Consider the following 43,299-nt stretch of genomic DNA (forward strand, 5'->3'; position numbering starts at 1 on the left):
TCTCAAATCCGCCAAAACACCTTCGGCGTTGTAAGGTTAAGCCTCACGGTTCATTAGTATCGGTTAGCTCAATGTATCGCTACACTTACACACCCGACCTATCAACGTCGTCGTCTTCAACGTTCCTTCAGGAGACTCTAAGTCTCAGGGAGAACTCATCTCGGGGCAAGTTTCGTGCTTAGATGCTTTCAGCACTTATCTCTTCCGCATTTAGCTACCGGGCAGTGCCATTGGCATGACAACCCGAACACCAGTGATGCGTCCACTCCGGTCCTCTCGTACTAGGAGCAGCCCCCCTCAATTCTCCAGCGCCCACGGCAGATAGGGACCGAACTGTCTCACGACGTTCTAAACCCAGCTCGCGTACCACTTTAAATGGCGAACAGCCATACCCTTGGGACCTACTTCAGCCCCAGGATGTGATGAGCCGACATCGAGGTGCCAAACACCGCCGTCGATATGAACTCTTGGGCGGTATCAGCCTGTTATCCCCGGAGTACCTTTTATCCGTTGAGCGATGGCCCTTCCATTCAGAACCACCGGATCACTAAGACCTGCTTTCGCACCTGCTCGAGCCGTCACTCTCGCAGTCAAGCTAGCTTATGCCTTTGCACTAACCTCCTGATGTCCGACCAGGATTAGCTAACCTTCGTGCTCCTCCGTTACTCTTTGGGAGGAGACCGCCCCAGTCAAACTACCCACCAGACACTGTCCGCAACCCGGATTACGGGCCCACGTTAGAACACCAGCCATTAAAGGGTGGTATTTCAAGGACGGCTCCATGCAGACTGGCGTCCACACTTCAAAGCCTCCCACCTATCCTACACATCAAGGACCAGTGTTCAGTGTCAAGCTATAGTAAAGGTTCACGGGGTCTTTCCGTCTTGCCGCGGGTACACTGCATCTTCACAGCGAGTTCAATTTCACTGAGTCTCGGGTGGAGACAGCCTGGCCATCATTACGCCATTCGTGCAGGTCGGAACTTACCCGACAAGGAATTTCGCTACCTTAGGACCGTTATAGTTACGGCCGCCGTTTACCGGGGCTTCGATCAAGAGCTTCTCCTTACGGATAACCCCATCAATTAACCTTCCGGCACCGGGCAGGCGTCACACCGTATACGTCCACTTTCGTGTTTGCACAGTGCTGTGTTTTTAATAAACAGTTGCAGCCAGCTGGTATCTTCGACTGATTTCAGCTCCATGAGTAAATCACTTCACCTACATATCAGCGTGCCTTCTCCCGAAGTTACGGCACCATTTTGCCTAGTTCCTTCACCCGAGTTCTCTCAAGCGCCTTGGTATTCTCTACCTGACCACCTGTGTCGGTTTGGGGTACGATTTCGTGTTACCTGATGCTTAGAGGCTTTTCCTGGAAGCAGGGCATTTGTCACTTCAGCACCGTAGTGCCTCGTCATCACGCCTCAGTGTTAAAGTGAACCGGATTTACCTGGAACCTACGCCTACATGCTTAAACCGGGACAACCGTCGCCCGGCCAACATAGCCTTCTCCGTCCCCCCTTCGCAGTAACACCAAGTACAGGAATATTAACCTGTTTCCCATCGACTACGCCTTTCGGCCTCGCCTTAGGGGTCGACTCACCCTGCCCCGATTAACGTTGGACAGGAACCCTTGGTCTTCCGGCGTGCGGGTTTTTCACCCGCATTATCGTTACTTATGTCAGCATTCGCACTTCTGATACCTCCAGCAGCCCTCACAGGCCACCTTCAACGGCTTACAGAACGCTCCCCTACCCAACAACACATAGTGTCGCTGCCGCAGCTTCGGTGCATGGTTTAGCCCCGTTACATCTTCCGCGCAGGCCGACTCGACCAGTGAGCTATTACGCTTTCTTTAAATGATGGCTGCTTCTAAGCCAACATCCTGGCTGTCTGTGCCTTCCCACATCGTTTCCCACTTAACCATGACTTTGGGACCTTAGCTGGCGGTCTGGGTTGTTTCCCTCTTCACGACGGACGTTAGCACCCGCCGTGTGTCTCCCGTGATAACATTCTTCGGTATTCGCAGTTTGCATCGGGTTGGTAAGTCGGGATGACCCCCTAGCCGAAACAGTGCTCTACCCCCGAAGATGAGTTCACGAGGCGCTACCTAAATAGCTTTCGGGGAGAACCAGCTATCTCCCGGTTTGATTGGCCTTTCACCCCCAGCCACAAGTCATCCGCTAATTTTTCAACATTAGTCGGTTCGGTCCTCCAGTTAGTGTTACCCAACCTTCAACCTGCCCATGGCTAGATCACCGGGTTTCGGGTCTATACCCTGCAACTTAACGCCCAGTTAAGACTCGGTTTCCCTTCGGCTCCCCTATACGGTTAACCTTGCTACAGAATATAAGTCGCTGACCCATTATACAAAAGGTACGCAGTCACACCCGAAGGTGCTCCCACTGCTTGTACGTACACGGTTTCAGGTTCTTTTTCACTCCCCTCGCCGGGGTTCTTTTCGCCTTTCCCTCACGGTACTGGTTCACTATCGGTCAGTCAGGAGTATTTAGCCTTGGAGGATGGTCCCCCCATATTCAGACAGGATACCACGTGTCCCGCCCTACTCTTCGAGTTCACAACCTGTGCATTTTTGTGTACGGGACTATCACCCTGTACCGTCGGACTTTCCAGACCGTTCCACTAACACACATGCTGATTCAGACTCTGGGCTGCTCCCCGTTCGCTCGCCGCTACTGGGGGAATCTCGGTTGATTTCTTTTCCTCGGGGTACTTAGATGTTTCAGTTCCCCCGGTTCGCTTCGTTAACCTATGTATTCAGTTAACGATAGTGTGACGAATCACACTGGGTTTCCCCATTCGGAAATCGCCGGTTATAACGGTTCATATCACCTTACCGGCGCTTATCGCAGATTAGCACGTCCTTCATCGCCTCTGACTGCCAGGGCATCCACCGTGTACGCTTAGTCGCTTAACCTCACAACCCGAAGATGTTTCACTTCTGATTGCGAAAATTTGAGAGACTCGAACACACCTTTTATCTGTTCTTATTACGGAGAACAGACACAGTGTGTCGTTTCAATTTTCAGCTTGATCCAGATTTTTAAAGAGCAAAACTTCGCAGTGAACCTTTTCAGGTACACTCTGAAGTTTTCTTGGGTTGTTGCAGTGAAGATGGTGGAGCTATGCGGGATCGAACCGCAGACCTCCTGCGTGCAAAGCAGGCGCTCTCCCAGCTGAGCTATAGCCCCATCGTAGTTAAAACCTCTTCAAATTCACCAGGATGAATTTGGTAGGCCTGAGTGGACTTGAACCACCGACCTCACCCTTATCAGGGGTGCGCTCTAACCACCTGAGCTACAAGCCTGCAGAGATTTTCTTACTGCTAATTTTCATCAGACAATCTGTGTGAGCACTACAAAGGTCGGTTCTTTAAGGTAAGGAGGTGATCCAACCGCAGGTTCCCCTACGGTTACCTTGTTACGACTTCACCCCAGTCATGAATCACAAAGTGGTAAGCGCCCTCCCGAAGGTTAAGCTACCTACTTCTTTTGCAACCCACTCCCATGGTGTGACGGGCGGTGTGTACAAGGCCCGGGAACGTATTCACCGTGGCATTCTGATCCACGATTACTAGCGATTCCGACTTCATGGAGTCGAGTTGCAGACTCCAATCCGGACTACGACATACTTTATGAGGTCCGCTTGCTCTCGCGAGGTCGCTTCTCTTTGTATATGCCATTGTAGCACGTGTGTAGCCCTACTCGTAAGGGCCATGATGACTTGACGTCATCCCCACCTTCCTCCAGTTTATCACTGGCAGTCTCCTTTGAGTTCCCGACCGAATCGCTGGCAACAAAGGATAAGGGTTGCGCTCGTTGCGGGACTTAACCCAACATTTCACAACACGAGCTGACGACAGCCATGCAGCACCTGTCTCAGAGTTCCCGAAGGCACCAAAGCATCTCTGCTAAGTTCTCTGGATGTCAAGAGTAGGTAAGGTTCTTCGCGTTGCATCGAATTAAACCACATGCTCCACCGCTTGTGCGGGCCCCCGTCAATTCATTTGAGTTTTAACCTTGCGGCCGTACTCCCCAGGCGGTCGACTTAACGCGTTAGCTCCGGAAGCCACGCCTCAAGGGCACAACCTCCAAGTCGACATCGTTTACGGCGTGGACTACCAGGGTATCTAATCCTGTTTGCTCCCCACGCTTTCGCACCTGAGCGTCAGTCTTTGTCCAGGGGGCCGCCTTCGCCACCGGTATTCCTCCAGATCTCTACGCATTTCACCGCTACACCTGGAATTCTACCCCCCTCTACAAGACTCTAGCCTGCCAGTTTCGGATGCAGTTCCCAGGTTGAGCCCGGGGATTTCACATCCGACTTGACAGACCGCCTGCGTGCGCTTTACGCCCAGTAATTCCGATTAACGCTTGCACCCTCCGTATTACCGCGGCTGCTGGCACGGAGTTAGCCGGTGCTTCTTCTGCGAGTAACGTCAATCACTAAGGTTATTAACCTTAATGCCTTCCTCCTCGCTGAAAGTACTTTACAACCCGAAGGCCTTCTTCATACACGCGGCATGGCTGCATCAGGCTTGCGCCCATTGTGCAATATTCCCCACTGCTGCCTCCCGTAGGAGTCTGGACCGTGTCTCAGTTCCAGTGTGGCTGGTCATCCTCTCAGACCAGCTAGGGATCGTCGCCTAGGTGAGCCGTTACCCCACCTACTAGCTAATCCCATCTGGGCACATCCGATGGCAAGAGGCCCGAAGGTCCCCCTCTTTGGTCTTGCGACATTATGCGGTATTAGCTACCGTTTCCAGTAGTTATCCCCCTCCATCGGGCAGTTTCCCAGACATTACTCACCCGTCCGCCACTCGTCACCCGAGAGCAAGCTCTCTGTGCTACCGTTCGACTTGCATGTGTTAGGCCTGCCGCCAGCGTTCAATCTGAGCCATGATCAAACTCTTCAATTTAAGTTTGATGCTCGTGAATTAAACTTCGTAATGAATTACGTGTTCACTCAGAGACTTGGTATTCATTTTTCGTCTTGCGACGTTAAGAATCCGTATCCTCGAGTGCCCACACAGATTGTCTGATAAATTGTTAAAGAGCAGTTGCGACGCGCTTTGGCGCTCTGTCGCGAGGTGGCGTATATTACGCTTTCCTCTTTCAGAGTCAACCCTCATTTTCAGGTTTTTCTCTTCAACCGACCGGGCTGTTTGCGTGAAGTGATTCACATCCGCCGTGTCGATGGAGGCGCATTATAGGGATCCCATTTTTTAGCACAAGTGTTTTTTGGATCTTTTTTGCTGAATGCTTGTTTTTCACCCCTTTCGCTATATTCCTGCGCAATTTGGCTGATTTTTGATAGATAAATCACTTGCACAGTCTCGATAATCCAACCAAAGTCTTCATTACCGCTCTATTTTCGCTGAGGTAAACATGTCTGATGTACTGCGCCCTTATAAGGATCTTTTCCCACAGATCGGAAAACGCGTGATGATCGACACCAGTAGTGTCGTCATTGGCGATGCTCGTTTGGCTGATGATGTCGGAATTTGGCCACTGGTCGCGATCCGTGGCGACGTGAACTACGTGCAAATCGGTGCGCGTACAAACATTCAGGACGGCAGCGTTCTACATGTCACACATAAATCTACATCCAATCCGCAGGGTAATCCGCTGATCGTAGGTGAAGATGTCACAGTTGGTCATAAAGTCATGCTGCACGGTTGTACCATTGGTAACCGCGTATTAGTCGGCATGGGATCGATTCTGTTGGACGGTGTCGTTGTTGAAGACGACGTTATGATTGGGGCGGGAAGCCTGGTTCCGCAAAACAAACGCCTGCAGAGTGGATATCTGTACCTGGGAAGCCCGGTTAAGCAGATTCGTCCATTAAGCGATGAAGAGAAAGCAGGCTTGCAATACTCAGCTAACAACTATGTTAAGTGGAAAGATGAGTATTTAAGTCAGAGTAACCACACCCAACCCTGAGCGTCTTCCTGCTGGTCCTGGATCAATGCTTCGGCCTCTTCTTCCAGGTCCCAGCGATGTAATCGAAAGGTTTCCAGCCACTGTTCAGGCGTGTCGCCGCCAAAGCGGGACGCCAACATCTTTCCCGATATGGCACATGTTAACTGCATACCATGAACCATTGCAGGGAAAACAATGGCATTTACATCCGTCCGCCATTCTTCTCGATCGGGAAACTGGATCGCCTGATTCATGCCGACAATTCCTGTCGCATGCTTTTAATGACCGGCTCAATCTGGGGTAAAACACCATGCCAGAGTAAAACAGCATGTGCAGCTTGCCCCACCAGCATCCCCAGACCATCGGCATACTGTTTCGCCCCATGCTTTTCACACCAGGAAAGGAACGGCGTATTCCCTTTCTGATAAAACATGTCGTAGCAGTAGACGGAGGGATGGATAAGAGATGCAGGAATAGACGGGACCTCACCGCTAATACCGCTGGACGTCGCGTTAATAATCAGATCAAAGCTGTGATTATCAAGTTCGTCCATTCCCACCGCCTGCACGCTACCGGTATGAGAGAAGAGCTGTGCCAATTCTTCAGCGCGGTAGGCCGTACGATTAACAATGGTTACCGCACAATCCATAGAAAGAAGAGGTAGCAATACCCCACGGGATGCACCACCCGCACCAATCAGCAGAATTCGCGATCCGGGACGAATGAAAGATAAACGCTCAAGATCGCTTAATAAACCGATACCATCCGTGTTATCTCCCAGCAAACGTCCATCCTCCAGCCGTTTAAGGGTGTTAACTGCTCCAGCTAGCGATGCCCGCTCTGTTAATTCATCGGCACGCGCAAACGCCTCTTCTTTAAAAGGAACGGTGACATTTGCCCCCTTACCACCCTCAGCAAAAAAGGCGTTCAGCGAATTCACAAAGTCATTGATCGGCGCCAGTACACGTCCATAGGAGTAATCAATCTTCAGTTGCTCTGCAAATTGCTGATGGATAAAAGGCGATTTACTGTGCGCTATCGGATTACCAAAAACAGCATAGGCTTCTTTCATATTACCCCTGTCGAAACTGTTCACCCGTCAGTGCATCACGGATCTCCGAAGGATTCAATCGCCCTCCGGTCTCTCCTTCAACAACGGGAAAGTCTGTACCGAACTGCGCGCGGACTTCCTCTACCGTTCGGCAAGGCGGTAAGCCACTCAAATTAGCACTGGTGGAAACTATAGGTTTGCCATAAGCCTGGCACAGTGCAACCACCAGCGGATGATCGGTGACACGCACGGCCAGCGAATCAAAACGACCGGTCAACCAACGAGGTGTAGTCGCAAGCGCCGGGAAAACAAAGGTGACGGGACCAGGCCAGCGAGCGAAGATAGCCTCACGTTGAGTATCAGTAAGCGAGCTATCGTCAATATAGGGCTTAAGTTGCTCAAAGTTGGCCGCAATCAAAATTAAGCCTTTCTCGACCGGACGTTGTTTTAATTCCAACAAACGACTTACTGCCGTTTCGCTGTCGGGATCGCAGCCGACACCAAATACAGCTTCTGTTGGATAGGCGATGACTTTCTCTTGGTTCAGTACCTCTATTGCAGCAGCGATAGGGCCTGTGGGCAGGTTATTATTCACTTTTTTATTCCGCCGAAATCGGCTTTCCACATTGTTTACTGGCACAGAAATGCTTCACACCCTGCGCGGTTTTCTTTTCGATGAGTAGCGGATAATGACACTCTGGACATTCTCCAGCTAATGGTTTGAAGTTAATAACAAACTGGCACTCCGGATAGCGATCGCAGGAGTAAAAAGTTTTGCCATAACGGGAACGCCGCTGGACCAGGTGACCGGTCTGGCATTGAGGACAGACTATTGCTGTTTCATCAGGCTTGTCGATAAGCTCGGTGTGCTCGCATGCAGGATAGTCACTGCATCCGATAAACATACCGAATCGCCCCTGTCGCAATACCAACTCAGCGCCACATGCAGGGCAAAACTTACCCTCCAGAACTTTGACAATATGCCCGTCTGCAGATGATTTCAGCGGACGGATATAATCGCATTCTGGATAGTGTGAACAACCGAGAAACGGACCGTGTTTCCCGGAGCGAATAACCAGTTCAGCCCCGCATTGTGGGCAGGGCTCGTTTTTACGCACCGTAAACAGTGCTGATTTAGCCATAACAACTCATACTGAATGAAGATTGATTAATGCAGCATACCTTCATTCACTTCAAAGAGTAATTCTTCCATTTGCTGATAGGCATTTTCACAACCTGGAATGTTGAATAGCACCATCAGGATCACCCACTTCAGGTCTTCCAGATCAAACTCTGCCGTATCCAGCGCGAGTACGCGCTCAATTACCATTTCTCGCGTTTCGAGGTTTAGCACCTGAATCTGCTCCAGGAATAGCAAGAATCCGCGACAACTCGCATCCAGCCGTTCACATTCTTCTGCAGTATAAATACGCAGAGAAAGAGGATCAGATGCTAGCTGCATAGGTTCGGCAAGGCCATCCTGATAATCAGCAAGCTTTTCCAGCCACAGTAACGCGTTGTAGATGTCTTCACGATCAAAACCAGCGTCGGTAAGATCCCGTTCCAGTTTGTCCTGATCCACTCGCAGCTCAGCTTCGTTATGGATATATGTCTCAAACAAATACATTAGTACGTCGAACATGGCATGCCCTCCTCAATCGGACATAGCCGCCGGGTACAGCTGCGATCCATCCTGCTAACTCCAGTTCGAGTAGTTGAGCCACTACCTCTGGCACAGGTTGGCCGGCACGTTCAGCGACGACGTCAACAGGTGTTACCTCATCTCCTACGTTAGCCAGGAGCTCAGGAAATGGCAATGCCACCTCTTCGTGATCTGGCGAATAAATTGATTTTTCAGGTTCATCTGGCAACCATTGCAGCCCATATTGCAAATTTTCCAGAATTTCCTCTGGTGCGGTCACAAGCGTGGCTCCCTGCTGAATAAGCCAATGTGGGCCTTCACTTCCCGGACTCCCAATCGGCCCAGGCAAAGCAAAAACCTCCCGCCCCTGCTCCAGCGCACAGCGTGCCGTGACCAATGAACCGCTACGTTGCGCGGCCTCAACGACCAGGACACCTTTACTTAGACCACTGATAATGCGATTTCGTCGGGGAAAATTGCGCGGCAGCGGGAGCGTATCTAATGGGAACTCAGACACCAATGCGCCTCCGGAATCGATCAGACGTTCGGCGAGACGGACATGCTGTCGTGGATGAATGGTCTCAAGCCCATTTCCCAGCACCGCAATACTCGTGCCTTGTCGGTTTATCGCCGCATGATGCGCCACGCCATCAATCCCTCGGGCCAGCCCACTGGTTATCGTCACCCCAAACGCGGCAAGCTTTTCGCAAAATAATCGCCCCCAACGTTCGCCATACCATGAATGCTGGCGACTACCGACGACGGCCACCTGAAATGAATGCAGGCATGCGGGAGTACCGGCAACGAAAAGTACCCCAGGATAATCTTCAATCGCGCGCAGCTGGGACGGATAATGCTCGCTGTCGGCAACCACTAAATGGTGATTAGGCTGCTCCAACCAACGCAGCGTTTTTTCCAGTAACTGTTCTGAAAAGGTTAGAAAGCGCTTGGCCTGGCGGGAAGATAATCCTGCGTGCTGGAGTATCGTGTTGTTAATACAGGGTTGGGCATTGAGCCAGTGGGCAAGGCGCACCATCTCATCACCATACAGTTCATTCACTTGCGCTAAACGTAGCCAAATTTCAATTTGGGTCATCCCTGCTCCCCTGCCACAAGCAGTCCTGGCAATCTTTGCGATTGGTCACTGATGCTGTCAATCAGAGGGGGTTTTGTCTAGAATAGAGGTAATAATCTTTTCAACTCCTGAACACAACTCTGGATAACTATGTCAGTTTTGCAAGTGTTACATATTCCGGACGAGCGCCTTCGCAAAGTCGCAAAACCGGTTGAAGAAGTGAATGCAGAAATTCAGCGTATCGTTGATGATATGTTCGAAACGATGTACGCAGAAGAGGGGATCGGTCTGGCGGCAACACAGGTCGACATCCATCAGCGCATCATTGTTATTGATGTCTCTGAAAATCGCGACGAGCAGTTGGTTTTAATCAACCCGGAGCTGCTGGAGAAAGATGGCGAAACCGGCATTGAAGAAGGTTGCCTGTCTATCCCCGAACAGCGTGCGTTAGTCCCACGCGCTGAGAAAGTAAAAATTCGTGCGCTCAATCGCGACGGTAAATCTTTTGAACTGGAAGCCGATGGCCTGCTCGCTATCTGCATTCAACATGAAATGGATCACCTGGTCGGTAAACTGTTTATCGATTATCTGTCTCCGTTGAAGCAACAACGTATTCGTCAGAAAGTTGAAAAACTCGACCGCCTGAACGCCCGAGCTTAAGGACAAGAATCAACGTGTCAGACTCACTACGTATTATTTTTGCGGGTACACCTGACTTTGCAGCGCGTCACCTTGACGCGCTGTTGTCTTCTGGACATAACGTCGTTGGCGTGTTTACCCAACCGGACCGCCCTGCGGGACGCGGTAAAAAGCTGATGCCCAGCCCGGTAAAAGTGTTGGCAGAAGAAAAAGGGATACCGGTTTTCCAGCCCGTCTCTCTTCGCCCTCAGGAAAACCAACAGTTGGTTGCTGATTTACACGCAGACGTGATGGTGGTAGTGGCATATGGACTGATTCTGCCAAAAGCCGTGCTGGAAATGCCGCGCCTGGGTTGTATCAACGTTCACGGTTCCCTGCTTCCACGCTGGCGTGGCGCAGCACCGATTCAACGTTCACTGTGGGCTGGCGATAGCGAAACGGGCGTTACCATCATGCAAATGGATGTTGGTCTCGACACCGGTGATATGTTGCTTAAGCTCTCCTGCCCGATTACGGCAGAAGATACCAGCGGTTCTTTATACGACAAGCTGGCGGACCTGGGGCCTCAGGGGCTGATTGAAACGCTAAAACAGTTGGCTGCTGGCACGATAAAACCCGTTGTACAAGATGAATCACTGGTTACGCATGCAGAGAAACTCAGTAAAGAAGAGGCCCGTATCGACTGGTCACTTTCGGCCGCCCAGTTGGAGCGCTGCATCCGCGCCTTTAACCCGTGGCCAATGAGCTATATCGTCATCGACGAGCAACCAGTAAAAATTTGGCAGGCGACGGTGATCGATATGCCCGCTAACGCTGAACCAGGCACAATTCTGGAAGCGACCCGTCAGGGTATCCAGGTTGCAACAGGCGACGGCATCCTGAATCTCGTCTCTTTGCAGCCTGCAGGCAAAAAAGCCATGAGTGCGCAGGATCTGCTTAATTCGCGCCGGGAGTGGTTTGTACCCGGAAACCGTCTGGCCTGACGGTTCATCTCTTTAAGCCCGGTGTGACCGGGCATTTTTATTTTTGCACTTATGAAAAAACATCTTAATTTACGCAGTATGGCGGCCCAGGCCGTCGAGCAGGTTGTCGAAAAGGGGCAATCATTAAGCAACGTGCTGCCCGCCATGCAGCAAAAAGTTGCCGATAAAGATAAAGCGTTGTTGCAAGAGCTTTGCTTCGGCGTATTGCGCACACTCTCGCAACTGGAGTGGATGATCCAGCAACTGATGGAACGTCCGATGACGGGCAAACAGCGTACCGTTCACTACCTGATCATGGTGGGCTTCTACCAACTGCTGCATACCCGTATCCCACCCCATGCTGCGCTGGCCGAAACCGTAGAAGGCGCGGTGGTGATTAAGCGTCCGCAGTTGAAAGGGCTGATTAATGGTGTATTACGCCAGTTCCAGCGCCGTCAGGAAGAACTACTGACCGAGTTCGCACAAAGCGATCTACGTTTCTTACACCCCTCCTGGCTGGTAAAACGTATTAAAGCCGCTTATCCACAGCAATGGGAAGCCATCCTTGAGGCTAATAACCAACGCCCGCCAATGTGGCTCCGTGTCAATCGCAACCACCATACGCGCGACGCCTGGCTGGAACTACTCGCCGAAGCAGGATTGACCGGTTTCCCTCATCCGGATTACCCGGATGCGGTCCGTCTGGAAACACCAGCCCCCGTGCTCGCCATGCCAGGTTTTGAGCAAGGTTGGGTCACCGTTCAGGATGCCTCTGCCCAGGGTTGCGTCAGCTATCTGCAGCCACAAAACGGAGAACAGATCCTTGATTTATGTTGCGCTCCCGGCGGCAAGACCACCCATATTCTGGAGGTTGCGCCAGATGCGAACGTGATGGCAGTCGATGTCGACGATAAACGCCTGTCTCGCGTGTATGACAACCTGAAACGCCTGGGTATGAAAGCAACCGTGAAGCAGGGTGATGGTCGCTATCCGCAGCAGTGGTGCGGTGAGCAACAGTTTGACCGTATTTTGCTGGACGCTCCATGTTCCGCCACTGGTGTGATCCGTCGCCATCCGGATATCAAATGGCTGCGTCGCGATCGTGATATTGCCGAACTCGCTCAGTTGCAGGCCGAGATCCTCAACGCGACCTGGACACACCTTAAGCCGGGCGGCACGCTGGTCTATGCAACCTGTTCTATTCTGCCAGAAGAAAACCAACAGCAGATCGCCGCGTTCCTTGCACGCACACCGGATGCGGTGTTAAGCGAAACCGGTACGCCAGAGCAGCCGGGACGTCAGAATTTACCGGGTGCAGAAGATGGCGATGGCTTCTTTTACGCTAAGCTAATCAAAAAGTGATGAGATAACGGGTCGCGACTGATGAAAATTATCATTCTTGGCGCAGGGCAAGTTGGCGGTACGCTGGCTGAAAACCTGGTCGGAGAGAACAACGATATCACGGTAGTCGATACCAATGGTGAGCGCCTGCGCAGCTTGCAGGACAAGTTTGATCTCCGCGTCGTGCAAGGACATGGTTCACATCCCCGTGTATTGCGTGAAGCTGGTGCCGATGATGCCGATATGCTGGTTGCCGTAACCAGCTCAGATGAAACAAATATGGTTGCCTGCCAGGTAGCTTATTCCCTGTTTAATACGCCTAACCGTATCGCCCGTATTCGTTCACCGGATTACGTTCGCGATGCAGACAAGCTATTTCAATCCGATGCCGTCCCTATCGATCATCTGATTGCGCCTGAGCAACTGGTTATCGATAGCATTTATCGCCTGATTGAATATCCGGGCGCATTGCAGGTCGTGAATTTTGCCGAGGGCAAAGTCAGTCTGGCGGTCGTGAAAGCTTATTACGGCGGACCGCTAATCGGTAATGCGTTGTCGACAATGCGCGATCACATGCCGCATATCGATACCCGCGTTGCGGCGATATTCCGTCATGACAGGCCAATTCGCCCGCAGGGTTCTACCATCGTTGAAGCGGGTGATGAAGTCTTCTTTATCGCGGCATCACAGCACATTCGCGCCGTCATGAGCGAGCTACAGCGTCTGGAAAAGCCGTACAAACGCATTATGTTAGTCGGTGGCGGTAATATCGGTGCAGGGCTCGCGCGGCGTCTGGAAAAAGATTACAGCGTCAAACTGATCGAGCGTAATCAGCAGCGCGCATCGGAGCTTGCAGAGAAACTGCAAAATACGATCGTCTTTTTTGGCGATGCTTCGGATCAAGAGCTTCTGGCGGAAGAACACATCGATCAGGTTGATCTGTTCATCGCGGTGACCAATGACGATGAAGCTAACATCATGTCGGCGATGCTGGCTAAACGAATGGGCGCCAAGAAAGTGATGGTGCTGATCCAACGCAGAGCGTACGTCGATCTGGTGCAGGGCAGCGTGATCGATATTGCGATTTCACCGCAGCAGGCGACCATCTCCGCACTCCTGAGCCATGTTCGTAAAGCTGATATTGTTGGTGTTTCATCACTACGCCGCGGCGTAGCGGAAGCCATTGAAGCCGTCGCACACGGTGATGAGACAACATCACGGGTAGTAGGTCGCTCGATTGATGAAATTAAACTTCCGCCCGGCACCATTATTGGCGCTGTTGTACGGGGTAATGATGTGATGATTGCCAATGACAACCTGCGTATTGAACAAGGCGATCACGTTATTATGTTCCTGACAGATAAAAAGTTTATTACCGACGTCGAGCGCTTATTCCAGCCAAGCCCCTTCTTCCTGTAATAATTTAGGCGCTAATATAGCGCCTTTTTTATTTCCCTTTATTTATCAGGGCCTAATAATTTTTCCTTTCCGCAATACATAAATGGAAATTGCCTAAACATTTGTTAAACTTATAAACGTCAGCTGCATAGGGAGAATAAAATGAGCATTATTAAAGAGTTTCGCGAATTCGCGATGCGCGGGAATGTTGTCGATTTGGCAGTGGGTGTCATTATTGGTGCGGCATTCGGTAAGATCGTTTCATCACTGGTTGCCGATATCATCATGCCGCCACTGGGGTTGCTAATTGGTGGGATTGATTTTAAACAGTTTGCATTAACGTTACGTGATGCGCAGGGAGACATCCCGGCGGTGGTCATGCATTACGGCGTATTCATTCAGAATGTCTTCGATTTCATTATTGTTGCGTTTGCTATCTTTATGGCAATCAAACTGATCAATAAATTGAATCGTAAAAAAGCTGAAGAGCCAGCGGCACCCCCAGCACCATCTAAAGAAGAAGTATTACTAAGTGAAATTCGTGACCTGCTGAAAGAACAGAATAATCGCTCTTAAGCGTTCACTGAAACAAAAAGGCCAGTGGTAAAAAAGTGCTTCACTTTCTTGCCACTGGCCTCCCAGTTTCCCCGATTGCCATGTTTACCTTTACGTAGATAACTTCCTTTCCCTTTCTTATTTTTCTCAACGCGCTGCCTGAACAGTGGATCATGCAGAAGCGCCTCAATGGCGTTGTCCTTTATCTGTCCTTTGGTATGCTGATAATGGCTCATACTCTCTCCAGTTTGTGGGGTAATTTACGCCAGGAGTGTAGACCTGACCGTGCAAAAAATCAACGGTCTGATAGTGTTCCGCTGGCGCCTTGTTCAAGTGCTTCAAGAATAGAACAGTACACACTGCTGTGTGCTTTACCACAGCACGCATCATTTAATCGCTGTAACGATCGTTGCATCGCCTGAAGCTCCGCTATGCGCGCTTCGACCTCTTGTAATCTTTCCTGAACGATCCCTTTTGATTCCTGGCAGGTATGGTGCTCTGGATCTATGCGGATCGAAAGCAGTTCGCGAATCGACTCCAGTGTAAAACCAAGCTGACGGGCATAACGAATAAACTTAAGACGCTGAAGATCACTTTCCGTGTAGAGGCGAAACCCGCCTTCGGTACGTACTTCATGTTCCATCATCTGCTGCTTTTCATAGTAACGGATAGTATCCGGCGTCACGTCAGCCAGCTTCGCTAATTCACCAATTCGGTACATGCTCTCTCCGCTATTTGTCGTTGATCTTCTGTAGCAGCTTATCTGCGTATTCACCGTGTAAAAACTCGGTGCTAAGCCCAGCCTGTCGAAGTTTTAGCTCCAGTAGCGACAACCGTCGACTGACTTCCTGATAACTGGGATCATCTTTGCGGATCCCCGCGAGTATTTCAAGCAGTTGGATCGCCTCTCTGCGCTGCTCAAGCTCAGGTGGAAGGCAGCCTGCATTTTTTAATAAACGGTATCCGGCCCGGAGTTCAGGCGGAATATGGGAATCATCGTCAAGAGTAAGCGGTTCGCCTGTACCAGGTAAATCATCAAACTCGCCTTTAGACTGTGCAGCAATAATATGGCGCTCCGCCCACTGGTCCAGTAACCACATATGACGCTCCAGGGGATGAACAAAAAGAGTACAGATATTGTAGATAAGTGGGGATATGGCGGATATAAAAAAACCCGCCGAGGCGGGTTTTTTTACGTTACTACAGATTACTCTGCAGCAGCTTCTGTTTTCTCTGAACGATCAACCAGCTCGATGTATGCCATCGGCGCGTTGTCGCCTGCACGGAAACCACACTTCAGAATGCGAGTGTAACCACCGGCGCGGCTCGCGAAACGCGGGCCCAGTTCGTTAAACAGTTTTGCCACGATCTCGTTATCACGAGTACGGGCGAATGCCAGACGACGATTAGCTACGCTATCAGTCTTGGCAAGAGTAATCAGCGGCTCAACTACGCGACGCAGCTCTTTCGCTTTCGGCAGAGTCGTCTTGATGATTTCATGACGAACCAGTGAACCTGCCATATTGCGGAACATAGCCTGGCGATGGCTGCTGTTGCGGTTCAGTTGACGACCACTCTTACGATGGCGCATGACCTTATCCTTCTCAGTAAAACCTTAACCTGTGATCCGGTTACTCGTCAGCGATGCTTGCCGGTGGCCAGTTTTCCAGGCGCATGCCCAGAGACAGTCCACGGGAAGCCAGCACGTCTTTAATCTCAGTAAGAGATTTTTTACCAAGGTTAGGCGTCTTAAGAAGCTCAACCTCAGTACGCTGTACCAGATCACCGATATAGTGGATAGCTTCTGCTTTGAGGCAGTTAGCAGAGCGGACAGTCAATTCCAGATCGTCAACAGGGCGCAGCAGGATCGGATCGAATTCTGGTTTCTCTTCTTTAACTTCCGGCTGACGTACATCACGTAAGTCAACAAAAGCTTCCAGTTGTTCAGCCAGAATGGTTGCCGCACGACGAATCGCCTCTTCAGGATCGATTGTGCCGTTGGTTTCCATTTCGATGACCAGCTTGTCCAGGTCGGTACGCTGTTCTACACGCGCTGCTTCAACATTGTAGGCAATACGCTCTACAGGGCTGTAGCATGCGTCGACCAGCAGACGGCCGATTGGGCGCTCATCTTCTTCCGAATGAATTCGGGTAGAAGCCGGCACATAACCACGACCGCGCTGAACTTTGATGCGCATACTAATAGATGCGTTCTCATCGGTCAGGTGGCAGATCACGTGCTGTGGCTTGACGATTTCGACATCACCATCATGGGTAATGTCGGCTGCAGTCACAGGGCCAATGCCAGATTTATTCAAGGTAAGAATAACGTCATCTTTACCCTGAACTCTCACCGCCAGCCCTTTCAGGTTGAGCAGGATTTCCAGGATATCTTCCTGAACGCCTTCTTTGGTGCTGTACTCATGTAGTACACCATCAATCTCAACCTCGGTCACCGCGCAACCCGGCATCGATGAGAGCAGAATACGGCGCAGTGCGTTACCCAAAGTATGGCCAAAGCCACGCTCTAAAGGCTCAAGGGTCACCTTGGCGTGCGTCGAACTCACTTGCTCGATATCTACCAGGCGCGGTTTTAGAAACTCTGTCACAGAACCCTGCATTGTGTCCTCTCTTTGGTACTAAGCTTTACTTGGAGTAAAGCTCGACGATCAGGTGTTCGTTAATGTCCGCAGACAGATCAGAACGCTCCGGCTTACGCTTGAACGTACCTTCCATCTTGCCAGCATCAACTTCCAGCCAGGTTGGCTTTTCACGCTGCTCAGCCAGCTCCAGAGCGGCTTTCACGCGAGACTGCTTCTTCGCTTTCTCACGAATGCTAACAACGTCATTCGGACTAACCTGATAAGAAGCGATGTTAACAACACGACCGTTTACCATAATTGCTTTATGGCTGACCAGCTGACGTGCTTCTGCACGAGTGGCACCGAAGCCCATACGGTATACAACGTTGTCCAGACGACCTTCCAGCAGACCCAACAGGTTTTCACCGGTGTTGCCTTTCAGACGTGCTGCTTCTTTGTAGTAGTTACGGAACTGACGCTCCAGCACACCATAGATACGGCGAACTTTTTGCTTTTCACGCAACTGCACACCATAGTCAGACAGACGCGGTTTACGCGCACCGTGCTGGCCAGGAGCTTGTTCAATTTTACACTTGGTATCGATCGCGCGAACGCCAGACTTAAGGAATAAGTCAGTGCCCTCACGACGGCTCAGCTTGAGCTTAGGACCCAAATATCTTGCCATTTTCTTTCTCCAACAATCCTAGAAACGACAGCGTTATACGCGACGTTTTTTCGGCGGACGACAACCGTTATGAGGGATCGGAGTCACATCAGTAATATTAGTGATGCGGAAACCAGCGGCGTTCAGAGCACGAACAGTAGATTCGCGACCTGGACCCGGTCCTTTGACCATAACTTCCAGATTCTTGATACCGTATTCTTTTACGGCTTCAGCGCAACGCTCTGCTGCAACCTGAGCTGCAAACGGAGTGGATTTGCGAGAACCACGGAAACCGGAACCACCGGCTGTTGCCCAACCCAGTGCGTTACCCTGACGATCAGTAATGGTAACGATGGTGTTGTTAAAAGAAGCATGGATATGAGCCACGCCGTCAGAGACTTGTTTTCTTACACGTTTACGTGCACGAATTGGTGCCTTTGCCATTATTCAATCACCCCGATTATTTCTTGATCGGTTTGCGCGGACCCTTACGGGTACGTGCGTTGGTCTTGGTACGCTGACCGCGAACCGGGAGACCACGACGATGACGCAAACCGCGATAGCAACCAAGGTCCATAAGGCGCTTGATGCTCATGCTAACTTCACGGCGCAGATCACCTTCAACGACAAATTTGGCAACTTCGTCACGCAGCGTGTCGATTTGTTCTTCAGACAGCTCACTGATCTTAACATCTTCAGCGATACCCGCTGCAGCCAGAATGGCTTTAGAACGGGTCTTGCCGACGCCGTAGATCGAAGTTAATGCGATCACAGCATGTTTCTGATCAGGAATGTTAATGCCTGCTATACGGGCCACTATGCACTCCTACTATTTAATATGTACGCACCATGCTGAAAAGCCCGTTTTCAGGATACTCAAATGGAAACGCACAGACATACAAAAGATTGGCTGGCTAATCTAGCCAGCTCAACCCAACTTTGCAAGAAAAATATGCGAATAAATCAGCCTTGGCGCTGTTTATGCTTCGGCTCGGCACTGCAAATCACACGGATGACACCATCACGCTTAACGATTTTGCAGTTACGGCATAATTTCTTGACGGAAGCACGAACTTTCATTTTTACTCTCCGTAACTTCTCGGGCGACTGTTAACGGCCGTAGCCTTTCAGATTCGCCTTCTTCAATGCAGACTCGTACTGACTTGACATCATCAGAGTTTGCACTTGAGCCATAAAGTCCATAATCACGACAACAACGATAAGCAGTGAGGTCCCACCAAAGTAGAACGGTACTTTCATTGCATCACGCATGAACTCCGGGATCAGGCAGATAAAGGTAATGTAGAGCGCACCAACCAAAGTCAGGCGGGTCATTACTTTATCGATATACTTCGCCGTTTGCTCTCCCGGACGAATTCCTGGTACAAATGCACCGGACTTCTTCAGGTTATCTGCTGTTTCACGCGGGTTGAAAACCAACGCCGTGTAGAAGAAACAGAAGAATATGATTGCAGACGCATAGAGTAACACATAAAGCGGTTGCCCAGGCTGCAAATACAGCGAAATTGTTGTCAGCCAGTTCCAACCAGTCCCGCCCCCGAACCATGACGCGATGGTCGCCGGGAACAGAATAATACTGGAAGCGAAGATTGCCGGGATTACCCCCGCCATATTCACTTTCAGCGGTAAATGTGTGCTCTGTGCAGCATAGACACGACGACCTTGCTGACGTTTCGCGTAGTTTACCACAATACGGCGTTGACCACGCTCAACAAATACAACAAAGAACGTCACTGCAAATACTAATACTGCAACCAACAGCAACACGAGGAAGTGCAGGTCGCCTTGACGCGCTTGCTCGATAGTATGGGCAATGGCTGGCGGGAGTCCCGCAACAATACCGGCGAAGATAATGATTGAGATACCGTTGCCGATACCACGTTCAGTAATCTGTTCGCCCAACCACATCAGGAACATAGTCCCTGTAACCAGACTTACAACAGCGGTGAAATAGAATGCAAAGCCTGGATTCATTACCAGGCCCTGCATACCAGGCATATTCGGCAGACCGGTAGCAATACCGATTGACTGGAATATCGCCAGCACCAGAGTACCGTAGCGGGTGTACTGGCTGATCTTACGACGACCAGACTCCCCTTCTTTCTTAATTTCTGCCAGCGTTGGATGAACCACCGTCAGCAGCTGGATAATGATCGACGCCGAAATATACGGCATGATCCCCAGAGCAAAGATAGAAGCACGGCTGAGAGCACCACCAGAGAACATGTTAAACATTTCAATGATGGTGCCTCGCTGTTGCTCAAGCAGTTTGGCAAGTACAGCGGCATCAATACCAGGGATCGGAATGAAAGAGCCAATACGGAACACAATAAGCGCACCGATTACAAACAGCAGTCTGCGTTTCAGCTCGCCTAAGCCACCTTTGGCACTTTGAAAATCTAATCCCGGTTGTTTAGCCATCTGCTACTTATTCCTCGATTTTACCGCCAGCAGCTTCGATAGCAGCACGAGCGCCTTTAGTAACACGCAGGCCACGAACAGTTACCGGAGTAGTGACTTCACCAGCCAGGATCACTTTCGCGAACTCGATCTGGATACCGATAATGTTAGCTGCTTTCAGCGTGTTCAGGTCTACAACACCGCCTTCAACTTTAGCCAGGTCAGACAGACGAACTTCGGCTGTAATCGCTGCTTTACGTGAAGTGAAGCCGAATTTCGGCAGACGACGGTACAGAGGCATCTGACCACCCTCGAAACCGCGACGTACGCCACCGCCAGAACGAGACTTCTGACCTTTGTGACCACGACCACCGGTTTTACCGAGGCCAGAACCGATACCACGACCCAGGCGTTTACCCGCCTTTTTGGAGCCTTCGGCCGGAGACAGAGTATTTAAACGCATCTCTTACTCCTCAACTTTAACCATGAAGGAAACCGCGTTGACCATACCACGAACTGCAGGAGTATCCTCGCGTTCTACGGTGTGACCAATACGACGCAGACCCAGGCCAAGCAGCGTTGCCTTGTGTTTCGGCAGACGACCGATTGCACTGCGGGTTTGAGTAATTTTAATAGTCTTTGCCATGGTTTATTTCCCCAGAATTTCTTCAACGGATTTACCACGCTTGGCAGCGACCATTTCCGGAGATTTCATATTTTCCAGACCGTCGATAGTTGCACGAACCACGTTAATCGGGTTAGTGGAACCATACGCTTTAGCCAGAACGTTACGAACTCCAGCGACTTCCAGAACGGCGCGCATTGCACCACCGGCGATGATACCGGTACCTTCGGAAGCCGGCTGCATGAATACACGAGAACCCGTGTGAGTACCCTTAACCGGGTGCTGCAGGGTGCCGTGGTTCAGCGCGACGTTAATCATATTGCGACGGGCTTTTTCCATCGCTTTCTGGATCGCTGCTGGAACTTCACGCGCTTTACCGTAACCAAAACCAACGCGACCGTTACCATCGCCAACTACAGTCAGAGCTGTGAAGGAGAAAATACGACCACCTTTAACGGTTTTAGATACGCGGTTTACCGCGATCAGCTTTTCCTGCAGTTCGCCAGCTTGTTTTTCGATGTGAGCCATCTTACACCTCTACCTTAGAACTGAAGGCCAGCTTCACGGGCAGCATCTGCCAGTGCCTGGACACGACCATGATATTGGAACCCGGAACGGTCAAAGGACACATCTTTGATGCCTTTTTCCAGAGCGCGTTCGGCGACAGCTTTACCCACAGCTGCTGCAGCGTCTTTGTTACCGGTGTACTTCAGTTGTTCAGCGATAGCTTTTTCTACAGTAGAAGCAGCTACCAGAACTTCAGAACCGTTCGGTGCAATTACCTGTGCGTAAATATGACGCGGGGTACGATGTACCACCAGGCGAGTTGCGCCCAGCTCTTTGAGCTTGCGGCGTGCGCGGGTCGCACGACGGATACGAGCAGATTTCTTATCCATAGTGTTACCTTACTTCTTCTTAGCCTCTTTGGTACGCACGACTTCGTCGGCGTAACGAACACCCTTGCCTTTGTAAGGCTCAGGACGACGGTAGGCGCGCAGATCTGCCGCAACCTGACCGATCAGCTGTTTATCAGCGCCTTTCAGCACGATTTCAGTCTGAGTCGGACATTCTGCAGTGATACCTGCCGGCAGCTGATGATCAACTGGATGAGAGAAACCTAAAGCCAGGTTTACTACATTCCCTTTGACCGCTGCACGATAACCTACACCAACCAGCTGCAGCTTCTTAGTGAAGCCTTCGGTAACACCGACAACCATTGCATTCAGCAGGGCACGCGCGGTACCAGCCTGAGCCCATCCATCTGCGTAACCATCACGCGGACCGAAGGTCAGTGCATTATCTGCATGATTTACTGCAACAGCATCGTTGAGAGTACGAGTCAGCTCGCCGTTTTTACCTTTGATCGTAATAACCTGACCATTGATTTTTACATCAACGCCGGCAGGAATAACGACCGGTGCTTTAGCAACACGAGACATTTTTTCCTCCGATTAGGCTACGTAGCAGATAATTTCGCCACCAAGACCAGCCTGGCGCGCTGCACGATCAGTCATAACACCTTTAGAGGTAGAAACAACTGCGATACCCATGCCAGCCATAACCTTCGGCAGCTCGTCTTTACGCTTATAAATGCGCAGACCTGGGCGACTGACACGCTGAATGCTTTCTACAACAGCTTTACCCTGGAAATACTTAAGAGTAAGTTCCAGTTCCGGCTTGGTGTCGCCTTCAACTTTAAAATCTTCAATAAAACCTTCTTCCTTCAGCACGTTGGCAATTGCCACTTTCAGCTTGGAGGAAGGCATGGTGACCGCAGCTTTATTCGCGGCCTGACCGTTACGGATACGGGTCAGCATATCCGCGATCGGATCTTGCATGCTCATCTGTCTTTACTCCCGTGATTCAATTGGTAATTACCAGCTAGCCTTTTTCAAGCCTGGTACTTCACCGCGCATAGCGGCTTCACGCAGTTTGATACGGCTCAACCCGAACTTGCCCACATAGCCATGCGGACGACCTGTTTGACGGCAGCGGTTACGCTGACGGGACGGGCTGGAATCACGCGGCAGAGACTGCAGCTTCAGAACTGCGTTCCAACGATCTTCGTCGGTCGCGTTCACATCAGAGATAATAGCTTTCAGTTCAGCGCGTTTTGCGAAGTACTTATCAGCTAAAGCTACGCGCTTTACTTCGCGTGCTTTCATTGATTGCTTAGCCATTCAGTAACCCTACCTTACTTGCGGAACGGGAAGTCAAAGGCAGCCAGCAGAGCACGGCCTTCTTCGTCAGATTTCGCAGTAGTGGTAATGGTAATATCCAAACCACGCACGCGGTCGACTTTATCGTAGTCGATTTCTGGGAAGATGATCTGCTCACGGACACCCATGCTGTAGTTACCACGACCATCGAATGACTTAGCGGACAGGCCACGGAAGTCACGGATACGTGGAACAGCAATAGTGATCAGACGCTCAAAGAACTCCCACATGCGTTCGCCACGCAGAGTTACTTTACAGCCGATCGGATAGCCCTGACGGATTTTGAAGCCTGCAACTGATTTGCGTGCTTTGGTGATCAGCGGTTTTTGACCGGAGATTGCTGTCAGGTCAGCTGCTGCGTTATCCAGCAGTTTCTTGTCAGCGATCGCTTCACCAACACCCATGTTCAGGGTGATCTTCTCGACCCGAGGGACTTGCATGACAGAATTGTAGTTAAACTCAGTCATGAGTTTAGCGACTACTTCGTCTTTGTAGTAATCATGCAGTTTCGCCATCGTACTACTCCAAATTACTTGATAGTTTCGCTGTTAGATTTGAAGAAACGGACTTTTTTGCCGTCTTCGAATCTAAAGCCTACACGGTCAGCCTTGCCGGTTGCCGTGTTGAAGATTGCAACGTTAGAAACCTGAATAGCAGCTTCTTTTTCAACGATGCCGCCTGGTTGGTTCAGAGCCGGAACCGGCTTCTGGTGTTTCTTAACCAGGTTGATACCTTCAACAATGAGCTTGCCGGAAGACAAGACATTCTTAACTTTACCGCGTTTACCTTTATCTTTACCGGTTAACACGATAACTTCGTCATCACGACGGATCTTCGCTGCCATGATTCGCTCCTTAGAGTACTTCTGGTGCCAGAGAGATAATTTTCATGAACTTCTCGTTACGAAGTTCACGAGTTACCGGCCCAAAAATACGCGTACCGATAGGTTGCTCGCTGTTATTGTTTAAAATAACGCATGCATTACCATCGAAGCGAATGACAGAACCGTCCGGGCGACGAACACCCTTCTTGGTGCGCACCACTACCGCCTTCAGCACATCACCTTTTTTGACCTTACCACGCGGAATTGCTTCCTTGATGGTGATCTTGATGATATCGCCGACGCCTGCGTAGCGACGGTGCGAGCCACCCAGAACCTTGATACACATTACGCGACGTGCACCGGAGTTGTCGGCGACGTTCAGCATAGTCTGTTCTTGGATCATTTTAGTGCTCCGCTAATGTCAACTACTACTGAGACCCGAAAATCAGGTCGTTAAAAAAGCCCCATATCGGGGGCGCGGCATTATAACACCGCTCAAACGATATGGGTAGAAAAAATAAACGGCTCATCGCTGAGCCGTTTATTCGTTGAGAATGCCTACTGTATTACAGAACAGCTTTCTCTACAACGCGAACCAGCGTCCAGGACTTAGTCTTGGACAGCGGACGGCATTCGCGGATTTCAACCACGTCACCAGTACCGCATTCGTTGTTCTCGTCATGTACGTGCAGTTTGGTCGTACGCTTAATGAATTTACCGTAGATCGGGTGTTTCACAAAACGTTCGATAGCAACAACGATGGATTTCTCCATTTTATCGCTAACAACGCGACCTTGCAGAGTACGGATTTTATCGGTCATTACGCACCCGCCTTCTCAGTCAGTAAAGTCTTAACGCGTGCGACATCACGACGCACTTGCTTCAACAGGTGAGACTGTTGCAGCTGGCCACTTGCAGCCTGCATACGCAGGTTGAACTGCTCACGCAGCAGATTCAGCAGCTCGGTGTTCAGCTCTTCAACACTCTTCTCACGCAGCTCTTTTGCTTTCATTACATCACCGTCTTAGTTACAAAGGTGGTTTTAATCGGCAGTTTCGCTGCTGCCAGCTTGAATGCTTCACGGGCCAGCTCTTCCGGTACGCCGTCCATTTCATACAGGACTTTACCCGGCTGAATCAAGGCAACCCAATACTCCACGTTACCTTTACCTTTACCCATACGCACTGCCAGCGGCTTTTCAGTGATCGGTTTGTCCGGGAATACACGGATCCAGATCTTACCTTGACGCTTAACTGCACGGGTCATAGCACGACGTGCTGCTTCGATCTGACGGGCAGTCAGACGACCACGGCCAACAGCTTTCAGACCGAAGCTGCCGAAGCTAACATCCGCGCCAGCAGCCAGACCGCGGTTACGGCCTTTGTGCATTTTACGGAATTTTGTACGCTTTGGTTGTAACATCAGCGACGCTCCTTATTTACGGCCTTTACGCTGCTGCTTTTTAGGTTGCGCAGCCGGTTTTTCCGGTTGTTCAACAGCAGCCATACCACCCAGGATCTCGCCTTTGAAGATCCACACTTTAACGCCGATTACACCGTAAGTGGTGTGCGCTTCAGAGGTGTTGTAGTCGATGTCAGCACGCAGAGTGTGCAGCGGTACGCGACCTTCGCGGTACCATTCGGTACGTGCGATTTCCGCGCCGCCCAGACGGCCGCTAACTTCAACTTTAATACCTTTAGCGCCCAGACGCATTGCGTTCTGTACAGCACGCTTCATAGCACGACGGAACATAACGCGACGTTCCAGCTGAGAAGTGATGCTGTCAGCAACTAATTTTGCGTCCAGTTCAGGTTTACGCACTTCGGCGATATTGATCTGGGCAGGAACGCCAGCAATATCAGCTACGACTTTGCGCAGTTTTTCTACGTCTTCGCCTTTCTTACCGATAACGATACCCGGGCGAGCGGTGTGAATGGTCACACGGATGCTCTTAGCCGGACGCTCGATAACGATACGAGATACAGACGCTTTAGCCAGTTCCTTAGTCAGGTACTGACGTACTTTAAAATCGCTGTCCAGGTTGTCAGCGAATTCTTTGGTGTTCGCAAACCAGGTTGAGTTCCATGGTTTTACAATACCCAGGCGAATACCATTAGGATGTACTTTCTGACCCATTGCTAGTCTCCAGAGTCTCAGCGATCGGACACAACCACAGTAATGTGGCTGGTGCGCTTCAGGATGCGATCTGCACGACCTTTTGCACGCGGCATAATGCGCTTCATGCTCGGGCCTTCGTCTACGAAAATTTTCGTAACTTTCAGATCGTCAATGTCAGCGCCATCGTTGTGTTCAGCGTTAGCAATGGCAGATTCCAGGACTTTCTTAACCAGTACAGCCGCTTTCTTATTGGTGTAGGTCAGAATATCCAGAGCCTGCGACACTTTCTTACCGCGAATCAGGTCTGCAACAAGGCGAACCTTCTGAGCAGAAGAACGAGCATGGCGATGTTGAGCTAAAGTTTCCATCTCTTCCTCCTACCTTATTTCTTCTTCGCTTTTTTATCAGCAGCGTGGCCGCGATAAGTACGAGTCGGTGCGAATTCACCCAGTTTGTGACCGACCATTTCGTCGGAAACAAATACCGGAACGTGCTGACGACCATTATGGACAGCGATGGTCAAACCGATCATGTTAGGAAAGATCGTTGAACGACGGGACCAAGTGCGCAGGGGCTTCTTGTCTCCGCTTTCCACCGCTTTCTCTACCTTCTTCAGCAAGTGCAGGTCAATAAAAGGACCTTTCTTGAGAGAACGTGGCATGGCTTATCCTCTAAAATTATTTGCTACGGCGACGTACGATGAATTTATCAGTACGCTTGTTGCTGCGGGTCTTCTTACCTTTGGTCTGAACGCCCCACGGAGTTACCGGGTGCTTACCAAAGTTACGACCTTCACCACCACCATGTGGGTGATCGACTGGGTTCATCGCAGTACCGCGAACGGTAGGACGAACACCACGCCAGCGTGCAGCACCTGCTTTACCCAGAACGCGCAGCATATGCTCAGCATTGCCAACTTCGCCCAGAGTTGCACGGCAGTCTGCTTCGACTTTACGCATTTCACCAGAACGCAGACGCAGGGTGACATAAGCACCATCACGCGCAACGATCTGAACGTAAGTACCAGCGGAACGTGCCAGCTGACCGCCTTTACCTGGTTTCATTTCTACGTTATGAACGGTAGAACCAACCGGGATATTGCGCATCGGCAGGGTGTTACCTGCTTTGATTGCAGCATCAACGCCAGATTGAACCTGGTCGCCAGCTTTCAGGCCTTTAGGGGCCAGAATGTAACGGCGTTCACCGTCTTTGTACAGAACCAGCGCGATGTTCGCGGAGCGGTTCGGATCGTACTCAAGACGTTCAACAATTGCTGGGATACCGTCTTTGTTGCGTTTGAAGTCAACAATACGATAAGCCTGCTTGTGACCACCACCGATGTGACGAGTGGTGATACGGCCATTGTTGTTACGACCACCGGATTTGCTGTTTTTTTCAACCAGCGGAGCAAAAGGTTTGCCCTTGTGCAGCTCTGGGTTGACCACTTTAACAACGTGGCGACGACCCGGAGATGTCGGTTTACATTTAACAACTGCCATTGTATTACTCCTCCGACTTACTCAGCGCCGCCGACGAAGTCCAGATTCTGGCCTTCCTTCAGGGTGACGTAAGCTTTTTTCCAGTCGCTACGACGACCGATACGCTGTCCGTGACGTTTAACTTTCCCTTTTACTACCAGGGTGTTAACGACTTCGACTTCGACTTCAAACAGTTTCTGCACAGCAGCTTTGATCTCTGCTTTGGTCGCGTCTTTAGCAACTTTGAGAACGATGGTGTTAGTTTTTTCCATCGCAGTAGACGCTTTTTCAGAAACGTGCGGTGCGCGCAGCACCTTCAGCAGACGTTCTTCACGAATCATGCCAGCATCTCCTCAACTTGCTTAACAGCATCAGCAGTCATTACGACTTTGTCGAAGGCGATCAGGCTAACCGGGTCGATACCAGTTGCATCGCGTACGTCAACCTTGTGCAGGTTGCGCGCAGCCAGGAACAGGTTTTCGTCCAGCTCACCGGTGATGATCAGCACATCTTCCAGAGCCATGTCTTTCAGTTTCTGTGCCAGCAGCTTAGTTTTAGGCGCTTCTACAGAGAACTTCTCGACAACGATCAGACGATCCTGACGTACCAGTTCGGACAGGATGCTTTTCAGCGCGCCGCGGTACATCTTTTTGTTAACTTTTTGACTGTGGTCCTGCGGGCGAGCAGCGAAGGTCACGCCACCTGAACGCCAGATCGGGCTCTTGATAGAACCTGAACGCGCACGGCCGGTACCTTTCTGGCGCCACGGCTTTTTGCCTGAACCAGTTACTTCAGCACGAGTCTTCTGAGCACGAGTACCCTGACGAGCACCAGCTGCATAAGCAACAACAACCTGGTGAACCAGCGCTTCGTTGAAATCACGACCGAAGGTAGTTTCGGAAACAGTCAGCGCGCTCTGCGCGTCTTTCAATACTAATTCCATTGCTATCCCCTTACGCCTTCACAGCTGGTTTAACGATCAGGTCGCAACCGGTCGCACCCGGAACACCACCTTTAACCAGCAGCAGGTTGCGCTCAGCGTCAACACGTACTACGTCCAGGCTCTGAACGGTTACACGTTCGTTGCCCAGCTGACCTGCCATTTTCTTGCCTTTGAACACTTTGCCCGGAGTCTGGTTCTGACCGATAGAACCCGGAACGCGGTGAGACAAGGAGTTACCGTGAGTAGCGTCCTGGGTACGGAAGTTCCAGCGCTTAACGGTACCAGCGAAACCTTTACCTTTAGAGGTACCGGTTACGTCAACTTTTTTAACGTCAGCAAACAGTTCAACGCTAATGTTCTGACCAACGGTGTATTCTTCACCATCTGCCAGACGGAACTCCCACAGGCCGCGGCCAGCTTCTACGCCAGCTTTAGCAAAGTGGCCAGCTTCCGGCTTAGTTACACGGTTAGCTTTTTTAGCACCGGTGGTAACCTGAACAGCGCGGTAGCCGTCGTTAGCCAGATCTTTAACCTGAGTAACGCGGTTTGCTTCAACTTCGATAACGGTTACTGGGATAGAGACGCCATCTTCAGTGAAGATGCGGGTCATACCCACTTTTTTACCGACTAAACCAATCATTGTATCAACCTCTCAATCGCTCGATGACCTGATTAACCCAGGCTGATCTGCACGTCTACACCGGCAGCCAGGTCCAGACGCATCAGAGCATCAACGGTTTTTTCAGTTGGCTCAACGATGTCAACCAGACGCTTGTGAGTACGGATCTCGTACTGATCACGCGCGTCTTTGTTAACGTGCGGAGAGATCAGAACGGTGAAACGCTCTTTGCGGGTCGGCAGCGGGATCGGACCACGAACCTGCGCACCAGTGCGCTTGGCAGTCTCGACGATTTCCGCGGTTGATTGATCGATCAGACGATGATCAAACGCTTTCAAACGGATACGGATTCTTTGGTTCTGCATGAGACCAGAGCTCCAATTATTTTATAGACGAAATAGTTACTCCTCAAACCCATTACGATTGATGGGAGAGTGTAACCGTTCTTACAGAGTTCCCCGATTGGGAACATTGTCAGATAGTCAAATCGACTATCAGTGGCTCATATCGAACCAGCCGTCAATTAAGACAAGCCCGCGCATTATACGTATCTGCGGGCTTAATGCAAGTGAAGTTGTATCGATAATAACCAACCTTTCGCAGGACGACGTTATTGCTGGTCAATTTCCGCTATGGCCTGCTTCACTCGCGCTTTGAGATCCCCGTTTTGAACAGACTCGTCAGGCGATGACGGTTCTTCGCTGCGCATATCATCCGCGCCTTCTTCTTCAACGGTCTCTTCCGGTTCCGGCAGCGGCTGCTGCTTATATATATAGTGCGCGTCAGACAGACGAAAGTTCGGCGGCACGGCCGGCGTCGCGGTATGCTGAATAAACGCGCTATGCGTATAGTAGCCTATGATTACCATGCCAATGCTCAACCCCAGCCATGAAAGCGCGATACGCGCGCCCCGCCATAACGTAAGCGGCATATCTGGACGGTCAAAACGTAGGTTTTCGCTACAATAATATTCATGATCCGTTTTCATGCTTTCCCTCCGTCATGCATCAGTTTTGGGCTTTCATCCAGCGCCTGCCATAGACGAATAAGAGTAAGCCGCCCTACCATACCGTCAGCCTTAATCTTATTTTGCATTTGAAACTGGCGGACTTTTTCCGATAAAAGAGGGCTCCACTCTCCCGTGCTCTCAGCCTCAACATTCAACACGCGACTCAGCATCATATCCAGCCAGAGAATGTCTTCGACGCTGCTTTTCTTCATGATGCTCACATTACCGTCTGGTGAAGGTTTCCACATTAGCGTGTAATTCCCTTGCCACACTTCACTGAACCAGGCTTTATCCATAATCCATGTACCAGCGCCCGACTGGGCAGTGATGGTCTGGTTGCTTTCTCCAATCACGACAACAGGTATAAGGCTATTATCTACCTTTAGCGTTGCTATCCAGGGGAGTTGCTGGGCCAGAAGCGATTCCAGCGTATCAGTGCCCGACAGGCAAACCAAACCCGCCCGGTACGCCTGATCGCACCATGCTTCCCCTTTATTGACTTCATATCCCCAGACGCTGTAAAGCCGCGCGAGCGACTCATTAGTTGACATAATCGTTGACGTCAGCGTTGTGGAAGAAAGTGATGCAGCCGATGGCTGTCCTGCAGGCCATATGCTGGCTATGGGCGGCAACCATCTGTCAAGCAATGGACTGAAGTGCCAGCCAGCGCTACCACATAGCGCCGCGACGACAACCACTGCCAGACACGTCCCCCCGGTTCGACGAGGCGCAGGCAGACAACGCAGCGCTTCACGTTGCTGAAGCGGCGTGATGCTGGTTTGTTGTTCACCCTGTTTCGTTTTATTACGCGTAAGATTCCACCCGACACGCGCCGCCAGATGCAGATTACCGCGGCAACGTTTCTTGATATGTCGGATAAATGTCTCAGGAAGGGCATCTTGGCCCTCCTGTTCCGTTTCGATACAGGGTGCGATTACCCTACGGTAATCCTCAATATCCGGGATGGGTACGTCGAACCAGAGCGGATGCATCGTACGCAACTGGCGCTGCTGTCTCAGACTGTATCTACCGGTTACTAGCAGCCGGGCCTTCGGCATTATGGCGATAAACGCCTTAACCGTTGCAGTAATACCGGTGGTGACCTGATGTCCGTCTTCCAAAATAAACAAAGGCTTATCGCATGCCTTAACGGTTATCAGACCAAGTAATTCGCTCCAGATCGTCTCGCCAGAAAATGACCGTCCGGTTAAACATCCCACCTTTTGCGTATCTGCGATAACCTGCCATTCCCACCTATAACCTTTTCTATTTACAGGTGCCAGAGTTAGCACCCGATGTGGCCATAACGCTTCTACACTGCGTGCAAGCGTGCTTTTTCCGGTGCCTTTTGCCCCATGTAATACCAGCCATTGTTCGTTCAAAAACGCGGAAAGGATATTATCCCGCAACAGTTGCTGGCGGGAGGTCAAAACAGAAATGAACTCATCCATGAACATTCATATTTTCCATAAAATTTATTATTTCCTAAAGTAGGAACGTGGGAGCCAAAACGCTTGTCGCCTGGCAGCAGGATAAATATATTATCGTTATCATTAACAAGAAACAGATTAACTTGTTAGTTATTCTTAATCATAATTTTATGAAAACTATCCGCCACGTATTCAAAAGCACGCTATTTTATCATGGCGCCTACCTCATAGTGATATTTGCAAGCGTTATATGTATTTTTGCTTGTATACATAAAGGATATGAACAGTGGTTTGAAAACAAAACATTGCGGACAGCATCAAGTCAAATTCATCAGGAGAATATCTCAAACAGAAAACAAAAATGGCATTTATCATCCGTGCCCTTAGATGCAGATATGAATGTTTCCCCCCATCAACAATCGCATGCGCAAGAGGCATTGCTGTCCGGGGTCGTTGTCAGCGGAATTATTCATAGTTCAAATAAATCCATTTCCCGCGCAATCTTGCAGGAAAATGGTGAGCAGAATGTTTATGCCATTAATGATTATCTGAAGTCCTCCAGCAAAATACGTGTTACGGGTATTACAAAGAATCAGATAATGTTTTCTTCTGGTGAGCAAACACTGCAACTGACATTGCTTGCTGAACTGGCACAACTGTCCAGGTCTCAGGGGGCGGTAGCATCCCAGCAAGAGCAACAAGCGGTAACGCTGGCTGATTTCATTGATGCCAGTCCTGTAGTGGATAAGAACACTTTACGTGGTTTACGCCTTCTACCACGAAAACAGGTTCAGTTTTTTAAGCATTCTTCCCTCGAACCTGGGGATATAGCCATTCAGCTAAATAATATCAAGTTGACTCAACAGGCAAATTTAGGCAAAGCACAAAATGCGCTTAAGCACCTTAAAATGGCTCAGTTCACCGTCTTACGTAATGCTTCGCCACGGTTAATTAATGTTTCAGTTCAACAATTCCAGGATGGAAAGGAAGACTAAATGGAGAGAACTGTTTTACATCGGCGACTGAAAAGTTGGTCGTTGATACTTTTACTCGCAGCCTCCTGCCGCACTGCATTCGCAGTCGATTATACCGCTAACTTTGACAATGCGGACATTCAGACATTTGTCAATATTGTCGGCCAAAATATGGGTAAAACCATTCTGATTGATCCCGATGTTAAGGCTTCAATATCTGTCAGAAGCAATGATACCTTCAATGAGGATGAATATTATCAGTTTTTCCTGAGCGTACTGGATCTCTACGGTTTCTCAATTATTACTCTTGATAATGGGTTACTTAAGGTAGTGCGTTCAGAGCAAGTCAAAACAATGCCAGGAAGACTCATTAGCGGGACGAAACCCGGCAAAGGAGATGAACTGGTGACGCGTATTGTGTCACTGGAAAACGTTCCTGCTCGCGTATTGTCCCCCTTGCTTCGACAAATGCTTGATGGCGGTAAGGTCGGTAATGTTGTGCATTACGAACCATCAAATGCATTGATCATCACCGGCAAAGCCTCAACCGTCAATCGTCTGTTGGAGGTGGTTAAACGTGTCGATGTGATGGGTGATGCCAAAGAACAGGTTTTCACACTGAAGTATGCCTCAGCGACCGACCTGGCCGACGTCCTCAATGACCTGGCGCGAGAAAATGGCAAAGAGGCTAAACCGGCCACACTTCAGACGCGCATCGTTGCAGATAAACGTAGTAATGCGTTAATTGTCAGCGGTTCCGATCGTGCCCGGGCGCGCATGGCACAACTTATTTCCCGGTTGGATACGCAAGATCAAGGTGAAGGCAACACCCGTGTCTGGTATTTGAAATATGCCAAAGCAGATAAACTGGTTGAAGTTTTAACCGGCGTCACGCAAAAGATGAAGGATGAAAAAAGCAGCGCTTCAAAATCATCTGCCAGCAGCAATAACGATATATCCATCACGGCAGATGAACAAACCAACTCGCTGGTTATTACCGCAGACCAAAGTATCCTCCAGCAGTTAGAAGATGTCATCGCCAAACTGGACATTCGCCGCGCCCAGGTTCTGGTCGAAGCTATCATCGTGGAAGTTCAGGATGGTAAAGGCATTAATCTTGGGGTCCAGTGGGCCAACAAAAACGTCGGCGTGCAGCAGTTTACCAAGACCAATCTTCCCATTTTCAATGCCGCACAAGGGGTTCAAGAATTCAAGAGACAGGGCGGTACCACCAGCGATAACCCTGCATATGATTTGTTCAGTAACTTCAATGGCCTTGCCGCAGGATTCTTCAACGGCGACTGGGGGGTTCTCCTTACCGCGCTGAGTAGCAATAGCAAGAATGATATTCTTTCTACTCCGAGTATCGTGACACTCGATAACAAAGAGGCATCTTTCAACGCCGGGCAAGACGTTCCGGTGCTTTCCGGGTCGCAAACCACCTCGGGCGATAATATTTACAGCACCGTCGAACGTAAGACAGTCGGCACTAAGCTAAAGGTTACGCCGCAAATCAATGAAGGCGATTCCGTATTAATGGAAATTGAGCAAGAGGTGTCCAGTGTCGATTCTACGGCAACCTCATCCACTCTCGGCCCTACATTTAATACCCGTACTATTCAAAACGCCGTCCTGGTAAAAAGCGGTGAAACCGTAGTATTGGGCGGATTGATGGATGACTCAAGTAAACAAGAGGTTTCGAAAGTTCCCTTACTGGGTGATATCCCCCTCATTGGGCAACTTTTTCGCTATACCTCAAATGAAAAAAATAAACGCAACTTGATGGTGTTCATCCGACCAACCATCATCAGAGATGATGAAGTCTATCATTCGCTTTCGAGGGATAAATATACTGGCTTCAAGGAGATGCAACAAAACAGGAGTAGCAAGCAAAACGGTAGCCTGATTGATGTCGATGCCATTGAATCATTAGATGACCACGCATTTGACTCCTCTGTGGCCACACCAGCTACGTCAAACAGCAAAAATCCGTTCCATAACGGCAGTGCAAAATGACAGCCTTTACGTGGAAAAAAGCACAGCGATACGGTATTGCCGTACAGCAGGAAGAGCTGATTTATGCTGAAAATACCTCCCTTGAATCTATGCTGGACGTAGCCGCAACAGCGCCTGAATGTAGCCGGTTTACCCGGCTCTCTACGCAACAGTTTGAGGAAAAACTCGAGCACCTGTATCAACAGAACAGCGGCACTGCCCAGTTGATCGCAGAAGATATGAATAACCTTGATGATCTCAACATTCTTTCTGAGGAGATCCAGTCCAATGAAGATCTGCTTAACGAACAATCCGATGCGCCGGTCATACGGCTGATTAATGCCGTACTCAGTGAAGCAATCAAGGAACATGCATCCGATATTCATATCGAAGTATTTGAGAAAACGATGGGGATCCGCTTTCGCGTCGATGGCGTTCTGCGTCCAGTGGTTCAGCCTAATAAAAAGCTGGCGGCCCTGCTGATCTCACGTATCAAAGTGATGGCCAAGCTGGATATTGCCGAAAAGCGCCTCCCACAGGATGGCCGCATAACGTTAAAAATAGGCCAGAGAAATGTGGATGTGCGCGTCTCTACGCTCCCCTCACAGCATGGCGAACGTGTCGTTTTGCGTCTGCTGGATAAAACCAGCCTGCGGTTATCAATCGATAAGCTGGATATGTCAGCAGAAGACACACGCAGCCTGAAAGATCTGATTGCCCTCCCCCACGGCATTATTCTGGTCACCGGCCCAACGGGTTCAGGAAAAAGTACCACGCTATACGCCATCCTTTCCGCACTGAATAGCCCGGAGCGTAACGTCCTCACCGTTGAAGATCCGATTGAATATGAACTGGAAGGGATAGGTCAAACGCAGGTCAATAGTCGCGTAGATATGTCTTTTGCCCGTGGGCTACGCGCCATTTTACGTCAGGATCCTGATGTCGTGATGGTAGGTGAAATTCGCGACGCCGAAACAGCGCAGATTGCTGTTCAGGCGTCGTTGACCGGACATCTGGTTCTTTCGACTCTCCATACAAACAGCGCCAGCGGTGCCGTAACACGATTGCGGGATATGGGGGTGGAATCGTTTCTGCTTTCTTCATCACTTGTCGGGGTTATTGCCCAGCGTCTGGTAAGACGACTGTGTAACCACTGCAAAATACCGCGCCCCGCCACCCACCAGCAACAGCAACTCCTGCTGGCTCAAGGGATCAATACCTCTCAGGTCTGGCATGCCGGGGGCTGCGAGGCATGCAGGCATAGCGGCTATCAGGGGCGACTGGCAATTCACGAGCTGTTACTTGTTACGCCTGAACTGCGCGAAGCCATTCACACAGAGACCAACGAACAGCATCTGGAGCAAATTCAGCGTCGTCACCATCGTAGTTTGCTGGCAAACGGTCTCCGCGTCGCCGCAGAAGGCATTACATCGCTGGAGGAAGTGCTAAGAGTGACATCGGAAGGGCAAACACCGACGGAGCAGCCTGAATGAAATATTGCTGGACCGCAACAGATGTGAAGGGAAATCGTATTACGGGCGTTAGCGAGGCCGCAAGCGAACGGGACATGGTGGCGCAACTGCGTAGCCAGGCCCTATTGCCGCAAACGATAAAACCCCAACGACGCGCGATCCCCCTGAAGACCCTCCCTGCACGAGTCAGTCACAGTGAATTAACGCTTTTTACGCGTCAGATTGCAACGCTAATCGCCGCAGCATTACCGCTGGATGAAGCACTCGACGTGGTTCGGCAACAAAAAGAAAATAAGAAACTTGCCGATGTGATTACGACTCTTCGGCAGTCCATTCTTGAAGGACAATCACTGTCAACTGCGATGCAGGCGTATCCCCGCCTGTTTGATGCCGTCTTTTGCACGCTCGTTAAAGCGGGCGAAACGGTGGGTCAGTTAGGCGCAGTTCTGGAAAGACTGGCGGATTTTAACGAAGCGCGCCAGCGAATGCGCAGCAAGCTTACGCAGGCTTTAATCTACCCTTCCCTGCTCACTACGGTCGCTATTCTGGTGGTTATTATTTTGCTCACCACCGTGGTGCCTAAGGTCGCAGCGCAGTTTATCCACCTCAAACACGCATTGCCGCTCACCACTCGGATCCTGCTCGCGACCAGCAATTTTTTGTCGGCATATGGACCTTGGATCCTCCTCACCCTCATTGGCGGTGGATGCCTGTTTTCTTTCTGGCTTAAAAAAAAGGGAAACCGGCATCGATTTCACCGTTGGTTAATTCAATTTCGCTTAACGTCGCCTTTAGTATGCGCCATCAATAGCGCTCGCTACTTACGCGCCCTGAGCATTCTTAACAGCAGCGGCGTTCCTCTTTTACAAGCTATGTCGCTTTCCGCTGAGGGGGTGAGTAATCAGGAAATACGCCAGCGTCTGGGTGAAGCGGCTGAGAGCGTTCGCCAGGGCAACAGCGTTAGCCAGTCGCTGGAGAAGACGAAGATTTTTCCCGCGATGATGCTCTACATGATCGCCTCCGGGGAAAAAAGCGGTCAGCTTGGAGAACTCATGCAGCGGGCAACAGAAAATCAGGAAATCCAGCTACAAAACCGCATCGCACTGACGCTGGCAATTTTTGAACCTGCGTTGATCGTTGTGATGGCGATGATCGTTTTGTTCATTGTCGTCTCGGTTATGCAGCCAATTTTACAACTTAACTCATTAATGAACTAAGGAAAGGTTATGGAACAACAGACACGAGCCACAGAGCGTGGCTTTACCCTCATGGAATTGATGGTGGTCATTGTGATTTTGGGGGTTCTGGCAAGCCTGGTCGTGCCGAATCTGATGGGCAACAAAGATCGCGCGGACAGACAAAAGGCGGTCAGCGACATTGTCGCGCTCGAAAATGCGCTGGACATGTACAAGCTGGACAACCATCGCTACCCCACGACGGAACAAGGTCTGGAAGCACTCATCACCGCGCCGGAGCTCTCTCCCAAGGCCGAGAATTACAATACTGACGGTTACATCCGACGTCTGCCTGCAGACCCCTGGGGGAACGACTATATCCTGATAAGCCCCGGCGAACATGGCGCTATTGATATCAGCTCCGTAGGGCCAGATGGAGAAGCTGGAACGGCGGATGACATTAACAACTGGGATAATAACAAAAAATCGCAATAAACATGACGCATCAGAAAGGATTCACGTTGCTGGAAGTGATGCTGGTTGTGGTCATTATCGCCATCTCAGCTACGGGCATTATCGCCATGCAAAGTGACCGGCTGGGATCAGGCGGAAAGCTACTACAGCGGATCGACACCTTCAGGCAGACGGTGAAATACGCGTCAGACCTGGCGTTGCTGGAAAAGCATGTGGTCGGTTTGCGGTTGACCACTGAAGGCTGGGCTTTTTACCTACCGCAAAAGGATTCAACCCACAAATGGAACTGGCAAGAGCTGGCCGACAGCGACAGTTTACCGCTTTACGGTGACTGGGCTGCGCCAGCGAAACCTGAAGTAACGCCTTCAGCAGAAAATGCAAATCCACAAATTATGATCTTACCCGATGGTCAACTGACGCCTTTTACCGTGATGTTCAGAGATGAAGACGGTGCAAAATTCGTGACTCTGCGGTGTGACGGATCGCTACCGCTGGATATCACTCGTCTTGAGGATGCGCAATGAAGCAACAAAGCGGAATGCTCCTGCTTGAGGTATTGCTGGCGATGGCAATCTTTGCGACCGCTGTAATAGGGCTGATTAGCAGTATGCAATGGCAACTCTCTGCTCTCGACACGCTGAAGCAAGAAACTCTGGCACTCTGGGCTGCGGACAACGCCTTGATTGGAACCATTAACGACCAGACCACCTCGGGAAAAGGCCAGACAATACTGCTGAACGAGACTTTCTCCTGGCAGTTGTCGGGTAGCCTGCAAAACCAGTCAGGCATTAATCAAAAGCAAGCCAGCGTAACCTCCGCCAGCGGACGGACGCTTAATCTGTACTCCTGGACGCCAGAAAACGGAGACAAAAAATGAGTAAGATGACGCGGGGCTTCACGTTACTGGAAGTGATGCTGGCAATTGCCATTTTCTCGACGCTCAGTTTTTTGGCCTCAATGGTTTTTTCCCAGGCCTCAGAGCAGCATCAGCGTGCGAAAAAGACAGCCGATAACTTTGATGCTATTCAGCATACGATGCTGCTGTTTGAAAACGATTTGATGCAGTACGTTCCGCGAAAAAACCGTCAGACGAATCAGCCTTTTTTCAGCGAAAAAGATGGCGCGATTTTCACTACTCAGACACGAGACCCAGCCATGCCTTTCGAGGCCGCTTTCATTCTCACTACCGTCCACTGGTATGTGGACAATGGCACGTTATACCGCGCGATGAGACGCTCGCCCGATGGCAAAGAGGAGGCACCACCACAAGCGTTACTCTCCGACATCGCTCATCTGTCCGCAACCATGGCTCTGGCTGAGGGCGACAGTGCATCCACAACGGCTAAAATAACGCTGGAGCGTGAAAACGGAGAGATTCTTACTCGTCTTTTTATTCTGCCCGGCTGGTTCCCGGAGAAACAGAAATCCAGCCCGACTTCAGGGGCGGCTACAGGGACAGCTAAATGAGTAATCAAAGGGGATCGGCGTTACTAATCGTGTTGATGATTCTGGCGCTGATGGCCGCGCTGGCATCAGAAATGACGATCAGCTTTCAGACTCAGTTGCAGCGCAGCCGACGCACAAATGACAGTATCCAGGGGAAATATGCGCTGCTGTATGCCGAAGCGCAAGCCACTGCACAAACGCTGCAGAATGCCAAGGATAAGCTTAGCCAATTTGATGAGCTCCCCCAGTTTGCAGAACTTCGCGACAACACAACGGTAAGCTGGCAAACCAGCGATCTACAACATTGCTTCAATCTGAACGCATTAGCAGATGTGCCGACGGACCCGATGACCACTCTGCCCTATAAAATCGAGGTGTTCGCAGCCCTGTTGGAAAAAATCGGCGTGGAAAAGTATCGCGCAGACGAGATCGCTCAATCTGGCGCAGATTACATTGACGCTGACGTGACGCCCCGTGTCAAAGGCGCTGAAGATGAGTATTACAAGTCCAGCCAACCGGGTTTTCTTACAGCAGGCCAGATGATCTTTTTACCTGCCGAAATACGCAAGCTCAAAGGAATGACCGACGCTATTTATCAAAAATTATCCCCTTTTATCTGCGCGACATTCAGCAATGAACTCGCCATAAATATTAATACTCTTAATGAGCAGCAGGCCCCTCTATTAGCTGCGCTATTTCTCAATAACCTCAGTGACTCAGATGCAAAAACACTGCTGAAGAAACGCCCTGAAGGTGGCTGGAAAACGGTAGATGCCTTTCTCTATCAGGCACAACAAGATTACAGCGCCGCCAAACCCCTGACGGATTCGCTTAAAAAACAGTTAACCGCCAATAGCACCTTTTTTTTGACCACATCTACAGCCCACGAGGGTGACCTTACTTCCGGTATGCGCACATTTTTCTTTTATGATGAAAAAAATAAAACAATTAAAATCTATTTACGCCAACTTACGGATGGCAGTAGCGAAGAGTAAAGCAGTTTCAGTGTCCTCACCAAAACTGCTTATCCGCCTGCAAAAACAGCCGTCAGCCCCCGTGGAATGGGTGGAATATACTGAAGGTGGAGGAGGTGAAATCCAGCTTCTGTCCATGGAACAGTTAGCGGAGCTTGGTACACTTCCAGCGGCGCAGTCCGCACATCTGCTTCTTTCCGCCAGTATGGCGACATGTAAAACAATCGTCATACCGGATGAAGAGTATGAACTGACTGACCAAAAGCTTCACTGGCTCGCTGATGAAACGCTCGACGAAGGGGCGCCCTCATTGCACTGGACATTACTGTCCCGTCAGGGGTCTCGTCTCACTGTTGCAGGCATTGATGCCGACTGGCTTGAGTCTCAGCTCCGAACCCTTGCCGATGTAGGTATTAACACCACATGTGTCACGTTTGACGCCTGTTGCCTGCCGGCATGCGACAATGGCTGGACGGTATTAAGAGAGGGCGATCGGTGGTTGCTCAGAACACAGGAAAATTATCTCTCCTGCCTGACGGAGGCGTGGCTTACCCACCTGCTTACGCATTTCGGCCCTCCGCAGTTGGTAAACTACGGTTCGTTACCACTGGCCTGTTCCAGTACAGAGAGTCAACCTGAACGCCATATTCTGACTCTCTACCCAAACGGCAATGTACCTAATCTTCTACACGATAAGATTCGCGCCCCTTCTCCACGCTCGCCCAGGACCGCGCTCCTGAAGCGCGTCGCGCTATTCAGCATCATGCTGGCTGCGGGTGTCGCACTGCTTACCCGCTCTATTACCTACTGGCAACTCCATAGCCTGGAGAAGCAGCTCAGTCAGGATCTGGTACAGCAGTGGCAGCGATACATTCCTGAGAACAGACACAGTAGCAATTTGCGAACCTATCTGCCGAAACAGTTACAACAACATATCCCTGCCCCCTATTTGTTCTTGCAGCAGTTGCAGTCAAAGCTGTCAGCATTCCCGGGATTGGCGCTGGAAGGACTTAACTATGATCCGGCGAGTAAATCTTTGCAGCTTTTCATCTACGCCAGTGATGAAAGCCAGGTACAGGCATTCATCAAAGCGCGCATCTATGGCTTGCCATTAAAAGTCGAAAAACATGAACAGGGAATGTGGACACTTCGAAATGATTAAACGTGCTCAGGTCTGGTTTCATCATAAAAATACGCATGAGCAACGCATCTTTATAACGTTGTTCGGATGCTGCCTGTTGGCCATTTTTTGGTTTGGCGCCTGGCAGCCTTTAGGTCAGGCTATCGATACAATGCAATCCCGGGACGAAAAGTTACAGCTCGACATACAGTGGCTTCACAAACAGGCTTCAGCAGCCGGTCTTCTTCCACAGCGGACGCAATCGGACTCCCTGGAAACGCTGGTGAAGCGCAGTCTTAAAAAATCGGGACTTAACGCAACACTCCAGCCGGCTCACGGTGGTGGACTCAATATCAGCGCCTCCACCATCAAGATGGATACCTTCGTACGCTGGTTGGCGGTGTTACAGGGCGAATATGGTCTGCACATCGTGGCGCTTGAGTTTCACGCCAGTAAAGACGATGCCGACAGTATTACGCTGACACGACTGACGATTGGAGCGAAAAAAAATGGATAACGGGTTAGCAATATTGTTCCTTGTCGTTGGACTACTGGCGGGCAGCACCATGGGAATGCTCACCTGGCGCCTGCCTCTGATGGTGCTCCCCCCCACCCCCGCAGACGGAGCGCTCTCCCCTTTTAATTTATGGCTGCCTGGTTCGCATTGCTGCCACTGCCAAACCCCGCTGGCGTGGTATGACAACATTCCCCTACTGAGTTGGCTATATCTGAAGGGGAAGTGTCGTCATTGTGGTCTTCCTGTCTCGAAACGCTATCCTTTGCTCGAAGCACTCTGTGCTGTTATGGCCGTTTTCTGTTACGCCCTCCATCCCAACGAAATCCTGCTGGCGCTGGCGCTCTTTATCTATTTTTGGTTTGCGCTCGCACTCAGCGTAATCGACCTGCAGCATTATCTTCTGCCTGACAAACTCACGCTGCCATTGCTGTGGCTCGGGCTGTTATTCAACGCCAGTTTCGGTGTTATACCCGGCAAAGACGCCATCATTGGAGCCGTTGCGGGATATATGATTTTGTGGTTGATCTACTGGTTAGTCAGGTTGTTATGGCATAAAGAGGGGATCGGCTACGGGGACTTCAAAATGCTGGCCGCTGCCGGGGCCTGGAGCGGTTGGCAAAGTATACCGATGATCCTTTACGCAGCTTCAATCACAGGGATTATGTATGGTCTTCTGTTATGGGCAAAAAAAGGACGTCGCGGCGCGCTGATTCCTTTTGGTCCGGCACTGGCCGTAAGTGGGTGGGGTTACTTTTGTTGGATAAGTTGGTGAACTTAACAGGAAGGATTAACTCCTTCCTGTATTAACGACTCTGCTTCTACTCTTCTTCGCGAATTTGCGCCTGCAGATAATTCTGGATCCCCAGTTTATCGATAAGATCCAGCTCGGTCTCCAGCCAGTCGATATGGCCTTCCTCATCCGCCAGAATTTCAATCATCATGTCACGGCTGACGTAATCAAATACGCTGTCGGCATAGGCGATTGCTTCACGCAGGTCTTTTGCACCTTCCAGCTCAAGAGCCAGATCCGAACGCAGCATCTCTTCAACATCTTCACCGATGCCAAGTTTGCCCAGATCCTGGAGATTGGGAATACCTTCAAGAAAGAGAATACGCTCAATGTACTTATCGGCGTGTTTCATCTCGTCGATAGATTCATGATATTCAACGTCATTCAGACGTTTGAAACCCCAGTTTTTGAACATTCTCGCATGAAGAAAATACTGGTTGATGGCGACAAGCTCGTTTCCCAATAATTTATTGAGATAATTTATTACCTTAACATCACCTTTCATTATATAGTCCCTCCGCTTCCACTCTTAGAGAGTAGATGGGGCTAGCGGGATGTCAAAAAAAAGAGTGTGACTCAGGCGATCTCTTTAAATTCTGGCATTTGCATTAATTCTTCTTGCATCACTTCGCGCGCGGCCCGAATACATTTACCACATTGATTTCCAACAGGAATAAACTTGCGTAACTGCTGAAATGACTGTGGGTGAAACTGGCGTACCGCCTGACGAATTTTTTTATCACTGATGCCGTTACACAAACAAATGTACATATATGCTCCCAACCATGAACACCATTAGGATAAATGATTATTGTTCTCAATACAAA

Annotated in this window: 59 protein-coding genes, 2 tRNA genes and 2 rRNA genes; 18 read left to right on the top strand and 45 right to left on the bottom strand. The window is 50.3% G+C overall.

Features of this window, described 5'->3' with window-relative positions; genetic code table 11:
• Positions 1–32: 32 nt before the first annotated feature.
• The 4 genes from JSN25_RS03600 to JSN25_RS03615 form a co-directional block, all read right to left on the bottom strand.
• Positions 33–2,937: ribosomal RNA gene (locus tag JSN25_RS03600) — 23S ribosomal RNA — on the bottom strand.
• 198 nt (positions 2,938–3,135) lie between these two features.
• Positions 3,136–3,211 (bottom strand) — tRNA-Ala (locus JSN25_RS03605).
• Between the two features lie 39 nt (positions 3,212–3,250).
• Positions 3,251–3,327: transfer RNA gene (locus JSN25_RS03610), tRNA-Ile, on the bottom strand.
• Between the two features lie 71 nt (positions 3,328–3,398).
• Positions 3,399–4,938: ribosomal RNA gene (locus JSN25_RS03615) — 16S ribosomal RNA — on the bottom strand.
• The 16S and 23S rRNA genes sit together here with 2 tRNA genes alongside, the layout of an rRNA operon.
• Positions 4,939–5,407: 469 nt before the next feature.
• Between JSN25_RS03615 and JSN25_RS03620 the strand changes: the two genes are divergently transcribed.
• Positions 5,408–5,962 carry a gamma carbonic anhydrase family protein gene (locus JSN25_RS03620; RefSeq protein ID WP_137351506.1) on the top strand — a complete coding sequence of 185 codons (555 nt, stop codon included), beginning with the start codon at positions 5,408–5,410 and terminating at the stop codon, positions 5,960–5,962.
• Here the strand turns inward: JSN25_RS03620 and JSN25_RS03625 are convergent.
• The 6 genes from JSN25_RS03625 to dprA are packed head-to-tail and all read right to left on the bottom strand — an operon-like array spanning position 5,938 to position 9,730.
• Positions 5,938–6,195, bottom strand: a complete 258-nt coding sequence (locus JSN25_RS03625; protein ID WP_038634625.1) for a DUF1488 family protein — start codon at positions 6,193–6,195, stop codon at positions 5,938–5,940. The genes JSN25_RS03620 and JSN25_RS03625 overlap by 25 nt on opposite strands.
• Entirely contained in the window at positions 6,192–7,013 is an 822-nt protein-coding gene (gene aroE, locus JSN25_RS03630) for a shikimate dehydrogenase (protein WP_137351505.1), read from the bottom strand. Before aroE ends, JSN25_RS03625 begins: the two co-directional genes overlap by 4 nt.
• Before the next feature lies 1 nt (position 7,014).
• Positions 7,015–7,587, bottom strand: a complete 573-nt coding sequence (gene tsaC / locus JSN25_RS03635) for an L-threonylcarbamoyladenylate synthase type 1 TsaC (RefSeq protein ID WP_137351504.1) — start codon at positions 7,585–7,587, stop codon at positions 7,015–7,017.
• A 4-nt stretch (positions 7,588–7,591) separates the two neighbouring features.
• A complete protein-coding gene (locus JSN25_RS03640; RefSeq protein WP_069325294.1) occupies positions 7,592–8,134 on the bottom strand; it encodes a DNA topoisomerase family protein in 543 nt (180 codons plus the stop codon).
• Between the two features lie 26 nt (positions 8,135–8,160).
• Positions 8,161–8,634 (bottom strand): DUF494 family protein Smg, encoded by a 474-nt coding sequence (smg, locus tag JSN25_RS03645; RefSeq protein ID WP_038634635.1) that lies wholly within the window; start codon positions 8,632–8,634, stop codon positions 8,161–8,163.
• Complete coding sequence (gene dprA, locus JSN25_RS03650; RefSeq protein ID WP_160955918.1) at positions 8,606–9,730, bottom strand: DNA-protecting protein DprA; 1,125 nt, start codon at positions 9,728–9,730, stop codon at positions 8,606–8,608. Before dprA ends, smg begins: the two co-directional genes overlap by 29 nt.
• 129 nt (positions 9,731–9,859) lie before the next feature.
• Between dprA and def the strand changes: the two genes are divergently transcribed.
• From def to mscL, 5 genes are all read left to right on the top strand, one after another.
• Positions 9,860–10,369 (top strand): peptide deformylase, encoded by a 510-nt coding sequence (def, locus tag JSN25_RS03655; protein ID WP_038634641.1) that lies wholly within the window; start codon positions 9,860–9,862, stop codon positions 10,367–10,369.
• Between the two features lie 14 nt (positions 10,370–10,383).
• The gene (gene fmt / locus JSN25_RS03660; protein WP_204525447.1) at positions 10,384–11,331 is read left to right on the top strand and encodes a methionyl-tRNA formyltransferase; all 948 of its coding nucleotides are present in this window, start codon (positions 10,384–10,386) and stop codon (positions 11,329–11,331) included.
• A gap of 51 nt (positions 11,332–11,382) precedes the next feature.
• A complete protein-coding gene (gene rsmB, locus JSN25_RS03665; protein WP_204525448.1) occupies positions 11,383–12,672 on the top strand; it encodes a 16S rRNA (cytosine(967)-C(5))-methyltransferase RsmB in 1,290 nt (429 codons plus the stop codon).
• A 21-nt stretch (positions 12,673–12,693) separates the two neighbouring features.
• Positions 12,694–14,070, top strand: a complete 1,377-nt coding sequence (trkA, locus tag JSN25_RS03670) for a Trk system potassium transporter TrkA (RefSeq protein ID WP_006687350.1) — start codon at positions 12,694–12,696, stop codon at positions 14,068–14,070.
• Between the two features lie 141 nt (positions 14,071–14,211).
• Complete coding sequence (gene mscL, locus JSN25_RS03675) at positions 14,212–14,625, top strand: large-conductance mechanosensitive channel protein MscL (RefSeq protein WP_003031152.1); 414 nt, start codon at positions 14,212–14,214, stop codon at positions 14,623–14,625.
• Here the strand turns inward: mscL and JSN25_RS03680 are convergent.
• The 33 genes from JSN25_RS03680 to JSN25_RS03840 form a co-directional block, all read right to left on the bottom strand.
• A complete protein-coding gene (locus JSN25_RS03680; protein WP_137351502.1) occupies positions 14,622–14,840 on the bottom strand; it encodes an alternative ribosome-rescue factor A in 219 nt (72 codons plus the stop codon). The genes mscL and JSN25_RS03680 overlap by 4 nt on opposite strands.
• A 59-nt stretch (positions 14,841–14,899) precedes the next feature.
• Entirely contained in the window at positions 14,900–15,325 is a 426-nt protein-coding gene (gene zntR, locus JSN25_RS03685) for a Zn(2+)-responsive transcriptional regulator (protein WP_038634659.1), read from the bottom strand.
• Positions 15,326–15,335: 10 nt separating this feature from the next.
• Positions 15,336–15,704, bottom strand: a complete 369-nt coding sequence (locus JSN25_RS03690; protein ID WP_038634662.1) for a DnaJ family domain-containing protein — start codon at positions 15,702–15,704, stop codon at positions 15,336–15,338.
• A 107-nt stretch (positions 15,705–15,811) separates the two neighbouring features.
• Positions 15,812–16,195, bottom strand: a complete 384-nt coding sequence (rplQ, locus tag JSN25_RS03695) for a 50S ribosomal protein L17 (protein WP_001216370.1) — start codon at positions 16,193–16,195, stop codon at positions 15,812–15,814.
• A gap of 40 nt (positions 16,196–16,235) precedes the next feature.
• A complete protein-coding gene (locus JSN25_RS03700; RefSeq protein ID WP_003031139.1) occupies positions 16,236–17,225 on the bottom strand; it encodes a DNA-directed RNA polymerase subunit alpha in 990 nt (329 codons plus the stop codon).
• Between the two features lie 25 nt (positions 17,226–17,250).
• Positions 17,251–17,871 (bottom strand): 30S ribosomal protein S4, encoded by a 621-nt coding sequence (gene rpsD, locus JSN25_RS03705; protein ID WP_003031138.1) that lies wholly within the window; start codon positions 17,869–17,871, stop codon positions 17,251–17,253.
• A gap of 33 nt (positions 17,872–17,904) precedes the next feature.
• Complete coding sequence (gene rpsK, locus JSN25_RS03710) at positions 17,905–18,294, bottom strand: 30S ribosomal protein S11 (protein WP_003031137.1); 390 nt, start codon at positions 18,292–18,294, stop codon at positions 17,905–17,907.
• A 16-nt stretch (positions 18,295–18,310) separates the two neighbouring features.
• Complete coding sequence (rpsM, locus tag JSN25_RS03715; RefSeq protein WP_003031135.1) at positions 18,311–18,667, bottom strand: 30S ribosomal protein S13; 357 nt, start codon at positions 18,665–18,667, stop codon at positions 18,311–18,313.
• A 146-nt stretch (positions 18,668–18,813) separates the two neighbouring features.
• Positions 18,814–18,930 carry a 50S ribosomal protein L36 gene (gene rpmJ / locus JSN25_RS03720; RefSeq protein ID WP_000868187.1) on the bottom strand — a complete coding sequence of 39 codons (117 nt, stop codon included), beginning with the start codon at positions 18,928–18,930 and terminating at the stop codon, positions 18,814–18,816.
• A gap of 30 nt (positions 18,931–18,960) precedes the next feature.
• A complete protein-coding gene (secY, locus tag JSN25_RS03725; RefSeq protein ID WP_001118864.1) occupies positions 18,961–20,292 on the bottom strand; it encodes a preprotein translocase subunit SecY in 1,332 nt (443 codons plus the stop codon).
• A 7-nt stretch (positions 20,293–20,299) separates the two neighbouring features.
• A complete protein-coding gene (gene rplO / locus JSN25_RS03730; protein WP_001238917.1) occupies positions 20,300–20,734 on the bottom strand; it encodes a 50S ribosomal protein L15 in 435 nt (144 codons plus the stop codon).
• A 3-nt stretch (positions 20,735–20,737) separates the two neighbouring features.
• Positions 20,738–20,917: a 50S ribosomal protein L30 gene (gene rpmD / locus JSN25_RS03735; protein ID WP_001140434.1), complete on the bottom strand. Its 180-nt coding sequence runs from the start codon at positions 20,915–20,917 to the stop codon at positions 20,738–20,740.
• 3 nt (positions 20,918–20,920) lie between these two features.
• Entirely contained in the window at positions 20,921–21,424 is a 504-nt protein-coding gene (rpsE, locus tag JSN25_RS03740) for a 30S ribosomal protein S5 (protein WP_003031131.1), read from the bottom strand.
• A gap of 14 nt (positions 21,425–21,438) precedes the next feature.
• Entirely contained in the window at positions 21,439–21,792 is a 354-nt protein-coding gene (gene rplR, locus JSN25_RS03745; protein WP_000358956.1) for a 50S ribosomal protein L18, read from the bottom strand.
• Positions 21,793–21,801: 9 nt separating this feature from the next.
• A complete protein-coding gene (rplF, locus tag JSN25_RS03750; RefSeq protein ID WP_006687355.1) occupies positions 21,802–22,335 on the bottom strand; it encodes a 50S ribosomal protein L6 in 534 nt (177 codons plus the stop codon).
• Between the two features lie 12 nt (positions 22,336–22,347).
• Entirely contained in the window at positions 22,348–22,740 is a 393-nt protein-coding gene (gene rpsH / locus JSN25_RS03755; protein WP_003031127.1) for a 30S ribosomal protein S8, read from the bottom strand.
• A 30-nt stretch (positions 22,741–22,770) separates the two neighbouring features.
• Positions 22,771–23,076 carry a 30S ribosomal protein S14 gene (rpsN, locus tag JSN25_RS03760; RefSeq protein WP_003031125.1) on the bottom strand — a complete coding sequence of 102 codons (306 nt, stop codon included), beginning with the start codon at positions 23,074–23,076 and terminating at the stop codon, positions 22,771–22,773.
• 14 nt (positions 23,077–23,090) lie between these two features.
• A complete protein-coding gene (gene rplE, locus JSN25_RS03765; RefSeq protein WP_003031123.1) occupies positions 23,091–23,630 on the bottom strand; it encodes a 50S ribosomal protein L5 in 540 nt (179 codons plus the stop codon).
• A 14-nt stretch (positions 23,631–23,644) separates the two neighbouring features.
• Entirely contained in the window at positions 23,645–23,959 is a 315-nt protein-coding gene (gene rplX / locus JSN25_RS03770; RefSeq protein ID WP_139538945.1) for a 50S ribosomal protein L24, read from the bottom strand.
• Positions 23,960–23,969: 10 nt separating this feature from the next.
• Positions 23,970–24,341, bottom strand: coding sequence for a 50S ribosomal protein L14 (rplN, locus tag JSN25_RS03775; protein WP_000613954.1), 372 nt, complete (start codon positions 24,339–24,341; stop codon positions 23,970–23,972).
• A 163-nt stretch (positions 24,342–24,504) separates the two neighbouring features.
• Positions 24,505–24,759, bottom strand: a complete 255-nt coding sequence (gene rpsQ, locus JSN25_RS03780) for a 30S ribosomal protein S17 (protein WP_003031120.1) — start codon at positions 24,757–24,759, stop codon at positions 24,505–24,507.
• The gene (rpmC, locus tag JSN25_RS03785; RefSeq protein WP_000644742.1) at positions 24,759–24,950 is read right to left on the bottom strand and encodes a 50S ribosomal protein L29; all 192 of its coding nucleotides are present in this window, start codon (positions 24,948–24,950) and stop codon (positions 24,759–24,761) included. The genes rpsQ and rpmC overlap by 1 nt, the downstream gene beginning before the upstream one ends.
• A complete protein-coding gene (rplP, locus tag JSN25_RS03790; RefSeq protein ID WP_000941208.1) occupies positions 24,950–25,360 on the bottom strand; it encodes a 50S ribosomal protein L16 in 411 nt (136 codons plus the stop codon). Before rplP ends, rpmC begins: the two co-directional genes overlap by 1 nt.
• A 12-nt stretch (positions 25,361–25,372) precedes the next feature.
• On the bottom strand, positions 25,373–26,074 hold the full coding sequence (gene rpsC / locus JSN25_RS03795; RefSeq protein WP_000529945.1) for a 30S ribosomal protein S3: 702 nt from the start codon (positions 26,072–26,074) through the stop codon (positions 25,373–25,375).
• Between the two features lie 17 nt (positions 26,075–26,091).
• Entirely contained in the window at positions 26,092–26,424 is a 333-nt protein-coding gene (gene rplV, locus JSN25_RS03800) for a 50S ribosomal protein L22 (protein ID WP_000448832.1), read from the bottom strand.
• 14 nt (positions 26,425–26,438) lie between these two features.
• On the bottom strand, positions 26,439–26,717 hold the full coding sequence (gene rpsS / locus JSN25_RS03805) for a 30S ribosomal protein S19 (protein WP_001138115.1): 279 nt from the start codon (positions 26,715–26,717) through the stop codon (positions 26,439–26,441).
• Positions 26,718–26,733: 16 nt separating this feature from the next.
• Positions 26,734–27,555: a 50S ribosomal protein L2 gene (rplB, locus tag JSN25_RS03810; protein ID WP_038634702.1), complete on the bottom strand. Its 822-nt coding sequence runs from the start codon at positions 27,553–27,555 to the stop codon at positions 26,734–26,736.
• Between the two features lie 17 nt (positions 27,556–27,572).
• Positions 27,573–27,875, bottom strand: coding sequence for a 50S ribosomal protein L23 (rplW, locus tag JSN25_RS03815; RefSeq protein ID WP_000617546.1), 303 nt, complete (start codon positions 27,873–27,875; stop codon positions 27,573–27,575).
• Positions 27,872–28,477, bottom strand: coding sequence for a 50S ribosomal protein L4 (rplD, locus tag JSN25_RS03820; protein ID WP_000424395.1), 606 nt, complete (start codon positions 28,475–28,477; stop codon positions 27,872–27,874). The genes rplW and rplD overlap by 4 nt, the downstream gene beginning before the upstream one ends.
• Before the next feature lie 10 nt (positions 28,478–28,487).
• Positions 28,488–29,117, bottom strand: coding sequence for a 50S ribosomal protein L3 (gene rplC, locus JSN25_RS03825; RefSeq protein WP_003031117.1), 630 nt, complete (start codon positions 29,115–29,117; stop codon positions 28,488–28,490).
• 32 nt (positions 29,118–29,149) lie between these two features.
• Positions 29,150–29,461 (bottom strand): 30S ribosomal protein S10, encoded by a 312-nt coding sequence (gene rpsJ, locus JSN25_RS03830; protein ID WP_001181005.1) that lies wholly within the window; start codon positions 29,459–29,461, stop codon positions 29,150–29,152.
• A 245-nt stretch (positions 29,462–29,706) separates the two neighbouring features.
• On the bottom strand, positions 29,707–30,084 hold the full coding sequence (locus tag JSN25_RS03835) for a hypothetical protein (protein WP_087856964.1): 378 nt from the start codon (positions 30,082–30,084) through the stop codon (positions 29,707–29,709).
• Positions 30,081–31,562 carry a peptidoglycan-binding domain-containing protein gene (locus JSN25_RS03840; RefSeq protein WP_150345493.1) on the bottom strand — a complete coding sequence of 494 codons (1,482 nt, stop codon included), beginning with the start codon at positions 31,560–31,562 and terminating at the stop codon, positions 30,081–30,083. Before JSN25_RS03840 ends, JSN25_RS03835 begins: the two co-directional genes overlap by 4 nt.
• 41 nt (positions 31,563–31,603) lie before the next feature.
• Here JSN25_RS03840 and gspC point away from each other — a divergent pair, with 41 nt between their 5' ends.
• Genes gspC through JSN25_RS03900 form a run of 12 tightly spaced genes read left to right on the top strand, consistent with a single transcriptional unit; the run spans position 31,604 to position 42,454 of the window.
• The gene (gene gspC / locus JSN25_RS03845) at positions 31,604–32,530 is read left to right on the top strand and encodes a type II secretion system protein GspC (protein ID WP_087856962.1); all 927 of its coding nucleotides are present in this window, start codon (positions 31,604–31,606) and stop codon (positions 32,528–32,530) included.
• Positions 32,531–34,525, top strand: a complete 1,995-nt coding sequence (gspD, locus tag JSN25_RS03850; RefSeq protein WP_204525449.1) for a type II secretion system secretin GspD — start codon at positions 32,531–32,533, stop codon at positions 34,523–34,525.
• On the top strand, positions 34,522–35,997 hold the full coding sequence (gene gspE, locus JSN25_RS03855; protein WP_185656695.1) for a type II secretion system ATPase GspE: 1,476 nt from the start codon (positions 34,522–34,524) through the stop codon (positions 35,995–35,997). The genes gspD and gspE overlap by 4 nt, the downstream gene beginning before the upstream one ends.
• Positions 35,994–37,193, top strand: coding sequence for a type II secretion system inner membrane protein GspF (gene gspF / locus JSN25_RS03860; protein WP_185656696.1), 1,200 nt, complete (start codon positions 35,994–35,996; stop codon positions 37,191–37,193). The genes gspE and gspF overlap by 4 nt, the downstream gene beginning before the upstream one ends.
• Before the next feature lie 9 nt (positions 37,194–37,202).
• On the top strand, positions 37,203–37,646 hold the full coding sequence (gene gspG / locus JSN25_RS03865; RefSeq protein WP_038634727.1) for a type II secretion system major pseudopilin GspG: 444 nt from the start codon (positions 37,203–37,205) through the stop codon (positions 37,644–37,646).
• A gap of 2 nt (positions 37,647–37,648) precedes the next feature.
• Positions 37,649–38,149, top strand: a complete 501-nt coding sequence (gene gspH / locus JSN25_RS03870; RefSeq protein ID WP_137347746.1) for a type II secretion system minor pseudopilin GspH — start codon at positions 37,649–37,651, stop codon at positions 38,147–38,149.
• Positions 38,146–38,502 (top strand): type II secretion system minor pseudopilin GspI, encoded by a 357-nt coding sequence (gene gspI, locus JSN25_RS03875; RefSeq protein WP_204525450.1) that lies wholly within the window; start codon positions 38,146–38,148, stop codon positions 38,500–38,502. The genes gspH and gspI overlap by 4 nt, the downstream gene beginning before the upstream one ends.
• Positions 38,499–39,092 (top strand): PulJ/GspJ family protein, encoded by a 594-nt coding sequence (locus JSN25_RS03880; RefSeq protein ID WP_185656697.1) that lies wholly within the window; start codon positions 38,499–38,501, stop codon positions 39,090–39,092. Before gspI ends, JSN25_RS03880 begins: the two co-directional genes overlap by 4 nt.
• On the top strand, positions 39,089–40,066 hold the full coding sequence (gene gspK / locus JSN25_RS03885) for a type II secretion system minor pseudopilin GspK (protein WP_204525451.1): 978 nt from the start codon (positions 39,089–39,091) through the stop codon (positions 40,064–40,066). The genes JSN25_RS03880 and gspK overlap by 4 nt, the downstream gene beginning before the upstream one ends.
• Positions 40,067–40,076: 10 nt before the next feature.
• The gene (gene gspL, locus JSN25_RS03890) at positions 40,077–41,207 is read left to right on the top strand and encodes a type II secretion system protein GspL (protein WP_204525452.1); all 1,131 of its coding nucleotides are present in this window, start codon (positions 40,077–40,079) and stop codon (positions 41,205–41,207) included.
• Positions 41,200–41,682, top strand: coding sequence for a type II secretion system protein GspM (gene gspM, locus JSN25_RS03895; RefSeq protein WP_161668184.1), 483 nt, complete (start codon positions 41,200–41,202; stop codon positions 41,680–41,682). The genes gspL and gspM overlap by 8 nt, the downstream gene beginning before the upstream one ends.
• The gene (locus JSN25_RS03900) at positions 41,675–42,454 is read left to right on the top strand and encodes a prepilin peptidase (protein WP_199967479.1); all 780 of its coding nucleotides are present in this window, start codon (positions 41,675–41,677) and stop codon (positions 42,452–42,454) included. The genes gspM and JSN25_RS03900 overlap by 8 nt, the downstream gene beginning before the upstream one ends.
• 46 nt (positions 42,455–42,500) lie before the next feature.
• Here JSN25_RS03900 and bfr read toward each other — a convergent pair whose 3' ends face one another.
• Together bfr and bfd are read right to left on the bottom strand one after the other, a co-directional pair.
• Complete coding sequence (bfr, locus tag JSN25_RS03905) at positions 42,501–42,977, bottom strand: bacterioferritin (protein ID WP_038634748.1); 477 nt, start codon at positions 42,975–42,977, stop codon at positions 42,501–42,503.
• Positions 42,978–43,048: 71 nt separating this feature from the next.
• Complete coding sequence (gene bfd, locus JSN25_RS03910) at positions 43,049–43,243, bottom strand: bacterioferritin-associated ferredoxin (RefSeq protein WP_038634750.1); 195 nt, start codon at positions 43,241–43,243, stop codon at positions 43,049–43,051.
• Positions 43,244–43,299: the final 56 nt, after the last annotated feature.

Origin of the sequence: Citrobacter cronae (assembly GCF_016893685.1) — a bacterium.
GTDB lineage: Bacteria > Pseudomonadota > Gammaproteobacteria > Enterobacterales > Enterobacteriaceae > Citrobacter > Citrobacter werkmanii.

Bases quoted from the DNA above. Each gene is read 5' to 3' on its own strand.
- rplB (WP_038634702.1), bottom strand. From the start codon at position 27,555: ATGGCAGTTGTTAAATGTAAACCGACATCTCCGGGTCGTCGCCACGTT.
- mscL (WP_003031152.1), top strand. From the start codon at position 14,212: ATGAGCATTATTAAAGAGTTTCGCGAATTCGCGATGCGCGGGAATGTT.
- gspE (WP_185656695.1), top strand. From the start codon at position 34,522: ATGACAGCCTTTACGTGGAAAAAAGCACAGCGATACGGTATTGCCGTA.
- rplN (WP_000613954.1), bottom strand. From the start codon at position 24,341: ATGATCCAAGAACAGACTATGCTGAACGTCGCCGACAACTCCGGTGCA.
- gspK (WP_204525451.1), top strand. From the start codon at position 39,089: ATGAGTAATCAAAGGGGATCGGCGTTACTAATCGTGTTGATGATTCTG.
- rpmD (WP_001140434.1), bottom strand. From the start codon at position 20,917: ATGGCAAAGACTATTAAAATTACTCAAACCCGCAGTGCAATCGGTCGT.
- gspI (WP_204525450.1), top strand. From the start codon at position 38,146: ATGAAGCAACAAAGCGGAATGCTCCTGCTTGAGGTATTGCTGGCGATG.
- rsmB (WP_204525448.1), top strand. From the start codon at position 11,383: ATGAAAAAACATCTTAATTTACGCAGTATGGCGGCCCAGGCCGTCGAG.
- JSN25_RS03880 (WP_185656697.1), top strand. From the start codon at position 38,499: ATGAGTAAGATGACGCGGGGCTTCACGTTACTGGAAGTGATGCTGGCA.
- rpmJ (WP_000868187.1), bottom strand. From the start codon at position 18,930: ATGAAAGTTCGTGCTTCCGTCAAGAAATTATGCCGTAACTGCAAAATC.
- rplR (WP_000358956.1), bottom strand. From the start codon at position 21,792: ATGGATAAGAAATCTGCTCGTATCCGTCGTGCGACCCGCGCACGCCGC.
- JSN25_RS03625 (WP_038634625.1), bottom strand. From the start codon at position 6,195: ATGAATCAGGCGATCCAGTTTCCCGATCGAGAAGAATGGCGGACGGAT.
- zntR (WP_038634659.1), bottom strand. From the start codon at position 15,325: ATGTACCGAATTGGTGAATTAGCGAAGCTGGCTGACGTGACGCCGGAT.
- rpsE (WP_003031131.1), bottom strand. From the start codon at position 21,424: ATGGCTCACATCGAAAAACAAGCTGGCGAACTGCAGGAAAAGCTGATC.
- dprA (WP_160955918.1), bottom strand. From the start codon at position 9,730: ATGACCCAAATTGAAATTTGGCTACGTTTAGCGCAAGTGAATGAACTG.
- gspH (WP_137347746.1), top strand. From the start codon at position 37,649: ATGACGCATCAGAAAGGATTCACGTTGCTGGAAGTGATGCTGGTTGTG.
- JSN25_RS03680 (WP_137351502.1), bottom strand. From the start codon at position 14,840: ATGAGCCATTATCAGCATACCAAAGGACAGATAAAGGACAACGCCATT.
- rpsS (WP_001138115.1), bottom strand. From the start codon at position 26,717: ATGCCACGTTCTCTCAAGAAAGGTCCTTTTATTGACCTGCACTTGCTG.
- aroE (WP_137351505.1), bottom strand. From the start codon at position 7,013: ATGAAAGAAGCCTATGCTGTTTTTGGTAATCCGATAGCGCACAGTAAA.
- bfd (WP_038634750.1), bottom strand. From the start codon at position 43,243: ATGTACATTTGTTTGTGTAACGGCATCAGTGATAAAAAAATTCGTCAG.
- trkA (WP_006687350.1), top strand. From the start codon at position 12,694: ATGAAAATTATCATTCTTGGCGCAGGGCAAGTTGGCGGTACGCTGGCT.
- JSN25_RS03840 (WP_150345493.1), bottom strand. From the start codon at position 31,562: ATGTTCATGGATGAGTTCATTTCTGTTTTGACCTCCCGCCAGCAACTG.
- rpsD (WP_003031138.1), bottom strand. From the start codon at position 17,871: ATGGCAAGATATTTGGGTCCTAAGCTCAAGCTGAGCCGTCGTGAGGGC.
- gspG (WP_038634727.1), top strand. From the start codon at position 37,203: ATGGAACAACAGACACGAGCCACAGAGCGTGGCTTTACCCTCATGGAA.
- JSN25_RS03700 (WP_003031139.1), bottom strand. From the start codon at position 17,225: ATGCAGGGTTCTGTGACAGAGTTTCTAAAACCGCGCCTGGTAGATATC.
- JSN25_RS03835 (WP_087856964.1), bottom strand. From the start codon at position 30,084: ATGAAAACGGATCATGAATATTATTGTAGCGAAAACCTACGTTTTGAC.
- smg (WP_038634635.1), bottom strand. From the start codon at position 8,634: ATGTTCGACGTACTAATGTATTTGTTTGAGACATATATCCATAACGAA.
- gspF (WP_185656696.1), top strand. From the start codon at position 35,994: ATGAAATATTGCTGGACCGCAACAGATGTGAAGGGAAATCGTATTACG.
- JSN25_RS03900 (WP_199967479.1), top strand. From the start codon at position 41,675: ATGGATAACGGGTTAGCAATATTGTTCCTTGTCGTTGGACTACTGGCG.
- rplV (WP_000448832.1), bottom strand. From the start codon at position 26,424: ATGGAAACTTTAGCTCAACATCGCCATGCTCGTTCTTCTGCTCAGAAG.
- rpmC (WP_000644742.1), bottom strand. From the start codon at position 24,950: ATGAAAGCAAAAGAGCTGCGTGAGAAGAGTGTTGAAGAGCTGAACACC.
- rplD (WP_000424395.1), bottom strand. From the start codon at position 28,477: ATGGAATTAGTATTGAAAGACGCGCAGAGCGCGCTGACTGTTTCCGAA.
- rplC (WP_003031117.1), bottom strand. From the start codon at position 29,117: ATGATTGGTTTAGTCGGTAAAAAAGTGGGTATGACCCGCATCTTCACT.
- secY (WP_001118864.1), bottom strand. From the start codon at position 20,292: ATGGCTAAACAACCGGGATTAGATTTTCAAAGTGCCAAAGGTGGCTTA.
- rplQ (WP_001216370.1), bottom strand. From the start codon at position 16,195: ATGCGCCATCGTAAGAGTGGTCGTCAACTGAACCGCAACAGCAGCCAT.
- JSN25_RS03690 (WP_038634662.1), bottom strand. From the start codon at position 15,704: ATGTGGTTACTGGACCAGTGGGCGGAGCGCCATATTATTGCTGCACAG.
- bfr (WP_038634748.1), bottom strand. From the start codon at position 42,977: ATGAAAGGTGATGTTAAGGTAATAAATTATCTCAATAAATTATTGGGA.
- rpsH (WP_003031127.1), bottom strand. From the start codon at position 22,740: ATGAGCATGCAAGATCCGATCGCGGATATGCTGACCCGTATCCGTAAC.
- rpsJ (WP_001181005.1), bottom strand. From the start codon at position 29,461: ATGCAGAACCAAAGAATCCGTATCCGTTTGAAAGCGTTTGATCATCGT.
- rpsK (WP_003031137.1), bottom strand. From the start codon at position 18,294: ATGGCAAAGGCACCAATTCGTGCACGTAAACGTGTAAGAAAACAAGTC.
- rpsC (WP_000529945.1), bottom strand. From the start codon at position 26,074: ATGGGTCAGAAAGTACATCCTAATGGTATTCGCCTGGGTATTGTAAAA.
- JSN25_RS03640 (WP_069325294.1), bottom strand. From the start codon at position 8,134: ATGGCTAAATCAGCACTGTTTACGGTGCGTAAAAACGAGCCCTGCCCA.
- rpsN (WP_003031125.1), bottom strand. From the start codon at position 23,076: ATGGCTAAGCAATCAATGAAAGCACGCGAAGTAAAGCGCGTAGCTTTA.
- gspD (WP_204525449.1), top strand. From the start codon at position 32,531: ATGGAGAGAACTGTTTTACATCGGCGACTGAAAAGTTGGTCGTTGATA.
- rpsQ (WP_003031120.1), bottom strand. From the start codon at position 24,759: ATGACCGATAAAATCCGTACTCTGCAAGGTCGCGTTGTTAGCGATAAA.
- rplE (WP_003031123.1), bottom strand. From the start codon at position 23,630: ATGGCGAAACTGCATGATTACTACAAAGACGAAGTAGTCGCTAAACTC.
- JSN25_RS03620 (WP_137351506.1), top strand. From the start codon at position 5,408: ATGTCTGATGTACTGCGCCCTTATAAGGATCTTTTCCCACAGATCGGA.
- rplF (WP_006687355.1), bottom strand. From the start codon at position 22,335: ATGTCTCGTGTTGCTAAAGCACCGGTCGTTATTCCTGCCGGCGTTGAT.
- rplW (WP_000617546.1), bottom strand. From the start codon at position 27,875: ATGATTCGTGAAGAACGTCTGCTGAAGGTGCTGCGCGCACCGCACGTT.
- def (WP_038634641.1), top strand. From the start codon at position 9,860: ATGTCAGTTTTGCAAGTGTTACATATTCCGGACGAGCGCCTTCGCAAA.
- rplO (WP_001238917.1), bottom strand. From the start codon at position 20,734: ATGCGTTTAAATACTCTGTCTCCGGCCGAAGGCTCCAAAAAGGCGGGT.
- gspM (WP_161668184.1), top strand. From the start codon at position 41,200: ATGATTAAACGTGCTCAGGTCTGGTTTCATCATAAAAATACGCATGAG.
- rplP (WP_000941208.1), bottom strand. From the start codon at position 25,360: ATGTTACAACCAAAGCGTACAAAATTCCGTAAAATGCACAAAGGCCGT.
- rplX (WP_139538945.1), bottom strand. From the start codon at position 23,959: ATGGCAGCGAAGATCCGTCGTGATGACGAAGTTATCGTGTTAACCGGT.